The sequence below is a fragment of the Acidovorax sp. GW821-FHT09B03 genome (assembly GCF_059418305.1).
Window position 1 is genome coordinate 57672 of record NZ_JBWKPP010000020.1, and the last position, 55472, is coordinate 113143.

Genomic DNA, 55472 nt, shown 5'->3' on the forward strand with positions numbered 1-55472 from the left:
CTTGCCTGGCTGACTGCGATGGCGGTGGCCCTGGCACGGGCGCAGTGGCCTGGGGCCTTGCGGGCCGGGGCCTGGGCGCAACTGCGGTGGGCCGTCCCGAGGGGGCTGGCGCTGGTACAGGTGCTGGGGCGGGCATCCGTGCATCGGCCTGCGGTGGGGGTGAGAGGGGTGCAGCGGCCGGTGCCGCCAAGGCATTGCCGCCGTGGCCTTCTTCTTCCTGGCGGTAGGAAGCCAGGGCCTGGGCATAGTCGCCGCCAAACGCCTCCAGGCGCGAGCGCAGCGAGGCTGCGGTGTCGAAGATGGAGTCGACCGAACTGCCAGGGCCCAGCGCGCGCAGCACATCGGCATCCACCCCGTACTCGCGCGCGGCGGCGTCCAGGGCCGCGTCAATAGGTACTGGGCCGGGCGGCACGGGGGCGGGCGGGTCCGCAAACCACACGGACAGCGGTGTGGTGTCGTCATCGGGGGCGTAAGCCCCCCAGGCCTCATCTTGCGAGGCCAGTTGGTACAGGTTCATGGAAAGGGCTCCGCGCGGAGGTGGGTGGTACGAGACCACTCTCGCGCGCGGATCACCCGCTGGGGAGTGCCGGCATATATGCAGCGGGCACCCCCGCGCCCGCTGCTATCTACCCGGCCTTGATGTGCTCGGTGAGGAACTGCACGAAGGCCTTGCCTGCGGCGGGCAGGGCGCGGCCGGCCAGGGTCTGCACCTCCAGGTAGCGCTCGTTCATCTCGCGGTCGCGCAGGGCAATGGCCACCAGGTCCAGCGACGGCAGGCGGGTGCGCACCGAGAGTTCGCCGTAGAAGGCGATGGCCTCGGGGGCGGTGGCGGCGTAGCTCACCAGCGAGTCGGCGTGGTTGCTGGTGATGGCGGCGTTGTACTGCAGGCCCTGGCGGCTGCAGCTGGTGTCCAGCAGCTGGCGGATGGAGCTGACCGGCGTGGGCAGGGCCAGCGGGTAGGCCACCACCTGGCTGAGCGAGAGCTGGCGCTGCGCGGCCAGCGGGTGGCGGCGCGACATGACGGCCAGCACGGGGCAGGGGTGGCGCAGCTCCAGGCGGATGCCGGGCTCGGGCAGGCCGCTCAGGGTGATGCCGATGTCGGCCTCGCCGTCGCGGATGCGGCCCGGCACCTCGCCCTGGGCGCACATCTCCAGGTGGAAGCGAATGCCCTCGTAGGTTTCGCCGAAGCGCGCGATGAGCGAGGGCAGCAGGTCGTAGGCAAAGCCGGCCGCGCTGGCCACGCGCACAAAGCCCTTGCGCAGGCCGCGCAGGGCCGATATGTCGCCGAGCACGCGCTCGTTGTCCTGCTGGGCACGCTTGGCGTGCGCGGCAAGCAATTCACCGGCTGCATTGGGCACCATGCCGCGTGCCTGGCGCTCGAAGAGCAGGGTGTCCATCTCGCGCTCGAGCCGCGCCACCTGCCGGCTCACGGCCGAGGGCGCCACGTTCAGGCGCAGCGCGGCGTCCTTCACCGAGCCGGCGCGCACCACCTCCAGGAAGTAGCGGACGGCGGTCTCCTGCAGTATGTGGCTGGACATGGGGATGCTCCTATCGTTCATGTTTCCAAGCGCTTGCTCCCAGACGGCCCGTGAAACTCGCGCGGCCAGGGCCAGTGCCCCCGTGCAAGGGCCGCCCCGCCGCACTGGGGTCGTCCCCCTGAGGGGGAAGGCGCGCAGCGACTCAGGGGGCATCAAGCCCAATTGCGATTTCGGCAATCGACAATTCTAAACATTGCGCTTGTGGCACTGGGGGATGGCTTCTACCATGGCTGCGTGGCGTTTGCGTGACGCCTGACCCATGACCACCCTTGCTCCAGGAATGCTGTCCATGAAATCACCGATGTCGTTTGCGCCCCCCGCCGCCGCAGCCCGTGCCCACCGCCTGCATGCGGCCCTGTTCGCCGGCCTGGCCACGGTGGCCGCGCTGGGGGCCCTGTTCAGCGTGCCAGCGCATGCGGCGGACGCAGCCGCCTTCCCCAGCAAGCCGCTGACGCTGGTGATCCCGTTCCCGCCCGGCGGTGCCACCGATGTGCTGGGCCGCGTGATCGCGCTGCGCATGGGCAAGGAGCTGGGCCAGCCCATCGTGATCGAGAACCGTGCGGGCGCGGGCACCATCATCGGCGCGGGCTACGTGAGCAAGGCCCCGGCGGACGGGTACACGCTGCTGCTGAGCTCGGGCACCACCTTCACGGTGAACCCGGCCATCCGCAGCAACCTGCCGTACGACCCGGTGCAGGGGTTCGACCCCATCGGCATATCGGGCCGCACGGGGCTGATCCTGCTGGCCAACCAGCAGGTGCCGGTGCAAAGCGTCAAGCAGTTCGTGGACTATGTGAAGGCGGCGCCGGGCGCGTATTCGTATGGCTCGTTCGGCAGCGGCACCACGTCGCACTTTGCGGGCGAAACCATTTTGCAGGCCACGGGCCTGAAGATGACGCACGTGCCCTACAAGGGCAGCGCCCCGGCCATGACGGACCTGATGGGCGGGCAGGTGCCCTTCACCGTGGACACGGTGGCCGCGGCCATTCCGCAGCTCAAGACGGGCAAGATCAAGGCCATTGCCATCACCACGGCCAAGCGCTCGCCGCTGCTGCCCAACGTGCCCACGCTGGCCGAGTCCGGCTACCCAGGCATCGACCTGGACACCTGGCTGGTGATGGCCGCGCCCAAGGGCCTGCCGCCTGCCGTGCGCAGCAAGCTCGAAAAAGCCCTGGCCGCTACCGTGGCCGACCCCGAGACCAAGGCCAAGCTGACTGCGCAGGGCATGGAGCCGGCGTTCAGCAGCGGTGCGGCGGCGGCCGAGCTGATCCAGCGCGAACTGCCTGCGATGCGTGCCGTCGCAGCCCGTTCGAACATCACTGCAGATTGACCCCCGCGCCATGCTCGCAGCAGCGCATGGCGCCCTGAACAACACACCGAGACAACATGCCCGACATCGCTTCATCCACCACCACCCCATCCGAGTATCCCGACACCGCCAGTCGCCCTGGCGATGCGCTGGTGGAGCAATCCGCCGTGGCGCTGCGCCGGCTCATCGGGCGCAAGGAGGTCTCGCCCGTGGAACTGCTGGAGGCCTGCATCGACCGCATCGAGCGCATCAACCCCTTCGTGAACGCCGTCACGGCCACCTGCTTCGACCGGGCGCGCAGCGAGGCACGCGCGGCCGAGCAGGCGGTGGTGGATGGCACGGCGCCCCTGGGCCTGCTGCACGGCCTGCCGCTGGGCGTGAAGGACCTGGAGCCCACCGAGGGCCTGCTCACCACCTGGGGCTCGGCCATCTACCGCGACCATGTGCCCACGCAGGACATCGAGCTGGTGGCGCGCCTGCGCCGCGCCGGTGCCATCGTGGCCGGCAAGACCAATGTGCCCGAGCTGGGCGCGGGCGCCAATTCGCGCAACACCGTGTGGGGTGCCACGGGCAACCCGTTCAACCCGAACCTCAACGCCGGGGGCTCCTCGGGCGGCTCGGCCGCGGCGCTGGCCTGCGACCTGCTTCCGGTGTGCACGGGGTCCGATACCGGGGGCTCGCTGCGCATACCGGCGGCCAAGTGCGGGGTGGTGGGTTTTCGGCCGTCGCCGGGCGTGGTGCCCAGTGTGCGCAAGCCCCTGGTGTGGACGCCCATCTCCGTGGTCGGGCCCATGGGCCGCACGGTCGAGGATGCCTGCCTGCAGCTGGCCGCATCGGCCGGCATGCACGCGGGCGATGCGCTGAGCTACCCGCTCGACCCGCTGAGCTTCCTCACCCCGCCCGAGGTGGACCTGGGCCGCCTGCGCGTGGCCTATACCGAGGACTTTGGCACCTGCGCGGTGGACGAGGGCATACGCGCCACCTTCCGCGCCAAGATCGCGGCCATGCGCCACCTGTTCCGCAGCTGCGACGAGGTGAAGCTGGACCTGGGCGACGCGCACCGCTGCTTCGACGTGCTGCGCGCCGAGGCCTTCGTGGCCGGCATGCAGGCCGCCTACGACCGCGACCCCGACAGCCTGGGCCCCAACACCCGCGCCAACTACGAAATGGGCAAGCGCATGAGCCTGCTCGACAGCGCCTGGGCCCAGGCCGAGCAGACGCGCATCATCCAGGCCACGCAGCGCACCTTTGCCGACTACGACCTGATCCTGTCGCCCACCACGCCCGTCTCGCCCTTCGCGTGGACGCAGCTGTATGCCGACGCCATCAACGGCGAGCAGCAGGCCACCTACTACCGCTGGCTGGGCCTGACCTACGTGGTCACGCTGATGACGCACCCGGCCCTGTCGCTGCCTTGCGGCACGGACCACCTTGGCATGCCGTTTGGCCTGCAGATCGTGGGCGGATTTCGGCAAGACCACCAGGTGCTGGGCGCATCGCTGGCGCTGGAACGGGCGTTTGCGGCTCGGCCCGAACTGCGCCGGCCCCGGCCGGACCTGGCGGCGTTGCGCCGGGCGGTGCCGGACTTGCGCTCCATCGTGACCACGCCGCCGGTGCTGGGCTCGGCGGGGCAGGGGGCTGCCGCGTCGGTGTCGGTGGTGTAGGCGCAGTCTGGGCGCAGAAGCGGCGAGGGCGCGCGCCTCAGTACGACGTTCTCATCACCGCCTTGGCGCGCAATGCGCCCTTGCGGTTGCCAACGGTGTAGAAGACGGTCACCTCCACATCGCCCTGCAAGGCGGCGAAGAGCGAGCATCCTACCGCAGAGCCCAGGTGCACGGGTTCCAGCCGCGTTCCGGGGCCCGGGATGTGGGTTCCGTCGGAAATCCAGTCGGTGTCATTGGTCATGATGGTTTTGCGGTACCCGCCCCGTGCGGTGTGCTCCACGGACCGCCCCCCGCCTGTCACCTTCACCAGGCTGCTCATCAGCCCCTCTGGCAGGGCCTTGGCGCCCCCACGGATGCCGTACCGCGTCTGCAGATAGGCGCACGGGTCGGGGCCAGGCATGGCGTTGGTGTGGGTGTCTGCCTGCAACTGAAGGCCACTGCCCAGCCCTTCGTGCAGCGCGGCCTCCCGGATCCACTGGCTCAGCGGCCCCAGGTCGGCCACCTGCCCGGCGCTCAAGGGGCCCGCGTACAGGAGCTGCGGGGTGCCGTGGGCGTTGATGGCCAGCCGGTGGCCGCCGGGGTAGTCGCGCACGTACAGAAGATTCTTGTCGATGCCGGCTGGCACGGTGCCGGCCTGCGGGGCAAAGGTCTGCGGCAAGGTCTTCTCGGCCCAGTCGAGCACCTGCGCCGCATCGTTGGCCGGCCCCAGGCCCTGCACGGCCATGGGCGCTGCAGAGCCCTGCGGGCGGCAGATGGCGAGGTCCACCGCCGGGCCGTAGGAGGCGGGCACGCCTGGGTACAGGCCGCCAGAGACACGGCAAGGTGCGCTGCTCCAGCCGGCGCCTTCGCCCCAGCACTGCACGTAGCCGCCTTCCAGCACAGCGCAGGCTGCAGTCTTGCCCGCGCTGATGGCGATGGCCTTGGTGATGCCCACCACCAGGCCCGTGGCCGGTGTCGCAGTGCCGGGCGCCAGGCCCATGCCCACACCTGTTCCCAACTGGCCGTTGGCATTGTTGCCCCAGCACTTGATGGTGCCGCCCTCCAGCAGCGCGCAGGTGAATCCATCGCCCACCGCCACGGCCTTGGCTGGCGCGCCCAGGCCTTGCACTTCCACGGGAGTGGTCAGCGGGGCGTTGCTGGCCGGCACGCCCAGCTCGCCGTACTGGTTGCTGCCCCAGCAGGACACCTTGCCAAACCCGCGCAGCACGCAGGCATGGCCGGCGAAGAGGGATACATCCACGGCGTCCGTGATGCCCGGCACGGCGCGCGCCGTGCGCGGGTCTTCGGCGGCACCCGCCAGGCCGCTGCCGGCGCCCACGCAGATCACTTTGCGGTCATTGGGCACATCCATCACGCCGCAGGTGCTGGCCCGGCCGGCAGCGAGTTTTGTCATGGTGTCCATGCCCTCCACGCGCACGGCCTCGGCCGTGGTGGTGGGTACCGCGCTGCCGATCTGCCCCTGGCTGCCGTCGCCCCAGCAGAACACCTGCAGCTCACTCGTGCGGGCACAGCCGTGCCGTGCGCCCACGGCGATCTGGGAGATCTGGCGCAGGCCGCTGAGCGTGTAGCCCCACGGGGCCTGCAGGACCGGATTGCCGAGCTGCGAGTACGCATTGCTGCGGCCCCAGCATTGGACCGAGGTGCCCGTCAGCGCGCAACTGAAGTCCTCGCCCACGTGGATGTCCTGGGCGCGCGCCTCGTACGCCAGTGGCGCCATGGGCAGCGTGCCCCAGCAGGTGGCGACGCCGGTGTCGGCCACGGAGCAGCCGTGGCTGGTGCCCATGCTGAGGGTGGTGGCCATGGCTGCCGGCGGTGCGAAGGCGGTGGGCAGCACGACAGCGGCGCCTGCAAGCAGCCGCAAGAGAATCGGGGAGGCGTGGCGCATGTTGTCGTTCATGGTCTGGTCTTTCGCGGCAGCGCCTGCCTACACCGTCGGGCTCGGGATGACCTTGACCCGGGTGCGCAACTGCCCCTTGCGGTTGCCCAGGGTGTAGAAGACGGTCAGGTCCACGTCCAGGCCCAGGGGATTGAAGCTGGGGCACGCCGACGTGCGGCCGAACAGCACCGACTCTTCCTTCATCCCGGCGGGAATGGGCTCGCCCGGCTGGCGCGTGCGCTGGGAAATCCAGTCGGTCTCGGTGGTCAGCACCGCGATGCGGTAGCGGTTGTCGACGGGGAATTCCATGGATCGGCTGCCGCTTTCCACCCGCACCGAGGTGGTCACCAAGCCTTCAGGCACGCTGTTCGCCCCGCCGCGGATGGCGTGGGGAATCTGGAACCCGTTGCACACATTGCCGAAACTGATCTGGACGATGTAGGGCATGGCCTGCATCTGCAGGCCGCTGAGCCGGCCCTCGTCCAGGCTGGCCTCGTTCAGCCACCGGCTGAGCGGGCCCAGGTCGGCCAGTTGCCCTGCGGTCAAAGGCCCAAGGTACAGCAGGTGCGGTGTGCCGTGCACGTTGACGCCCAGCGTGTGGCCGCCCGGGTACTGGCGCAGGTGGAACAGGGTATCGCCCGAATCCGGGGCGCTGGCGCCCTGGGCTGGGAAGGCCCCCGGCATGGTCTTCTCTGCCCAGTCCAGTACCTGGCCCGCATCGTTGGCCGGCCCCAGGCCCTTGACGGCCAGGGGTGCGAACGAGCCCAGCGGGCGGCACATGGCGATGTCGACAATCGGGCCGTAGCTGGCAGGATGCTGCGGGTAGATACCGCCCAGCACGCCACAGGTGCCGTTGCCCCAGCCCGTGCCCTGGCCCCAGCACTGCACATAGCCACCCTGCAGCACGGCGCAGGCGGCTGTCTGCCCGGCGCTGATGGCGGTGGCATCGGTGATGCCGGTGACCAGGCCGGTGGCAGCCCCACCGAGGGCCGTACCCAGCTGGCCGCTGGCGTTGTTGCCCCAGCACCTGATGGTGCCATTGACCAGCAGGGCGCAGGTATAGCCACTGCCCACGGCGACGGCCTTGGCGGCGGCGCCCAGGTTGGCGACCTCGACGGGGGTTGTCTGCGCGCCGCTGCCGGCCGGTATGCCCAGCTCGCCAAAGCGGTTGCTGCCCCAGCAGGCCACCCGGCCCTCTCTGCGCAGCACGCAGGCATGGCCGTCGAAAAGGGAAACCTCCAGCGCATCGCCGATGCCTGGCAACTCGCGCGGCGTGCGCGGTGCATCGGCTGCGCCGGCCAGGCCGCTGCCGGCGCCCACGCAGAGCACGCGGCCATCCTCCTGTACCGCGCAGGTGGCGCCGTTGCCTGCGGCAACGTGCACCGCCTTGGCCAGCCCGGGGATTGCGGTGGCCCGGGCCACCGCCGTGCGTGCAGGCTCGCCGAGCTGCCCCTGGCTGGCATCGCCCCAGCAGCGCAGCGATCCGTACAGCAACGCACACGCGTGCCGTGCCCCCACGGCAACCTGGTCGGCCTGGTCGAGCCCCTCCACGAACTGCCCGGTCGGCTTCGCGGCGGCCGTGCCCAACTGCGAAAATTCATTGTTGCCCCAGCACCGCACGGAGCTGAGCACCAGTGCGCAGCTGAAGTCGCGGCCCACCTTGATGTCCTTGACCACATAGGGCGCCTGGTCCTGCACCGGCAGGCTGCCCCAGCAATTGGCCTGGCCCGTGTCAGCCACCGAGCAGCCGTGGGTGGTGCCCATGCTCACGGTCGTGGCCATGGAGGCCGTTGGCGTGAAGGCGGTGGCCAGCGCCAGTGCTGCAAGGGCGAGCACCCTGCGCGCAAGCCGCGACAAAAGGGGCTGGGTGGGTCGGTCGTTCATGGTCCTCAACCTCTCGCAGTGTTTTCGGGCCATTCTAGGAATGCAGGCCCGCGGCGCCTGTGGCTGCGGTCACAGGCGCCATGTAACGAAATGCGCCGCAGGCGCCCTAGAATCCGCCTCAACAACGACGATGCCAAGCCTGGGAGGGTACCGAGCATGAGTTACACGCTGCAACTGTGGGAAAAGCCAGTTGACTGGCCGTGGCCGACCACCAAGAAGGAGGCCGATGCGCAGTTCGAGCGCGTCAGCGACAGCCCGCCGCCAGGGCAGAACCCCAAGTTCCTGGAGTGGGGCCGGGCGCTGCAGGAGCGCTACCCCGAAGCGATGGACGTGTGGCTGGACGGCAGCGAGGACGGTGTCACCGAAGACGCCACGCTCGGCTTTGGCATCAACACCCGCACGGAGCATTGGGACGCGGCCTTCAACCTGGCGTGGGAGCAGGCCACCCTGCGGGGGCTGAGCCTGTACGACCCGCAAAGCGGCGTGCACTACCTGGGCAATGGCGACGTGCCCGAGGAGCCGGACCTGCAGGTGCGCTTTGCCGTGCAGGCACGCGAGCGGGGCGACGATGCCAGCGCCTGGGCCGAGTACCGGCGCTGGGCTGCGCGTGGCAACCCGCACGCGCTGTACGCCATGGGCCGCGCGCTGCGCTTTGGCACCATGGGCCAGCGCCGCCACTTCGACCTGGCAGCCGCGCTGCAGGTGACGGGCGCGCACGATGCACCGACCCGGCAGGACGCGCAGGCCTTTTACGAGCGCTTTCCCATCGAGGCGAAAGGGCGCATACAGACCCTGATGGCGCGGCTGAAATCCGCATCGGGCGACATGCTGCTCACGATCGTGGACGGCGAGCGCAAGGCGCTGGACGACGCCTTCACGCACAACGAGCAGATGATGCTCTACACCAGAAAGCGTATTGAAGCCGCAGACGCTCTGGAGGCCATCGCCCTGCAGGGCCATGAGGTGGCAGCGTTCCAGTATGCGCTGGAGGTGGTGATCGGTTGGGAGGAGCCCAACTACGAGAACGCCCGCTACTGGTGCCAGCGCGCGGTGGACTGGGACCACGAACCCGCCAAGCGCCTGTTTGCACTGATGCACGAACGCGGCTGGGGCGGCCCTGTGGACATGGCCCTGGCCGCCAAATGGAACGCCGCAGCCAAGGAGCAGTGGCAGCGGGAACAAAAGCAGCGGCAGGCGAGGGAAGCCGCCGAATCCCCCGGCGGGCTGAGCCTGGCGCCCATGGCACCGTCGGCGCCGGCCATGGCTCCCGTGGTGTGGACCGGCTCGGTAACGCGCGACCTGGTGGGCTGGTTCGCCCGTGAGGGCAACCCCCATGCCGCCTTCCATCTGGGCACGTCCGATCAGTACGGCCGCGACGGCGGGTTGGTGAACCTGGCGCAGGCCCGCGACTGGTATGCCCAGGCGGCGGAGGCCGGCCATGCCGACGCCACCTACAACCTGGGCGTTTTCATCGAGGACGGCACCGGTGGCCCCAGGGATGCGCAGGTCGCCAAGGCACTCTTCATGCTGGCCAATACACGCGGCACCACCAGGCGCGTGGATGACCTCAAGATCGCGCCCCACGAGCAGGGCCCCGTGCGGGCCCTGGTGACGGCCCTGCGCGAACCGGGCCGCCTGCGCGCCGTGCTGCGCGAGAAGGGGCTGGGGGCCGGTGCATCGCCGGCAGTGGCAGGCATGGGAGGCAGCGCGGGTACCGCCGTTGCCGGTGGCGCCGCCGCGGCGCTGTCGGCACCGGACTGGGGCCGCACTGGCGGCGCAGCCGCTGCGCCGGCGACCGCGGCCCCGCAGGGCCCGGCCCCCGCTCACTCGCGCGGCCGCATCGACGACCGCGAGGCGGAGGACGACCCTGCCGACGACCCCAGGTACCGCAACACCACCTTCTCGCTGCACCTGGGCCATCTGGCCCTGGTCATCGGCGCGGCCAACGTGGTGCTGTTGATCCTGTTCTTCAAGGAAGGCGCGAGCTTTCGCCGGGGCATGGCCGTGATGGGACTGATCGCGGCCTTTGGTGCCTGGCGCACCGGGCGCGACTTCGACTGGGCGCCCGCCGCACGCGCTGCGGTGGCGGTGGTTGCGGCCATCCCCATCGTGGGCATGGCGGTGAGCGTGTGGATGCTGGTCCGGGCGTTTCGCGGGCGGGTGTAAAAAAAACCTGTTCAAAAAGATCTTGAACAGGTTCTAAGAGCGCCAGCAGCGTGCGCGGCAGAAGGAGCATCGGCTGCAAGGCCCGACAAACCGGTCTCGCCGGGTACCACCTCTGGCGCCCAGGGGCCCACCCTGGGCAACCGGCACATGCATGCCCGGACGCCGCGGCGCCCGGGATGCGTTCATTCAGGCCGGTATCAGGCCAGTGCCTTGCCGAATGTGGCGAGCAGGCGTGTCCAGGCGCGATCGGACTGGGCAGCATCGTAGACCCGCGAATCGGAAGGGCACCAGCCGTGAGCGGCGGGATAAACCTCCACCTCGGCCTGCAGCCTGGCGCTGTCGAACGCGGTGCGCAGGCTGGCCTTGGCCTCGGGGTCCTTGGTGTCGTCGTTCTCGGCAATCGCAATGAGGTATTGCGCCTTGGTCTGCGCCACCAGGCGGTGGGGGCTGTCAGGCGCCGGCGTCACCATGGCGGCGCCATGGAAGCTGGCTACCGCACCCACGCGGCCCGAGGACACCAGGGCCGTGCGCACCGCAATCGGCCCGCCCATGCAGTAGCCGGTGGTACCGAGTTTGCGGGCCTTGTCCACTTCGGCCTGGGCGTCGAGCCAGGCCACGAAGGTCTTGCCGTCGCTCAGGTGCATGGCGGGCGTCAGGGCCTGCATCAGGGGCAGCACTTCGGCAATCGGCGTCTGGCCGCCCTGGGGGGCGGTAGGCGCCTTCTTCTGCCGGTAGAAAGGGTTGACGACGAGCACGCTGTAGCCCGACTCGGCCAGGCGCTTGCCCATCTGCCGGAAGGCCGGGCGCAGGCCGAACACATCGGGCCATACCAGCACACCGGGGGCCGAGCCCGACGTGGGCGCGACGAAGTAGGCGTCGCAGCTTCCGTCCGGCGTGGTGATGGTCACCTCACGCTCTGCCACCGCTGCAGCGTTGGCCACCGCAGGCAGGGCGGTCAGCACGCCGGCCGACGCCGCCCACGCGGCAAAGTCGCGGCGGGTGTACTTGTGGAGATCGTCATGGTCATTCGAATCGCACATGGTGGTCCAGCTCCTTTTCGGTCAAAACAGTTGCGGCAGGGCGTGCCATGGTACGTGACAACCAGGAATGCTGCAGGCTCTTTGGTGCCGTGGTGCGGTGCCGGGGCACATGGGCTGCATGCGCTTGCTCCCTTGCCTTGAGGGCGGCCCAAAGCACCCACAACCTGCATGGCAAACGCGAAATTTGCCGATTCAAGGGCTGCGCTTACGATGGCTGCGAGGGAGTTTTCGAGCCATAAGAAATTACACCATGAGAGACCATCGCCACCCCGAAGGTCTGGCCCCTGCGCTGCCAGCCGCCTACGCAACGAGCACTGCCACACCCGGCAGCACCGCCCGCGCAACCGATGCACCACCACAGCGCCGCCGCAGCCGCGAAGAGCTGGCCGCCGCCCAGCAGCGCGCCCAGTCGCGCGTGCAGGGCCAGGTGCAAAAACAAAAGGACCAGGAGCGCCGCGCACGGATGCGGCAGGCCCAGCAGCGGCGCGAGCAGCAGCCTGCCGCGCGCATGTTTGTGCCCTACAGCCTGGCCGCGGTCTTCGTGGCCATGCTCGTCTTCGTCTTTGGCGGTGCCCTCTTCGAGATGGCACAGGGCGACCATTTCCTCGTCTCCGGTCACGCCACCCTGCGCGCCGCCACACCCTGGCTGGTGCTGGCCGCAGCCCCGTTGTGGTACTGGGCACTGTGCCGCACGGAGGTGCTGGCACCCTGGTGGGTGCAGCAGATGCCCACCTGGTTCGTGCGCCAGATGGTGGTGTATCCCTTCGCGGCGCTGCTGGGTGCTGCAGCGCTGGGCGCCGCACCCTGGGGCTGGGCCGCGTACCTGGGCGAGCTGGTGGGCAAACCTGCGCGCGTGGAGGCGCTCGTGGTGTCGGTGGAGGCCCCGCGCATTTCCAGCAGTTGCAACCAGTACGCCCGCCTGGAGTTTCGCGGCAGCACGGGTAGGGTGTGCGTGAACACCGCTGTGACAGGCGTACTGCCGCGCGCGGGCGATACCGTGGTGGTGGCCGGGCTGGTGTCGCGCTGGGGGTTGCATGTGGGGGCGGTGCATGCAAAGTGAGCCCAACGGACGAAGGCGAAGGCAGACCCCTGAGGAGCTGGCGGCTGCGCAGAACCGGCGTGAAGCGCGGGTGTTGGGCGAAGTGCGCAAAGGCATGGGTGCCATCCAGTCGCTGCGGGCACGGCACCTGCGGCTGGCCCGACTGCAGCGGGAACAGGAACGCGCCAGGATCCTGCTGCCCTGCAGGTTCGCGGTGCCTGCCGTGGCGGCGTTCGTCTTCGTGTTGGGCGGCCTCTATTTCGAATGGGCCATGGGTGGGGGATTCCTGTTCTTCGGCAACACCGCCCTGCGCGCTGCCATGCCGTGGATGGTGGGTGTGCTGGTACCGGTCTTCGTCGTGGTGTTGTGCCGGCTCGAAAGGGTGGTGCCCCAAATGGCAGACCCACTCCCTGGCGTATTTTTTCGCACGGTGATCGCGTACCCCCTCCTGGCCCTGCTGTGCGCGGTAGCAGTGGCCGCTGCACCCTGGGGATGGCTTGCGTACCTGGGCTGGATGGCCGGCACGCCTGCGCGCGTGGACGCCCGTGTGCTCTCGATCGAGCCGCTGCGAAACTATGTTCCTTGCGGTCAACATGCCCGCCTGGAGTTCCGTGGAACGGTTGCGCGCATCTGCGTGGAGGAGCGCATGGCCGCAAAGGCGCCGGGTGTCGGGGACACGGTGGCCGTGTATGGGCGCGTTTCGCGCCTGGGGCTGTATGTGCGAGAGATCCATGCCAGGTGAGCGCACAACGGCCGTGCAACCGGCCAAGAGCCCGATTGGCAATGGGCTCCATGGCGTGCCATCCGGTGCCGGTACGGGTGATGTGGAAGAACCGCCTGGAATGGAGCCCGCAGCGCCTGAGCGAAGGGTGAATCCGGACGAACAGGAAGCCGCCCGCATCGAGGCGCGGTTGCTGGCGATTGGCGAGGCCCAGGTGCGCTAGATGAAGGCGCGGGAGGCGGCGCAAAAGAATCGCAGGCCATGGAACTTCGATGCGCCGGCCAAAGCGCCCAGGCGCTGGATGCTCCCGCGCCAATACCGGGTTCCGGTGCTGCTGGTCGTTGCCTACACAGTGATCGGCACGGTCCTCGGGCTGTCCCTGGCGCAGCAATTCATATGGTTTGGCGAAGTCGCATACGGCCCGCTGGCGTGGCTGTTTTTTCTTGGCTTGCTACGGGTGTTTGCGGCCATGTGGTTCATTGCGATGCGGGTTGAGCAAGCGCGGGAACCCCGTGCGCGCAGCTGGGCCGAGCGTTGGCTGCTTGTGTACCCCGCGTTGGTGGTGCTGAGTGCCTGCATGGTGGCCACAGCACCCAGGGGCTGGGCCGCGCTGCTCGGATGGGCTTTTGGCTCGCCTGCCCGCGCGGAGGTCCAGGTGGCGTCCGTCGAACAGCGTCACGCCCGACGGGGGTGCAACCACACTGCGAAATTCGAGCTCCAGGGTGCGACCGCCTTCAGGATCTGCCTGCACCGGCGCCTGGAGGGCGCCATGCCGTCAGCGGGTGGCACGGTTGAAGTGTCAGGGAAGTTGTCGTGGCTGGGGTTGTATGTGGAGCAGGTGCACGGGCGGTGAGTTCACATTAAAGGGGCTGCTGAGCGAGCGCCCGCGCCTTTCTCGCATTTGCAACGCCAGGGCATCACCCAGGTAACAGCGCTCGACCGCGCTGTCAGTGCCCCGCACAATGGGCTGTTCATCCATTCGCATGGGCACGCTGTCCATGTGACGTCGTCCCGGAAAGGCCCCGGTTGTTGCGCTCGATACTCCGCGTGTTGTGCATTCCTGCCGCCCTGGCCAGCGGGGCCGCGTTGGCTGACCCGGGCTACTACGTGGTCACCGCGTACAGCGATCCCGGTGAAATGACCATTGATTTCCGCTACTGGACCGTGACCTCGCGGGGCTCGGCGCTGACCAAGTGGCCCGAGGTGAGGCTGGGCTGGAACGTCAACGCCCGTTGGTACACCGAGGTGATTGCCAGCTGGATCACAGCGTCCGACACGCCCACCACGCTGTCGAGCTGGAACTGGCAGAACGACGTGCTGCTGACCCAGGGCGAGTACCCGTTCGACCTGGCGATCCACACCCTGGTGTCGGCCCCCAGGTACGTGGGCGACGGGCACGCGCTGGAGTTCGGCCCGGCGTTGCAGACCGAAATCGGCCGCACGCAGCTGAACTTCAATGTGTTCTTCGAAAAGGGCTACGGCGGCTTCTCGCACAAGCCGACGCAGCTCAAGTACCAGTGGCAGGTGCGCCACCGCTGGAGGCCTGCGCTGCACTTCGGCGCGCAGGGCTTCGGCGAACTCGGGCAGTGGGACCACTGGGCCCCGCGCCACGAGCAGTCGCACCGCGCAGGCCCGGCGTTGTTCGGCAGCTTCGAGTTCGGCGACCACGAGTTCGGCTGGCAGGCGGCCTACCTGTACGGCAAGACCTACGGGCAGCGCGGCAACATATTCACTGCGCGGGCCAAGTACGATTTTTGACGGATCAGCGCGCGCCAGGGGGCAACCCACTTGTGCATCCCATGCACGACTGAACTGCAGCAAGCCTGATTGCTGGCCGCAACGTGCAGGCCTACGCTTGCCTGGTCCCCACCAAAGCTAGCGAATCAGGAAATCACCATGCTCCAGCAAGTCGTCCTCCACGCAACCGGCGCCCCCGAGGTGATGCACCTTCACCCCACCGAAACCCAGGCCCCCGGCCCGGGCGAGGTCTGGCTCACCCAGGCCGCCATCGGCGTGAACCCATTGGACGTGAGCCAGCGCAAGGGCGCCGTGCGCATCGCCTTGCCCTCGGGCCTGGGGCTCGAAGGGGCGGGCACGGTGGCGGCCATCGGCGCCGGTGTCGGCAACGTGGCCGTGGGCGACCGCGTGGCCTATGCCACGGGGCCGCTGGGGGCCTATGCCAGTGCGCGGCTGTTCCCGGCCGACCGGCTGGTGAAGCTGCCCGATTCAATGGCCTTCGACGATGCGGCGGCCGTGCTGTTCAAGGGCATCACGGCGCAGTACCTGCTCAAGACGACGTACGCGGTCGGGCCGGGCACGCGCACCGTGGTCTACGGCGCGGCGGGCGGGTTGGGGCAGATCATGGCGGCGTGGGCGCGGCACCTGGGCGCCTTCGTGATCGGCGTGGTGTCCAAGGCCGAGAGCCTGGAGCGTGCGCGGGCCGCGGGCTGCCACGCGGTCTTCGTGTTCGACCCGGCCACGCTGGCCGGGCAGGTGAAACAGGCCACAGAGGGCCTGGGGGCCGACGTGGTGTACGACCCCATCGGCCGCGTCTCGCTGGAGGCCTCGCTCGACAGCCTGCGCCCGCGCGGGCTGCTGGTGTCGTTTGGCGCGCTGTCGGGTGCGCCCGTGCCCATCGAGATGGGCACGCTCAATGCCAAGGGTTCGCTGTTCGTCACCCGGCCTTCGCTCGCAGCCCACACCGCCACGGCGGCCGAGTACCAGGAGCGGGCACGCGACGTGCTCGATGCGCTCGCGGCCGGCATCATCCGCGCGCAGGTGTGGCGCCGCTATCCGCTGGCCGAGGCGGCGGCGGCGCATGCGGATCTGGAAGAGGGGCGCTCGCAGGGCGCGATCGTCCTGGTTCCCTGAGGCGGTTGACGCCCCTGGCCGGGCTCAGTCGAGTGCGGCCTTGCGGATGGGCAGGCCCGCGTAGGACTTGAGCGTCTTGAGCACGAAGGACGACTGGATCTCGCGCACCCCCGGCAGCTTGCCGGCCACACGGCTGATGAAGTCCGCGTAGGCGTTCATGTCCGTTGCCACCACCCGCAAGAGGAAGTCGCCGTTGCCCGACACCATGTGGCACGACACGATCTCGTCCACGGCCGCCACGGCGGCCGTGAACTCCTGGATGTTGCGCTCGTCGTGGGTGTGCACGCTGATGGACAGAAAGCTCTCGATGCCGAAGCCGAGCTTTTGCGCGTTCAGGTGCGCGTGGTAGCCGTCGATGAGGCCGGACTCCTGCATCTTCTTGATGCGCCGCCACACGGGCGTGTTGCTCAGGTGCAGCTGCTCGGCCAGGTCGGCACTGGACAGCCGCGCGTCGCGCTGCAGTTGTTCAAGGATCACGACTTCGACCTCGGTCAGCGCTTCGGGACGGCCCATGGTTCTTTCTTCTTTCGATCAGCGAGAGCAGATGGTATTGGAGCGCCCGCCGATTGCAAAGGTTTTGCGCTTTGCACCGGCCCAGGCGTGTTTTGCGCAAAGTCTTTTCCTGCCTGCGTCGTGAGAATCGATTTCTCCCCACCCGAGGAAAGACCCGCCACCATGAAATGGCCCGCCACGCGCATCTCCAGCAGCTCGCCGAAGTCCTTCGGCATGTACCAGCGGGCCGCTGCGCTCTTCCCGCACGACCCCGACGTGATCCACCTGGAGGTGGGCCGCCCCGACTGCGACACGCCCGCGCACATCAAGCAGGCGGCCATCGACGCCCTGCAGGCCGGCCGGGTGCACTATGGCGAGTTCCCGGGCGAGCTGGACCTGCGGGAGGCCATCTGCGCCCGCCTGGCCCGGCACAACGGCATCGAGGCCAGCCCGGCACAGGTCATCGTGACCAACGGGCTCACGCACGCATCGTATGCCACGGTGATGGCGGCCATCGACCCGGGCGACGAGGTCATCCTGCTCGCGCCGTACTACCCCCAGGTCATCAACAAGATCGAGCTGGCAGGCGGGGTGGTGGTCGCCGTGCCGCTGGATGCCGCGGCGGGCTTTGCCATCGATGCGGCGCGCATCGAGGCCGCGGTCACGCCGCGCACGCGCATGGTCTGCATCGTCAATCCCAACAACCCCACGGGCCGGGTCCATACCCGCCAGGAGCTGCAGGCACTGGCGGACGTGGCCATCCGCCACGACCTGCTGGTGCTGTCGGACGAGGTGTACGAGCGCATCGTGTACGACGGTGCGCAGCACACCAGCCTCGCATCGCTGCCCGGCATGGCCGAGCGCACGATCAGCCTGTTCGCCTTCACCAAGGCCTATGCCATGGACGGCTGGCGGCTGGGCTACCTGGTGGCCGACCCCCGGTTCATCCCGGCGATCCTCAAGGTCACGATGAACGATGTGTCCCACGTCAACACCTTCATCCAGGCGGGCGGCGTGGCGGCGCTGACCGGCGACCAGGGCGGGGTCGAGCAGATGGTCGAGGAAGACCGGCGCCGCCGCGACCTGGTCTGCGACACGCTGGACGGGCTGGCCGGCATCCGCTGCCCGCGCCCGCAGGGCACGATCTACGCCTTTGCCGATATCCGCGGCACGGGCCTGGGCAGCCAGGCGTTCGCCGACCGGCTGCTTGCGCAGACCAAGGTGAGCGTGGAGTCCGGGGCGTTCTACGGCCCGGCGGGCGAGGGCTTCGTGCGCATCTGCTTTGGCGGCGAGCCGTATGCGCGCATCCAGGCCGCGATGGACCGCATGCGCGGCTTCCTGCAGGGCCAAGGGTAGGAACGCCATGGGCATCGCGAGCGTCACTGCATTCGACGGCTGGATCCGCAGCCGCTTCAAGGGCTTCAACACCGATCTGGAGGAACTGTACTTTGCCAAGGCGGACCGGGCCGACGTGGAGGGCACGGGCGATGGCACCAAGGCGGCGCTGCGGGACGAGGGGGCGGGGCACATCGCCCGCATCCATGCCGAGCCCCGGCTGTACGAGGACGAGGCGCGCAGCTACGACCTGCTGGGCAACATCGGCCTGTATATGGCCGCGCTGCGCCGCCATGAGCTGACCAACCCGGACCGGGAGGAGCGCTCGCCCTTTCCGGTGGCGAGCGCGCTGGCGCAGCGCCTGGCAGCCGGTCTGGGCGTTGCGCCGCGCTTTGCCACCGCCCACGTCAACCTGCGCAACCTGGCCATCGGCGGCGAGCACAAGAGCTTCACGCGCCTGCCGGACGAGCTGCTGTTCATCGAGTACAACTGCCTGCCCATCCTGGCCTACATCCGCGCTGCCGACGTGCTGCGCCGCATAGCGCCGCTGGGCGTGGCCCACCCCGCCACGCTGGCCCTGCTGCGCGATGCGCAAGCCGCGCTCCAGGACGTCGGCCGTTACAACGCCGAGCTGCACCGGCGGCTGGACGTGGACCGCTTCTTCTACAACATCCGCCCCTATTTCAAGACCTACCGCGTGGGCCGCCAGGCCTACCGGGGCGCCAACGCCGGCGACTTTGCCGCGATCAACGAGATCGACCTGTATCTGGGGCTGTGCCGCGTGTCCGACCCAGGCTATGCCGGCATCGTGCTGGAGAAGATGCCGTTTTTACCGCGCGAGGACCAGCAGGCGCTGCAGGCCGCCTGCCGGCAGCAGAGCCTGCTCGACGCCTTTTTGGAGGCCGCGCCGGCCGCGCACGGGCATGCGGGCCTGCGCGCCAACGTGCAGGCGTTCCTGGATGTCTGCACGGCGCACGGAGAGACGGCGGCCCAGCACCACGCGCTGTTCGTGCGCCGTTTCATCGAGGCTCCCTCGACCCGCATGGAGGAAAAGCACCTGGCGCAGATCACCGCCAGCGGCCCCCCGCTGCAGGCGCTGCTGGCGGCGCTGGAGGCGCTGGAGGCGCTGCGCGACCGGCGCCTGGCCGTGGACCGGCCCGGCATCGACTCGCGGCACGCCGACCTGGCGGTGCTGCGCGCGCTGTAGCAGGGCAGGGCGCAGCCCGGTGCATGGCATGGCGTACAGTCCCCGTGACTGCTTTGTGATTGCCCCATGGACCTGCTCGACAGCCAACACGCCGATGAACTAGCCACACTGCTGGCGCTGCATGCCGAGGGCTCGTTCGCGGCCGCGGGGCGGGCGCTGAACAAGCACCCCTCGGTGCTCTCCAAGCGCCTGGCCGCGCTGGAGGCCCGGCTGGGCGTGCGCCTGGTGGAGCGCACCACGCGGCAGCTGCGCTTTACCGACGACGGCCTGCGCCTGGTGGAGAAGGTGCGCCACGCCGCGCTGCTGATCGCAGAGGCGCAGAAGGAGGCCGCGCAGGGCGCACACGAGGTGCGCGGGCGGCTGCGCCTGTCCATGCCCGCCGCCATGGGCCGGCGCTGGCTCAGCCCCATGGTGGCCGGATTTGCCCTGGCCCACCCCGAGGTGCAGGTGGAGGTGGAATACGCCGAGCGTTTCGTCGACATCGTGGCCGAGCATTTCGACGCGGCCATCCGCATCGGTGAGCTCGAAGACAGCCGCCTGGTGGCCACGCGGCTGTGCGAGCACCGGCGCATCCTGTGCGCGACGCCCGGCTACCTGCAGCGCCATGGCACACCCCAGGTGCCGACCGACCTGGCGACGCACAACTGCCTGGGCTTCACGGGGCTGCGCTCCTACCCCGAATGGCGCCTGACGCGCGACGGCGTGACCGAGGCCGTGCAGATCAAGGGCAGCCTCGTCAGCAACGACAACGAGGCCCTGCTGGCCGCAGCGCGCCTGGGCCTGGGCATCATGGCCGCGGGCGACTGGCTGGTCAGCCCCGACATTGCCGCCGGCCACCTGGTGCCGGTGTTGGCGCCCTGGGGGCTCAATGCGCATGCCGGCATCTACCTGGTGCGGCCCTCGGGGCGGTTCAGCACCGCGGCGATGGCGGCGTTCAAGGCCTGGATGGTGGGGCAGTTTACGCAGGGCGCGCCCTGGCGCTTGTAGGCGGGTGTACCCACGCAGCCACCACTTGTAACGGCTGGAGGGGGGCACATCGGCAATACTTGGCCGCATGAAAGCATTCTTCCTGGGCCTGGTGGCGGTGGCCGCATCGCTGGCTGCCGTGGCACAGCCTGCCGCCGATCCGCGCGCGAAGCCCATCGAGGCCCGTGGCCCGTTGGCGCCGCTCAAGGGCACACTGCTGGCGCCTGCCAGGGCCGGTGCGCCCGTGGTGCTGATCGTGCCCGGCTCGGGCCCCACGGATCGCGATGGCAACAACCCGCTGGGCGTGAATGCCGCCACCTACAAGCTGCTGGCGCAGGACCTGGCGGCCCGGGGCATCGCCTCGGTGCGCATCGACAAGCGCGGCATGTTCGGCAGTGCCAAGGCCGTGGCCGATGCCAATGCCGTCACCATTCCCGACTATGTAACCGACGTGCACAGCTGGGTGGGCGCCATCCGCCGCAGCACCGGTGTGCCCTGCGTGTGGGTGCTGGGCCACAGCGAGGGCGGCCTGGTTGCGCTGGCCGCTGCGCAAGGGGGTAGCGAGGTGCCGGGCATCTGCGGCCTGCTGCTGGTGGCCGCGCCCGGCCGGCCGCTGGGCCAGGTGCTGCGCGACCAGCTGCGTGCCAACCCGGCCAACGCGCCCATCCTGGATCAGGCGCTGGCCGCCATCACCAGGCTCGAAGGCGGCGCCGCGTGGACACTGCCAGCCTGCACCCCGCCTTGCACCCGCTGTTCAACGAGGCGGTGCAGGGCTTTCTGATCAGCGCCTTCGCGCAGGACCCGGCCAAGCTCATCGCCGCCACCAGGATGCCCGTGCTGGTGCTGCAGGGCGAGCGCGACCTGCAGGTGGGCGTGCAGGACGCGCGCCTGCTGGCCCAGGCCAATCCGGCTGCCCAACTGGTGCTGATGCCCGGCACCAACCATGTGCTCAAGGCCGTGGTGACGGACGACCCTGCGGCGAATATGGCGACCTATGCCAACCCGGGCCAGCCGCTGGCGCCGGGGGTGGTGGATGCGGTGGTGCGGTTTGTCACGGCGGGCAAGACCAGGCCTTGATGCGCGCCGCCGCGGTGCTGACAACTACAGGCAGGCCATCGTTGCCGTGAACGAATGCGCGGGGGACTGCTCCGACCTGTCGATGGTTGCACTGTCCGCCCCTGCAACAAACTGCGTGAACCGGATAGCCCCTGTGTTCAACCCGGGTGCGTGGACCTGGCCGCAGACGAATTTCCCTCGGGTCGTGGTCACGACATGCACCTCCTGGAACCTGGCCGACCCGGGGTGCTTGAGTTGGGCTGCCACCGCAGCTTTTGCCGCGGACATCAATGCCTCCTCATTTTTCCCTTGCAGCAGAAACGCCAGGCTGGAGTCGATGTGGCGTTGCAGGTCCATGTTCAGCGCGCGGAGCAGGGCTGGCATCCTTGGTGCCGGCGCGGGTGCTGCAAGGGGAGCCTGCGCGCAACCCAGCGCCAGCAGGGCTGCCAAAAGCAGTGCGGGGCGGAACTTCGGCCAGTCATCTGCTTGCATGCTGCACTCCATGGGGTTGAACACCAGGGTGTAGCAGAGCGAGGTATGCCTGGGTGCGGCCAGCCGCAAGGCAGCGCCAGGCTTCGTGACATTGGTCTCAAGAGTTCGATCCGCTTGGTGCCCGCGGGGGCGCGGCCCGCGCCGTCGTCTCGTGGTGCTGCGCCAGCTGCACCCGGTCCTCCAGCGTCGAGAACACCACCGCGAACGCCATGCCCACCAAGGCGCCGAGCACGGTGTCGAGCACGCGCGCCAGCGGCATCCCGCTGCTTGCCGCAGGCGTGGCCAGCGAGGTCATGAGCAGCGCCATGGGGGTCACGAAGACCTGGCCCAGCGCGTAGTTGGCACCGATCACCACCTCGGTGGCCAACTGCAGCACGATCACGGCGGCCAGCAGGGGCCAGAACGACGGGTGCTGGGCCAGCACCAGCCACGCCAGGGCCGCGCCGGCCACGGTGCCCAGGCTGCGTTGCAGGGCGCGGTGCATGGCGGTGTGCAGGTGGCTGCCTTGCAGCACGGCCATGGCGCCGATGGCGGCCCAGGCCGGGTGCTGCCAGCCGGCGGCCAGGGCCAGCAGGCCGGCGCTGGCGGTGCACAGGGCAATGCGGGCAAATTGCAGCCACGGGCCGGCCTGCACGGCGGGCGTGGGCGGCGGCGTGGCAGGTGCGGCGCGCAGCCGGTCACTGGCGCGGCAGACGGCAACGGCCGATGCCACCCCGGCCAGGGTGAAGAGCACGCGGGCAATGGCGCTCTGCCAGCCATCCACCGGTGCCATGGCGGCACAACCCGCGAAGACGAAGATCACGGCGCCCGGCGGGCCCAGGCACCAGCGCCCGGCCAGCCACGACACCGTGCCGGCCAGCAGGCCCAGGCAGAGCAGCAGGGCGGCGGGTTGTGCGCCTGCCAGGCCCAGCAGCGACATCAGCGCCACTGCCCCGATGAGCAGCGCGCCCGAGCGCAGCACGGCGGGCATGCGCTGCCCCGCCGGCGCAAAGCGCCCCAGCAGTGCCGCCAGTGCGCCCAGCGCCGCATAGCCCACCAGGTGTGCCCAGGGCGACAGGTGCGTGGCCCCGGCAGCGATCAGCACCGCCAGGCCGGTCTGCAGCCCCACCACGGCGGCGTTGCGCAGCGAGGGCAGGGGGGAGATGGCGCAGGCCTCGCGCAGGCGCGCGGGGGCCAGCAGGCGCGGCAGGCTGGCCAGGTGGGAGCTGTGCACAGAGGAGGAGGCGGTGGTCTGCATGGTCAGGCCTGCGAAGCGATGCGCGCCTCGATGCGCTCGAAGGCGCGCAGCAGGGTCTGCGCATCCTGCTCGCCAATGTCGGCCAGCAGCTCCGACTCGATGGCCTGCAGCTGCTTGCGCAGGGTGGCCACGGTGCGCCGGCCGGCGGGCGTCAGGTGCACCAGCTTCACGCGGCGGTCCTCGGGGTGAGGGCGGCGCTCGATCAGTCCGCGCTCCACCAGGATGTCGAGCAGCCGCACCAGGCTGGAGCCATCGAGCCCCACGGCCGCTGCCAGCGCACTTTGCGACACATCGCTGTCGCTGCCCAGTTCGTGCAGGTGCATCAGCGGCGCCCAGGTGGCGTCGCTCAGGCCGCTGGCGGACAGGCGCGCATCCAGCGCCTGGCGCCAGCGCCGTGCCAGGCCCACCAGGCGGATGCCAATGCGGTGGCGTGGATCGGGAAGGTCTTCTTTCATGGATATTGATTTTATCACAATCATTTTAATTCAAATGATTGTGGTGCAGCGCAGCTTGTTTGCCGAGCAGCGGGTGCCTGTTACCGTTCCACGGGCCGGGGGATTGGGGGAGGGCCTGCTCTTGGCCTATCATCTGCTGAAGAGCAAGCCGCCCGATGCGACATCGGTCATCCGGCCCGCCAACCAGAACATCGAACCGGTGGTCCTCCGCCAACACCCGTCCATGCCCTCTCTTTCGTCCCCTCCGGCCGCAACAACACCGTCGTCACCCGCCTTCGTCCCCGAGACCCGCTTCGGCCTGTGGTTCCTGTCCACCGAGACCTGGCGCGTGCATGTGCTGCAGCGCGCCCTCAACGACCTGCAGGCCCTGGCACCCGACCTGCCCAAGGGCGGCACCGTGCTGGACATCGGCACCGGCCAGGGCCACTCGCTGCCGGAGCTGGCGGAACGCTTTCGCCCCAGCCAGCTCCATGCCCTGGATCCCGAGCCGGACTTTGCCGAGCGCAGCGCAGCGATGCGCCAGGCGGTCAGCCCCGCCGTCGCGCTGCACAATGCGCATGCCGAGAACATTCCGTTGCCCGACGGGTCGGTCGACCTGGTGCTGTGCCACCAGACCCTGCACCACATCGTGGACCAGCAGGCCGCACTGGCCGAGATCTTTCGCGTGCTCAAGCCGGGAGGCCACCTGCTGCTGGCCGAAAGCACCCGCGCCTACATCCACAGCTGGGTCATCCGGCTGCTGTTTCGCCACCCCATGCACGTGCAGCGCAGTGCGCCCGAGTTCCTGGCCATGCTGGGCGAGGCCGGCTTCGAGGTGAAGCCCGAGCATGTCAGCACGCCTTACCTGTGGTGGAGCCGCAAGGACCTGGGTGCGCTGGAATGGCTGGGGTTTGGCGTGCCCAAGGTGCGCGAGGAAACGCTGCTCAATGCCGTAGCGCGCAAACCGTTTTGAGGAGCCGACCGCCATGCAGATCAAACTCGCCAGCGTCCTGGTGGACGACCAGGAAAAGGCCCTGAAGTTCTACACCGAGCAGCTCGGCTTCGTGAAGGACAAGGACATCGCCATGGGCACGTTCCGCTGGCTCACCGTCAACTCGCCCGAGGGTGCCGAGGGCGTGGAGCTGGTGCTGGAGCCCATGGCATTTCCGCCCTCTGCTGTGTACCAGCGTGCACTGTTCGAGGCCGGCATCCCGGCCACCGCCTTCATCACCAAGGACCTGGCGGGCGACTACGCGCGGCTCAAGGCCAACGGCGTGCAGTTTCGCGGCGAGCCGATGCGTGCGGGGCCGATCACCATGGTGCTGCTGGAGGATACCTGCGGCAATCTGATCAACCTGGTTCAGCCGGATGAAGCCGGTTGATCCGGGGCGGAGGGGGCAATGGGCTTTGACGCCTCAATCAGAGACCGCAGCACTTATTTGAGGTTGTCGCTTTTCGTGGACGAGGACGACGGGACCGCGGAGCTGACAGCACAGGTGTTTTCCAGCGGCTTTGCTGGGCACGGAGCTGCTTTCTTCAACCTGCGCGATGTGGATGCATTCGGCGGACGCCTGGCCGGCACCTTTCCCATTGCGAAGGAGCAGCCGATAGAACTCCTCGGAGGCAACTGGCATACCGATGGCAGCAGGGTAGACGATGTTCACCTGGGGCTGACGTTTTACCCCAGGGATGGCAGAGGTACGGTGGGAGTGCGTGTGCAACTCGTAGATCCACGGTGGCCCGATGGGGGCGCGGAAAGCCAGGCGCGGCTGGCCGTGGTGTTGACCACGCAATACGAGGCGCTTCGGCATTTCGGTGAGGCAGTTCGCACCATGGCACAAAGCCAGTGCGGATCGGCAGAACTGGGTGTTTCCGACGCCGAGTAGCCCCGCCTGGGGCGTGTGCTTAGTCCGGTGCCCCGAGCGCCCTGATCACCGCCGCATGCGCCATCGCCAGCTCGGGCGAGGTGTGGAAGTGCTTCTGGTAGTGGCCTGAGAAATCCGCCTCGGCCGAGTGCTCGAGCTTGAGCATCTCGCGCACGCGGCGCGCCACGACGGGCGGTGCTTCGGCGGCATCGGCATTGCCGGGCTCCATGGCTTCGTCGAGCATGACGATGAGCCGGCTCAGCGGCTCCAGCCAACGCATGGATTCGGCATACGCCATGACCTGCAGGAACTCGCCGGCCGACTGGCGGCCGTGCAGCTTTTCATAGTCGCGCCGTTCCAGTTCGATCAGGTGGCGGTGCAGTGCGAGCAGGGCGGTGCGCAGGGCAGCGCATTGTTCGGGAGTGGCAGAGGTGGTCATGCGGCAGATGGTTGCAAAAAAGCGTCTGGCGCATGATCGCACGGCCGGCCGCTTGTTCAGTCCTTCATCTTGGCAAAGTCCACCAGCTTGGCGTACTGCACCGTGTCATTGCGCATCAGCGCGGCCAGGTCGGCATTGGCGGCGGTGGGCAGCACCATGCCGGCGTCTTCGAGGCGGCGGCGCACGGCCGGGTCCTGCAGGGTGGCCTTGAGGCCCTGGCTGAGCTGCTGGGCCAGGGCGGGTGGCAGGTTTTTGGGCGCGGCCATGGCGAACCAGCCGACCAGGTCGTAGCCCTTGAGCAGCGGGTGCTCGCCCAGCGCGGGCACGTTGGGCAGGGCCGGGCTGCGCGCGGCGCTGGTGATGCCCAGGGGCACGACGCGGCCGCCCTGGATGAAGGGCAGGGCGGCGGTGGGCGAGAGCATGGCGAAGTCCAGCGTGCCGCCGGCCAGGTCGCTGGTGAGCGAAGCCGTGCCACGGTAGGGGATGTGCGTCATGAAGACGCCGGCGCGCTGCTTGATGAGTTCGCCCGCAAAGTGCAACGTGGAGCCCACCCCCGAGCTGCCGTAGCTGTACTTGCCGGGGTTGCGCTTGACCAGGTCGATGAACTCGGCCAGGTTCTTCACGCCCGTCTTGGGCCCGGCCACCAGCAGCACGGGGGCGGTGGCGATGAGGCCGATGGGCGCCAGGTCCTTGAGCGGGTCGTACTTCTGCGCGGGGTTCACCAGGCCGGTGGCCGCCATCTCGTTGCTGGAGCCCACCAGCAGGGTGTAGCCGTCCGGCGGGCTACTGACCACGCGCTGCGCGGCGATGGCGCCGGCCGCGCCGCCCTGGTTGTCCATGACCAGCGTGGCGCCGAGCCTGGGGCCCAGCGCGTCGCCGACGATGCGCGCCGCCTGGTCCACCGAGCCGCCCGGTGGGTAGCCGATGACGATCTTGACCGGCTTGGTAGGCCAGGCCGCGGCGCCCTGGGCCAGGGCTGCGGGCGTGCCGGTGGCCGCGAGCGTGGCCATGGTGGCGGCCAGCAGCGCGGTACGGCGCGTTGCGGATGAGGGGATCAGGCGAGGAAAGGGCATGCGCATGGTGGGGGCCGTGAGGGTGGGGTGTGAAGGGGAGGGCGTGGGCTCAGGCCGGTGCCAGGAAGCGCTCGGTCAGCTTGACCCAGTAGGTCGATGCCAGGGGCAGGCAGGCGTCGTTGAAGTCGTAGCCAGGGTTGTGCACCATGCAGCCGCCGCTGCCGTGCGTGTCGCCCACGCCGTTGCCCACGATGAGGTAGCTGCCGGGGCACTGCTCCAGCATGAAGGAGAAGTCTTCGCTGCCGGTCAGGGGCTGCAGGTTGGGCATGATGCCGTCCTCGCCCAGCCAGTCGAGCGCGACCTGGCGTGCGAAGTCGGTGCTGGCCATGTCGTTCACCAGGGCCGGGTAGCGCCAGTGGTAGTCCACCTCGGCCTGCATGCCCAGCGTGGCGGCCTGGGCCTGCACCAGGGCGGTGATGCGCTCGCGCAGCAGGGCGCGGATCTCGGGGCGGTAGGCGCGCACCGTCAGGCGCATGAGCACGCTGCCAGGGATGACGTTGGGCGCATCGCCGCCGTGGATGGCGCCCACCGAGATGACGGCCATCTCGCGCGGGTCCACGTTGCGCGAGACGATGGTCTGCAGCGCCAGCACGATGTGCGCGGCCGCCACCACCGGGTCGGCCGCCAGGTGCGGGGCCGAGCCGTGGCCACCCCGGCCCTTGACGGTGATGGTGACCGAGTCGGACGAGGCCATGAACGGCCCGCCCATGAAGCCGAAGGTGCCCACCGGGTGGCCGGGCATGTTGTGCAGGGCGAAGATGGCGTCGCAGGGGAACCGCTCGAACAGGCCGTCCTCGATCATCTTGCGGCCGCCACCCAGGCCTTCTTCGGCGGGCTGAAAGATCAGGTGCAAGGTGCCGTCGAAGCTGCGCTCCTTTGCCAGGTGGCGCGCCGCCGCCAGCAGGATGGCGGTGTGGCCGTCGTGCCCGCAGGCGTGCATCTTGCCCGCGTGGGTGCTGGCATAGGGCAGGCCGGTCTCCTCGTGGATGGGCAGGGCGTCCATGTCGGCGCGCAGGCCCAGCACGCGCGGGCTGCTGCCCAGGCGCAAGGTGCCCACCACGCCGGTACCGCCCAGGCCGCGGTGCACGGTGTAGCCCCATTCGGCCAGGCGCGCGGCCACCAGGTCGCCGGTGGCAAATTCCTCGAATGCGAGCTCGGGGTGGGCATGGATGTGGCGGCGCAGGGCGACCATCTCCGCCTCGATCGCGCGGATGCCGGGCAGCACCGGGTCGGTGCGGTGGGCGTGGTCATCGCACTGGTGCTGTGGTGGTGTTGCGTTGTCTCGTTCGATGGCCTGGTTCATGGCGGTTTCTGGTGTGCAGTAGGTGGGCAAAGTCTAGAAACCGCGCCTGCACAGCGGCAGACAGGGACTGCCTTGCACCGCATGGCAGCGCTTGTCTTGCTGTGGTCACAGGCTTGTGTTGGGGCCGGCCGCGCGGGCGGCCAAGGGCGGAGCGCACTGATAATGGCCGCCATGAAACTGCACCAGATGCGCTACATCGCCGCGGTGGCTGCGCACGGCAGCATCCGCGCGGCGGCGCGCGCCCTGGGGGTGACGCAGGCCGCCGTCACCCAGGGCATGCGCGAGCTGGAGGCGGACTGCCAGCTCGCCCTGTTCACCCGGCACAGCGGCGGCATCGGCCTCACGCCTGCGGGGCGCGACCTGGTGCAGCATGCCCTGCGCATCCTGGAGCAGATGAACCAGGCCGAGCAGGACCTGGCGTGCCACCGCGGCGCGGGCGCGCCGCAGCGCCTGTCCATCGGCATCACGCCCTGGGTGGCGCAGACATTGCTGGCGCGCGTGCTGCCGCCCTTCCGCGCCGAGATGCCGCATGTGCAGCTGGAGCTGTATGACGGCTTCTCGGCCCTGGCCTACCCCAAGCTGCGCGAGGGCAGCCTGGATCTGATGATCGGCCGCATCGCCGCGCCCGACGAGATGCTGGGCCTGCAGTCCACGCCGCTGTTCACCTACGAGGCCACCGTGATGGCGCGCGCCGGGCATGCACGGGCAGGGGCCACGTCCATCCACGAACTGCTCGACCAGGACTGGGTGCTGAACTTCGGCCCCGGCGGCGAGAAGGAACTGATGGACCAGTTGTTCACCTGCCACGGCGCCGCCGTGCCGCGCCACCACATCCACCTGGCGCAGTCGGCCTCGCTGATGCTGACCCTGGTGCAGAAGACCGACATGCTGACCTTCTGCCCCTGGCCGCTGGCCGAGACGGCCTCGCTGCGCGGCAGCATGGTGGCGCTGCAGCTGCGCGAGCAGTTCGCGCCGCGCACCGTGGGCATCATCCGGCGCAGCAACGAGACCCCCTCGCTCGCGGCGCAGCGCTTTCTGGCGCACTTTGCCGAGCAGGTGCAGGCCAGCGTGCAGTCGGACGATGCGGAGCTGCGGCGGGTGTTTTATTCGGTGGAGATGGCGAAGGGGGCGGGCGCCGGGGAGTGAGGCAGGTCCGGCAGAAGAGGCGCTGGATTGTCCCTTTGCCGCCGATGTCATCCGCCATGGTGTTTGTCGCGTTGTCTAAGATCACGCGCAACAATGACGAGAGGGAGAAAAAGAACCATGCAGACCATTGCAAAAAACCTGGCTGTGGCCGCCATGGCGCTGTGCGCCGCTGCGGCCTGTGCCCAGCAGTCTCAGAACATGGAGGCCATGAACCGGGGCGTGTTCAGCGATGTGCCAGCGCCGCCGCTGGGCGGCAGCGTCAAGGACGCGGCGGCCAAGAAGCGCGGCAGCCTGCAGCCGGGCACCGGTGACTTCTACCGCTTTGCCAAGATCGAGGCGACGCCGGTCAGCCAGGAGGCGAGCCCGATGGACCTGCGGCGCTGGACGCTGTCTGCCCTGGTGAGCAAGGCCACGGGCGAGGTCGAGTTCTACCTGCACTATTACGAGATCTACCGCGCCAGCTCCTGGAAGGCGTTTTCCGCCGCGCAGACGGACGCGGGCGAGAACCTCAAGCTCGGCCGCATCGGCGCCCGCGTGGTGTCGTGCCGCAGCGGCTGCTCCTACGCGGAAGAGCTGTTCATCGACCTCGCCCCGGGCACCGTGGAGCGCGCCCGCACGCAGCCCTTGCGGATACAGCTGTCGGGCCTGGGCGCCAACGCCACCCTGGTCGAGGTTGGGGCGCAGGCGGTGAACGACCTGGTGGCCAAGGCCGAGCTGGAAGGGATGAAGTACCGCAAGGCGGGGGCTTCGGCCGGGGTAGTTCCCGCGCTCGCGTCTGAACCTTCCATGCCGGCTGCGGCAACCCCGGCCCTGGTGGCCGATGAGCTGCAAAAGCTCGCCAGGCTCAGGGCCGATGGCACCATCTCCGAGCAGGAGTTCCAGGGCCTCAAGGCGAAGCTGCTGGCGAGGTGAGCCGCCCCCAGCGTGCGGCCGGCCCCGATTTCCCTGAATTTCTTTTTTGTCTGATTGGATGGAGAGCTCCCCCATGGCGTCTTACTACTTCGGTCTGGATGGTCTGAGTGATCTTTCTGCGTCCTCCAGGGCGTCGGCCAATACCATGGTGTTCGTCCCCGAGACGCACAACCTGGGCGTTCTCCTGGGGTACGAGCTCACGTCCACGGTGCGCCTATATGAACCGGACTTCACCCAATCGTCCATCTACCAGTTCACGGCCAAGGCGGGTGCCACCTACCACATCCACAGCACGTCCTTCTTCGAGCCCTGGATCAAGCTGTATGACCAGAACGGCAAGCCGGTTGCCCATGGAGACCTCACCGACGACTGGTATTCGGGTTCATCTTCGTATGACTCAATAGTGCCGTGGAAGGCCCCTTACGACGGCGTGTTCTACATCGATCCGGGCTGGGACAGGGGGGTTGCGCAAGGCCACCGAAGCACCAGCCTGACGGTGGACGAAGATACCGACTCGTCCGGCTGGAACACGTCCCCGGCGCCCGCACCCGCGCCCGCGCCAGCACCGGTGGTCGCGGCCCTGCCGCCCGTGCTGATGGCACCTGCGCCGCGCCCCGATGCCACCTCGCCCGCAGCCGGCGCCGTCCATGGAACGGATGCGGCGGACACGCTTGCCGGTGGCAACGGCATGGACCTGATTTACGGCGGCAACGGCAATGACATGGTGACCGCCGGCGCGGGAAACGACTTCGTGCGCGGTGGCGGTGGCAACGACAGGCTCAACGGTGGCCCGGGCATCGACACTGCGCAGTATGCGGATGCCTATTCGGCCTATACCGTGACCGTGGACCGTTCCGCCAACACCATCCAGGTGGCGCACAACGCGGGCGGTGCCGACGGCACCGACGTGACCTCGAACTTCGAGTTCTACCAGTTCGGCGACAGGATCGTCCCCGCATCGCAGCTGTGGCTGCTCAACGCCCCGCAGATCAAGGGGACGGATGCCAGCGACACGCAGGAGGGAACGGCTGCGGCAGACATCATCCTGCCGGGCAAGGGGAACAACCAGGCGCTTGGCAATGGCGGCAATGACCTGATCGTGGCCAGCCTGGGCAGCAGCAACTCTGCCGAAGGCGGAGACGGCATCGATACCCTGTTCATCGATACCGCCTCTGCCAACGTCACGGTCACCAAGTACCCTGCCCACTGGGCGGAAGCCAAGATCTCTGTGGAGCAGAACAATGTGCTGGACGATGACATGGAGCGCGTCCAGTTGAAGGACAAGTACTTCGTGCTGGACCTCGACCCCGGCACCAATGGGAACAAGGCCGCCCTGCTGGCCTATACCCTCAAGGGCCCGGCGGGGCTCAGGGATGGCGACCTGATCGCCAAGACCCTGCTGCCCCTGTTCGACAGCGGTTTCTCGGTGGCCGACGTGAGCTCCTACCTCATCGACTCGGGCTACATGGCGGGACTGGCCGGCGGTGCATCGAACGCGCAGTTCGTCGCCACGCTGTTCAAGGCCGTCACCGGGATCAGCGCCGACAGCGCCACCGTGGCCACCTTCGAGGGGCTGATCACGAGCGGGACCTACACCCAGGCCACGATGCTGGCCGGCGTGGCCCAGCTGGAGCTGGTGGGCACGGCCGCCAACCTGCCGCAGTACGCCAACACCGGGTTGGCGTTGGGCATCTGATCACCGGTGCAGGGTCGCCACCGGGACCGGGCTGGCCATTGATTGATTGCAGCGGCCCCACCTGCCCCTATGATCCAGGGATGGCAGAAGTTTGCATTTTCCACTCCATAGACCGTTGCACAGTGCCCTCACCGTGCGCAGGGGATGGAATGCTGCCAGCGCAAGAGAAGAGGGCGGACACCTAGCCATGCCGTCCCCGGTACCCCCCGTGGTGCCCAAGCGTCTCAGTACCTTCCCGACGTTGTGGGCGTTTCTGTTCAGCCGCAGGCGCTTTGCCGACATGGCGGCCGCGCACGACCTGGCCATCATCATCCAGCCGGCGGACCAGCTCGCGCGCTACAAGGCGGGCGGGTGGAGCACCGGCACCGAGCTGGAGGCCCTGCGCCAGGCGTCGCTGGAGCGCCTGTTGCGCACGCGCGCGCAGTTCTGGCGTGCGGGCCTGGCCATCGTGGGCGTGTTCATGCTGCTGGTCATCATGTACTCGGGCCTGGGCCGGCCGGTGGAGCTGGAGTTCCCGAACGACATGGGCAAGGTGCTGGCTGCGCTGGGCGCCATCTTCGCCACCTGGGGCTCTGTGATCCAGCTCACGGGCGTGGAGTCGTGGTCCGGCGAAAGCGCGGACGAAAAGCTGCGCAGCATGCTGTTCCAGGCCATGTTTGTGCTGGGTGGGGCATTTGCGCTGATCGGGGTGCTGTGGTGAGAGTGGTGGTTCCCGCACGCGTCCGTTTGCGCAGGCCCTGAGCTTTTCCAAGACCCAGCCCGCTCCGAGCGGGCTTTTTTTCGCCTGCGCGGGATCTCCGGGGCGTTGCGGCCAGGGCAAGTCTCGTCGGCGTGGACGGGGGCTGTTCCGCGCATTGCATATATGCCCTCCCTGGTCGGCGGCGGGGGCGCGGCGGACAGTGGCGCTCCGATCCACTACTTCCTGCCGGGGCCGCCAATGAACCTTTTAGAGTATGCCTTTTCGGCGATCACCGGACGGGACACGGCGGATTCGGGCGTCACGCGGGTGCCGCTGGAGCGGCCGGTGCAGAACAGCGAAGCGCGGGCACGGAACACCCGTGTGGAAGAGGCCTTCGACCTGGCAGCCCGGCAGTTCCAACTGGATCCGGGGCTGCTGCGCTCCATGGCGGACCGGAGGGCGGGCGGGCGGGGCGAGTGGCTCAATGACGGCGATATCGATGCCGTGGGCATCATGCGGTTGCCACCGCAGACGGCGCAGCGGCTCAAGGTGAATCCCCTGGACCCGGTGCAGTCGATCTATGGCGCCGCTGCGGAGTTGCGGGCCCAGCTGGATCGTTTTGGTGGCAACTATGAGCAGGCATTGGCCGCCTACGGTGCCGGTGGCAGGCAAGGCTCTTCACCTGTGCCTGCAACTGCACCTGCTGCGCCGCAGGACACGCAAGCCGAGCAGCAGGTCATCTCCTCGGCCCGTGCCTGGCACGGCGGTGGTGGTGGAAGGGGGGCGGTTTCGGGCATGCGGCTCGATACCGACAAGGGACGTCGCGAGTTGGCGGTGGAGCAGGAGATGGACCGGCTCGCGGCGATCAATCCCGGTAGCCGCGAGAAGCTGCGCGCGTTGGCGGAGTTCAATGTGTCCCCGCCCGCCGTTGCGCCCAAGCCGGTGGACCGCAAGGCGCAGTATGCGGGGCGCGGGTATGGCGATGCGGATGCCAGTGCCAACGCGCGCTTCGATGCACGGCTTGAGCAGCGCCTGAACGCGCGCACGCCCACGGCAGCCCCCGCGGTGACGGGGGAGCGCATTGTGCTGGGCTACAACCCGAACACCGAGCGCGAGCGTGTGGTTGCCGAAGAAAAGGAAATGCGTGCGCTGCAGGCCGATGCCCGGGTGCGTGCCGCTGCACAAGACATGCCGGCCGTGGTGCGCGGCCTGGCCAAAGGGGGCGGCGAGCTGATCGCCCTGGGCCAGGGCGCGGCTGGCCTGGTGGGGCAGTTGACAGGCGATGAGGCGCTGCGCGAGTGGGGCCTGGCCGGTTACCGGGACACCATGCGCACGGTGGACAACATCGGCATGGCGCCCGGCTTCACCGGCATCCGCAGCGCGGACGATGCGGCGCAGTGGGCCATGGAAAATAGCGGCTACCTGGCCGTGCAGGCCGCATCGGCGGTGCTGGCTTCGGGCATGGGCGGCGTGATCGCCAACACCGTGGGCAAGAGGGCGCTGGGTGAGGTCATCGGCAGCACGCTCTTCGACGCCAGCCAGACCTTCGGGTCGGTGTATGTCGACGCGGTGGAGCAGGCCCGGCGCACGGGCCAGCCCGTGGACCTGGAGCGGGCGATGGCCGGTGCCGCCACCTCCCTGGCGATCAATGCGCTGGCGGGCCGGATCGGGCTCGACGCCCCATCAGCCGACGCATTCAAGGCCCGGGCCTACGCGCAGGTGGCCAGGTCGGTGGGGGCCCAAACCCTGCAGCAGGGCGCCATTCAGGGCGCACAGCGGGTGGCCGAGGACTGGGGGGCGAAGGGCGACCCGTTCGGCGAAGGCCAGGGTGCGGGGTTCATCGATGAAGCCGCAGTGGGGGTTTTGTCGGGCGTGCTGTCCGGGGCCAGGGGCGCCCGGCGCGCGGCAGGTTCGCCTGCCACCCCGCACGCCATGGCGGCGCGGGCCGAGGAGCCGGGGGGGCGCCCGGCGCATGTGCCTGCCGGCAATGGGGTTCCCCGGGTCGAAGACCAGCCCGCCAGGCCGCAGGTGCCCGCGGACAGGCCGGGGCCCCCTGCGGCTGTGGACCCGCGGCATGGGCAGGCCAATGGGCAAGCGGTGGAGCCCTTGTCTGCCGTGCGCCAGCAGCGCGCCCAGGATGCGCTCGCCCGTACGCATGCCTATCCGGACGCGGATGCCCCCGCACAGGCGATAGCCGATGCGCCAGCACCGGTTGCAGTGCCATCGCGCGGGCAAGCCCCGGTGGCGCCTGCGGCGTCGCAGGCCGCACCGGGCGACGCCGCAGGGGTGGACGGCCCGGGCGGGGCGGGGCGCATGGAGCCTTCTTCCAGCGCACACCAGGTGCACGCGCTGGACAGTGGGACCCTGCTCGTGCAGGGGGATTCGTCGCACATACGCACGCAGTTGCTGCAGGCGGGCGTGGCAGAGGCGGACATCCAGCCTGCCGGCGCTGGCGAATTGCTGGTGGCGCAGCGCAGTGCTGCGCATGCACGCGAAGCCTTGGCATTGCAGCCGGGCCCAGGGGGGCATGGCGCGAGCGCCGCGCAAACTGTGCCTGTTGCATCCGCGCCCCGCATGCGCAGGCTGGACAAGGGCAGCCTGGCCGTGGAAGGTGCCGGGCCGTCCGAGCGGGCGCGGCTGCAGGCGGCGGGGGTGCCTGAAGGCGACCTCAAGGACATGCCCGGCGGCCAACTGCTGGTGGCAGCCGGCAGCGCAGCGCGCGCGCAACGGGTGCTGGCTGCGGATGCCGCGGACGCCGCAGCCCCGGCCTCCGCGCGTGCGCAGGCCCGCGGCCAGGCGCGGCCGCCCAGTCCGGCACAACCCGCAGTCGCACCGCCGCCATCGGCCATGGACGGTGCGCAGACCGGGGTGATAGATGGTGGCGTCACGCAGGCGGTCGTCAGCACGCTGCCATCGAAAGCCACTGTCGATGACATGATGGAAAAGCGCCGGTCCGAATGGCCCAAGACGGGGCCTGACGGGCAGCCCTGGAAGCCCAACGCCTACACGGTGGCCTTCGAGATGCAGCTCGACCTGGACGACTTTGGGCACCATCGCAAGGTCCACTACCAGCGCGCCAACGCCGCATTGAAGAAAGCGCTCGATGCCAGCCCGGAATTTGCGCGGATGATGGAGTCCATGATCCCGGGCGTCGGCCACACCGTATCGGCCCGGGGCACGCCCAAGCCACCGCCCGGCTGGATATGGGAGCATGCTTCCACGTCCACTGCGGACGGCCGGAAAGGGGTCATGCGCCTGGTTCCGAAGGAGCAGCACACACCCGGCTCGCCCTTCTGGCGGGTGCTGCATCCGGACCCAGGTGCGAGCGGAGGGTACTCCGAGTGGGCAATCCCCGCTGGCGCACCCCCCAACCGCAAGAAGAAGAAAAAAAGCGATGACAAGGAGCCCGGCGAATCCGGCTCCGCACGCGAAACATAGTACAAACAACGTGGAGCTTGGGCAGCGCTGCTTTCGGCACCCCCCGCAAACAGTGCCAACCAGTTCCGTCACCCCAAAAGGCGGGGCCAGGCCCTGCACAACCCAAGGAGGAATGCGATGGACCGCTACGCAGGCAAGCCGTTTCTGAGGCTGCTGGACAGCTATTTTCTGGACGTGATCGGGCAGTTGAGCGAGGAGCAGGACGAGGCGCTGGTCGCCATGCAGCCCCGGCTTGCGCAGGTGTATGGCGACGAGGGGTCGTGGCAGGACATGGTGGCCGCGCAGATGCAGTTCCCGCCGCGCCTGGACGAGCAGGTGCGCCGGTTCTGGGCAGGCTACCTGGAGCACTGCAAGGCCAACGGCATGCCTGCAGACCCCAACGAGTTTGTGGTCTCGTTCATCGACCAGAATTTTCCGGGGATCGAATAGACCCGTCTCTGCGTGAGCCATGGGCAGCCCGCTTCGAGCGGGCTTTTTTTCGCCTGTTTGTTGCCATGGTGCGCGGCATATATGCCACCCCTTCAGCGCGCTCGCCTCTTCGCGGACATTGCTTTCACGGGCGATGCGCCCGGTGTCAGCAACCACCACCCGCCACCACTGCCTCTGGCCCCGCGGGCCACGCCGAAGAAGGACCGACCGCACCATGAACACCACCGACAGCAGCAACAGCAACACCAGCCACGCCACCGCAGGCAGCCTGGAACCCAGCGAGGGCGCCGCCAGCGCAATGGATGCCGAGGACCAGATGGCGCAGGCGCTGGATGCGCTGCGCCAGGAGCGTGCGGAAACGGGTGGTGACGCACAGGTGTCCACCGCCACCATGCCGGCAGGTCCCGATGGGGACTTGCCCGCAGCAATGGCGATGGGCGCCGAGGCTACCGGCACCGATGCCGCGCAGACCCGTGCGCGCCAAGCCGCCGCGCAGCACAGCGACCGGGCCGGCAACCCCGACCCCGCCGAGCTGCTGCGCCGCACGCAGGAAGAGCTGCACAAGGCGCGCAGCGAGATGGGCCGCGTGGGCCAGCTCAACCGCTACCTGAACCAGGCGCGGGCCGAGCGCGACCGCTTGCTGCAGGAGAACGCGCAGCTCAAGGGCCGTGGCGGCAGGGCTGCGCCGGGCACCCAGGGCGACAGTTCCGCCGCCGCGTCCGCGCGGCTGGCCGAGCTGTCCGCGAAGGTGCAGCAGTTCCCCGAACTGCATGGGCTGGTGGGCGCCGTGCAGCAGGCCCTGCAGGCCGTGGATGCGCAGGCCGCGACGGTGGCCGAGCAGACCGCCGCCCGCATGGTCGAGCCGCTGCACGGCCTGCGCGCCGAGCACGAGCAGCGCGCCCAGGAGCAACGCAGCGCCGCCTACCAGGCCGCGATGCAAACCTTCGAGGCCACCTACCCGAACGCGGTGGAGGTGGTGCGCAGCGCGGACTTCAGCGCCTGGATCGGCACGCAGCCCCAGCCCATCCAGACGGCCTTCTACCAGGGGCAGGACCCCGGTGAGGCGATTGCGGTGATGGATGCGTACGACGCCCACCTGCGCCGCGCGGGCCGCGCCCCCATTGCCCGCTACCCCCAGCAACAACAGCCCGCCGCACAGCGCGCCAGCGCCAATGCCGCCAGGCTGCAGTCGGCGGCCGGCTTGACTTCGCGCGCCAGCGGCGCCCGGGGCGGCCTGCCGCCCGAGGACGATTTCGAAGCCTCGCTGGACTTCTTTCGGCGCCAGCGCCTGGGCGGCCTGGCATAGCCACGGGCTGCGGGGCCGCAGCCGCGCGCTGGTGCACACAGACACGTTTGAATTTTCCGACAAGGAGCCAATCTCATGACCGTTTACGGTGACATCACCCCCCGTACCGCCGCCTATGCGGTGGACAAGATGCTGGAGCGTGCCCAGCCCTCCCTGAACATGGCCAAGTTTGCCGTGGTGACGGCCGTGCCCAAGGGCAAGACCAAGGTCGTCAAGTGGCGCCGCTATGGCCGCCTGGCGCCCACCACCACGCCGCTGACCGAAGGCGTGACGCCCGTGCAGGGCAACATCACCAGCACCGACGTGTCGGCCAACCTGGAGCAGTACGGCCAGCGCGTGCAGATCACCGACGTGATTGCCGACACGCACGAAGACCCGGTGCTCGGCGAACTGAGTGCCTCGCTGGGCGAGACCGCGGGCCAGACGCAGGAGCTGATCCTGTACAACACCATCAAGGCCGGCACGCAGGTGCTGTATGCCAACGGCGTGGCGCGCAACGCGGTGAACACGACGATGACGGCCAACGTGGCGCGCCGCGCCATCCGCCAGCTCAAGGCGCAGGACGCGCGCCCGCTGACCACCGTGCTCAACGCCACCGACGGCGTGGGCACGCTGCCCATCCCTCCGTGCTATGTGTGCTTTGTACACCCCAACGTGGAGATGGACCTGCAGAACCCCGCGTTCTTCCCGGCCGGCTACACGCGCATCCAGAACTACGGCACCTTCAAGCCGCTGTGCGAGAACGAGATCGGCGCGTTCGAGAACATCCGCTTCGTTTCGTCCACGCTGTATGCGCCGCTGGTCAACGCCGGCAATGCCACGCTGAACGGCATGCTGGGCGGCACGGCGGTGGACGTGTACCAGTCGGTCATCGTCGGCAAGGAGGCCTATGCCACGGTGAACCTGTCGGCATCGGGCTCGGGCCTCACGCCCATCGTGGTCAACCCCAAGCCCAGCGACAGCGACCCCATGGGCCAGCGCGGGCACGTGGCTTTCAAGATGTGGTCGGCCGCGGCGATCTTGAACGACGCCTGGATGACCCGCATCGAGCATGGTGTGAGCGCCTGACGCCGGCTTGACCCCCGGGGCCGGCATGCAGCCGGCCCCTTCTCTCAACAGAAGGAATACTCCCATGGCAAAAGCACAAGCCAAGGCCGCCGCATTGGCCGAAACCACCGCAGGCACCGACACCGACATCGACGTGGCCGTGCAGCAGCACGGCTTCTCGGGCCAGACGGTCGAGATCAAGCTCTTCAAGGGCGAGCTGCACGAACCGCAGCAGCCCTTCTTCGGGCTCAACAACTACCAGATCCAGATCCAGCGCGAGCGCTGGGTGCGCGTGCCGGTGGAGATGGCCGACCACATCGAAGGCCTGGCCTACACGGTGCGCGAGGCCGACCCCGAGGAGCCCGAGAACATCGACAAGATGCGCTGGGTCGAGAAGCCGCGTTTCCCTCTCCAGCGCAAAAGCTGAGCGGGGAGGGCGCGCACCATGAACTTCCTGCAACTGGCCCGGGCCGTCAAGCGCGAGAGCGGCCTGTCGGGCGGCCCACCGGCCTCGGCCACGACGGCCAGTGGCGACGATTCCCGCGTGTTCGAATGGGTGAACTGGGCCTGGCGCGACATCGCGCTGGCGCACGAGTCCTGGCTGTTTCGCCGCGGCGAGGCGCTCGGCCAGGTGCCGGCCGGCACCCTGGTGATGGTGCCCGAGGCCGCGGCCCCGGGCTTTGCGCTGGCCGACTTCGCCGCCTGGAAGCCCGCAGCCGACGGCTACCGCCCCAGCGCCTGGCGCGTGGCCGATGGGCAGGTGAGCGAGCATGCGCTGGCCTGGCTCGACTACGAGGCGTTTCGCCAGCGCTTTCTCACCGGCACGCACGCGCCGGGCGCGCTGCAGTACTGGAGCATGGCGCCCGGAGGCGAGTTGCTGGTGGGCCCCACGCCCGATGCGGTGCACATGGTGCGCGCCGCCTACGTGAAAGACGTGGTGGACCTGGTGCTCGACGCCGACGAGCCGGCCCTGCCGGCGCGCTTTCATCCCCTGATCGGCTGGCGCGCGCTGCGCGAGTACGGCGGCTTCGATGCGGCCAGCGAGGTCTACCAGCGTGCCGAGCAGAACTACAGCATGGGCTTCTCGGCGCTGGCGCAGTCGCAGCTGCCACGCCCCGGCTTTGGCGCAAGGCCGCTCGCATGACCGGCGAGATGCGCATGCCCGCGCTCAAGACCCAGTACTTCCCGCTGGCGGGCGGGCTCGATGCCGAATCGGCCCAGCTCACGTTGCGCCCTGGCATGGTCACGGGCGCGATCAACTACGAAAGCTCCGCGCTGGAGGGGTACGAGCGCATCGGCGGTTACGAGCGCTTCGACGGTCGGCCCCGGCCCAGCGATGCGGCCTACAAGTGCCTGCGCGCCGCCACCGCCTTCACTGGCGTGGCCGTGGGGCAGACGGTGGCGGGCGCCACCTCCGGCGCCACGGCGGTGGTGCTGTTGCTGCGCAGTGCGGCGCAGATGGTGGTGACCCGGCCCACGGGCGTGTTCGCCGTGGGCGAGGCCCTCACCGTGGCGGGCAGCCCGGTGGGCGTGTTCGACGGCGATGCCTCGGACATCGATGGCTTCGACGACAACGCCTTTGCGGCGCTGGCCGCTGACCACTACCGCGCGGCCATTGGCGCCGTGCCGGGGTCGGGGCCGCTGCGCGGCATTGCCGTATTGAACGGCACGGTCTACGCCTGGCGCGACAACCTGGCTGCCACGGCGTGCAGCATCTACAAGAGTTCGGCCACCGGCTGGGCGCCGGTGTTCCATTACTACGAGCTGGCCTTCAGCGGCGGCAGCGGCACGGAGCCTGCGGTGGGCGCCAACGTCACCAAGGGCGCGGTGTCTGCCATCGTCAAGCGCGTGGTGGTGGAGTCGGGCACCTGGGCAGCGGGCACGGCCAAGGGGCGCTTCATCGTCACCGCGCCCTCGGGCGGCGCGTTCACCGCAGGCGCCTTCACGGCGGGTGTGACGGCCGTGGCTGCCGGTGCCGAGGCGGCTATCACCCAACTGCCCGGCGGCCGGCTCGATGCCGTGGTCTACAACTTCAACGGCCGGGCAGGGCAGCAGCGCATTTATGGCGCCGATGGCGTGAACCGCGGCTTCGAGTTCGACGGCGAGGTGCTGGTGCCGCTGGCCACCGGCATGGCGGCGGACAAGCCCGTGCACTGCGTGGCGCACAAGAACCACCTGTTCTTCAGCTTCGAGGGCTCGGTGCAGCACAGCGCCGTGGGCGATCCGTGCCGCTGGTCCGCCGTGGTGGGCGCCGCCGAGATCGCGGCCGGCGACGTGGTCACGGGCTTCCAGGTGCTGCCGTCGGACGCCGAGGGCGGCGCGCTCATGGTGTTTGCCGCCGAGCGCACCTGGGTGCTGTACGGCAGCAGCAGCGCCGACTGGCGCTTCGTGAACTTTGCCGACGACGTGGGCGCCCAGCGCGGCAGCGTGCAGAACCTGGGGCGCGTGCTGGTGTTCGACACCCTGGGCGTGGCCGTGGTCAGCGCCACGCAGGCCTTCGGCAACTTCGAGCGGCTGCCGCTGTCCTCGCGCATCCAGCGCCTGCTCAAGGCGCGCCAGGTCACGGCCTCGGTGGTCAACCGGGCCGACAAGCGCATGCGCCTGTTCTTTGCCACGGGCGAAAGCCTGAGCGTCACGCCCATCCCCACGGCCGACGGCGGCAGCGCGCTGGCCTTCATGCCCATCGACTACGGGCGCACGGTGCGCTGCACCTGCGATGCGGTGGTGGGCGGCGAGCACCGCAACTTCTTCGGCAGCGACGACGGCCATGTCTACGAGGCCGACCGGGGCCGCAGCTTCGATGGCGCTCCGATCCAGGCCTACCTGCGCCTGGCCTTCAACCACACCAAGAGCCCGATGGAAAAAAAGCGCTTTCGGCGTGTGGACCTGGAGAGCAAGAACCGCAGCGCCTGTCGCCTGCTGGTGCAGGGCGAGTACAGCCTGGGCAAGCCCGACGTGGGCCTGACCGACGTGGTGCATGTGCTGCAGAACGCCGGCGGCGCCTACTACAGCGTGAGCAACTACGGCCAGAGCTACTACAGCGTGCCCGCCAACGTGCTCTCCAAGGTGCGCCTGGACGGCGTGGGCACCGACCTCAGCCTGAACATCGTGAGCACCGCGCGCGACGAACTGCCCCACACGCTGCAGAGCGTGTCGGTGGTGTACACGCCGCGGCGCCTGGATCGATAGCTACCAAGGAGCAACAACACCCATGGCCAACACTTTCTACCACCGCGTCTTCAACCCGCTGCCCGGCCAGCGCGTGGACGAGCAGGTCCTCAAGGACGAGTTCCAGCGCGTCGAGCTGGGCTTCGACGGCGTGGCCACCAAGGCCGGGCAGGTCGATGCCGGCCTGGCCACCAAGGCCAACCTGGCCGGCGGCAACGCCTTCACGGGCGATCAGTCCATCGCCGGCCACCTGGCTGCAGCCGGCACCGTCACCGCCGCCACGCCGCTGCCACCGGGCGACAACAGCCAGGCCCTGGCCAGCACGAACTGGGTGCGGGCCTGGGTCAGCTCCCAGGCCGGTGGCGCCCTGGGCCTGCCCGTGGCGCCGGTGCAGGCCCAACCGCTGGCGCTGTTCGTGACCCAGGGCGTGCAGCAGTGGGCCCCGGTGCAGTCGCGCAGCAAGGTTTTCTTTCTTTCAGGAGCTTGATCGACATGGCAAACGGACGCCTTTTTGCACTGGACCTGGCCGCGGCCACGGCCACCACCCTCTACCAGCCGGCCACGCAGACCGGCACGCTCACGCTGTCGCTGGTCAACCGCAACACCTCGGCCGTGCTGGCCCGCGTGGCGCTGGCCGCCGCGGCCACACCCACCGACGCGGAGTGGATCGAGTACGACGTGTACCTGGCGCCCTCGGGCGTGCTCGAACGCACGGCCATCGTCGTCGGGCCGGGCCAGTACCTGGTGGCGCGCACGAGCGCAGCCGGGGTGTCGGCCGTGGGCTTCGGGTTCGAGGAATAGGGCAGGGCGGTCGCCCTTTGTCGCCAGGATGCAACGCTGGATGGCACCCCCCATTTGGGTGAAGTCGTTGTAACCCTTTGTATGGGGGTGCGTTGCCCGCACGGGGTGCCTATTTGTGTGCACATGTAACCGTAAAACTGCCGCCGCCAGGGGGCTTTCTGAGATAATTGCCCCGTGTGTGCCGTACACACGCCAAGCAATCAAAGAAATCGGGAGAGGGCTGTGCGCGCTGCGTTCGCCGTTCGGGCGTGGGCTGCGATAGCACCGGGCCTGCAAAGTCAGGAGCAATGGCTGCAGTGGGCCAAGGCACCGGTGTGCCCCGTGGGGGGCACGGCGGTCGAGCTGCCCCACGTGCCCGCCATGGCGCGGCGCCGCCTGGGTCACCTGGCGAAGATGGCCGTGAGTGTGGCCGACAGCGTGCTGCCACCCGAAGAGGGCGCCGACATCCCCGTGGTCTGGGCCTCGCGCTACGGCGATGCCGACAAGGCGCTGTCCCTGCTGCGCTCCCAGGCCCAGGATGAACCCCTGTCGCCCACCGCCTTCGGCCTGTCGGTGCACAACGCCGTCGGCGCGCAGCACTCCATCCTGCGCGGCATGCGCGCCAACGCGGTGTGCGTCGCCTCCTCGCACTGCGCGCCCGAAGCCGGCGTCGTCGAGGCCGTGGGCCTGCTGCAGGATGCCGAGCCCGGTGCGGCCGAGGTGCTGCTGGTCTGCTACGACGAACCGCTGCCGCCCGGCTACGCTGCGTTCCACGACGAGCCCATGGCCGAATACGCCTGGGCCGCACTGCTGGCGCCCCTGCAGGCCGGCGAAGCGGGCTTTGCACTGCAGGCACTCGATGCGGCGCCACAGGGCGACGAAGAGACCCCGGGGCGTGGCGGGGCCGGTGTCTTGCCGCATGGGCTCGATGCCCTGCATTTTCTGCTGCAGGGCGAGCGGCAACACCTGGTGCATGGCCATGCATCGGGCCAATGGATGTGGGAGCGCGTGCATGCTTGAAGTCATCAACCGGGCCTGGCGTATCGTGGCCACGGGATTCTGCTTTTCCGTGTTCGGCCTGGGCGGCCTGGTGCTGCGCTGCGTGGTGTGCCCGGTGTTCACGCTGGTGGTGCGCGATCCGGCGCGCCAGCAGCAGCTCTCGCAGGCCGCCATCCACCACTGCTTTCGCTGGTTCGTGGGGCTCATGAACTTTGTGGGCGTGATCTCCTACGAGGTGCATGGCCGCGAGCGCCTGCAGCGCCGGGGTCTCTTGATCCTGGCCAACCACCCCTCGCTGATCGACGTGGTGTTCCTGATCTCCTTCGTGCGCCATGCGGATTGCATCGTCAAGGCGGCGCTGGCACACAACCCCTTCATGCGCGGCCCGATCCGGGCGGCGGGCTTCATCACCAACGGCGACGGCGCCGGGCTGCTGGAGGACTGCGTGCGCTCGCTCAAGGACGGCAACAACCTCATCATCTTCCCGGAGGGCACGCGCACGCCCGTGCAGGGCGCCAACCGCCTGCAGCGCGGCGCCGCCCACGTGGCGGTGCGCGGGCGCATCGACATCACGCCCGTGCACATCCACAGCAGCCTGCCCATGCTGACCAAGGGCACGCCGTGGTGGAAGGTGCCCGTGCGCAAGCCGCACTTCACCATCGAGGTGCGGCCCGATATTGCGGTGGAAGAATTCTGTGACTCGGCTGCCAGCGACACCCTGGCTGCGCGCCATGTGACCGAGCACCTGTCCGTACAACTTTTCAAGGGGCCTGCCAGTGCTTCAACTTGAGCAAGAAATCAAAGAAATCATCATCTCCTCGCTCGCGCTCGAAGACATCGCGCCCGAGGACATCGACCCTGCGGCGCCGTTGTTCGTCGAGGGCCTGGGCCTCGACTCCATCGACGCCCTGGAGCTGGGCCTGGCCCTGCAAAAGCGCTACGGCCTGAGCATGTCGGCCGATTCGGAGCAGACGCGCAAGCACTTTGGCAGCGTGCAGGCGCTGGCCGCCTTCGTGGCCGCCAGCCGCACGCACTGACTGATTGAAGCGCTCGGCATTCACGGAAATCCAACATGAACAAAGAAGCCATCTACGAACGCATCGCCGCCATCCTGCAGGAGACGTTTGAAATCGACGCCGCCCGCATCACGCCCGAGGCCCGCCTGTACGACGACCTGGACATCGACAGCATCGATGCCGTGGACCTGATCGTGCAGCTCAAGCCCTGGGTGGGCAAGCGCCTGAATGCCGACGCCTTCAAGTCGGTGCGCACCGTGCAGGACGTGGTCGACGCGCTGCACCGGCTGGTGAACGACGCCGCCTCCACGGCCTGAGCGCGCGGGCAAGCAGCCAGCCTTCCATCATGCACAAGCTCGTGACCACCGTTCTGGTGGTGCTGACGGTGCTGTACCCGCTGGGCGTGTATCTTGCCATGGGGCACGTGGCGCCGCAGTGGCTGGCAGTGCTGCTGGTGGCGCTGGCCGTGCTGCGCGCCGTGGTCACGCGCCAGCGCTTCTGGTGGGCCGTGGCCTCGGGCGCAGCGGTGCTGGCCCTGGCCGCCTGGTGGCAGGGCGATGCGCTGGCCGTCAAGCTCTACCCGGTGCTGGTCAACGCCGTGCTGCTGGTGGTGTTTGCGGTGAGCCTGCGCTACCCGCCCACGGTGATCGAGCGGGTGGCCCGGCTGACCACCCCCGACCTGCCCCCAGCCGGGGTACGCTACACCCGCAAGGTGACCGCCGTGTGGTGCCTGTTCTTCGTGGCCAACGGCGCGGTGGCGGCCTACACCGCCGCCTTTAGCAGCGATGCCACCTGGGCGCTGTACAACGGGCTCATTGCCTATGTGCTGATGGGCTGCCTGATGGGCGCCGAGTGGTGCGTGCGCCAGTGGGTCAAGCGCCGCAGCGCGCTGGCGTGACCCTGCGATAGAGCGTCAGTCAGATTTTTCGTCCGTCCCTGTCCAAACAACTCCAAGAATCAGGAATCGAGCAAGTGAACACGTTTACAGCGCTGTCCGAAGTGGCCCTGCCGCAGGCCCGTGCGGCCGCGCATGAAGTCGCGGCCACCGGTGGCCGCACGCTGCAGCATGCGGACTGGGTGCGCGCCGTGCAGGCCTGGTGCGCAGCCTTCCAGAAAGTGCAGGGCACCGAGGTGGGCCTGTATTTCGACGACCCACTGGCCTTTGCCGCCGCCCTCTGGGGCGCCTGGCATGCGGGCAAGACGCCGGTGCTGGCCAGTGACTTGCAGCCGCATACCCTGGCGCACCTGCTGCCCCAGGTACAGGCCTGCGCAGGCCTGCTGCCCGGTGCCATCGGGCCCGACGACGCGGGGGCTGGCGCTGTGTCGCTGCAGCCCCTGTCGCTGCGCACAGCGCAGGTGGTGCTGTTCACCTCGGGCTCCACGGGCGTGCCCGAGCGCATCGCCAAGTACCTGTCGCAGCTCGATGCCGAGGTGCATGCCCTGCAGGCGGTCTTTGGCCCGATGGCGGATGCGCCCGCACTGCGCACCCTGGCCACCGTGTCGCACCAGCACATCTACGGCCTGTTGTTCCGCGTGCTGTGGCCGCTGGCAGCAGGGCGGCGCCTGGGCACCGAATTCCTGCGCTACCCCGAGGAGCTGGTGGCCCAGCTCGCGCAGCCCGGCCCCACGCTGCTGGTCTCCAGCCCCGCCATGCTCAGCCGCCTGCCGCAGCAGCTCGACTGGGCGGCCGTGTCCCGGGGCCTGCGCGGCATCTTCTCGTCGGGCGGGCCCTTGCCGCCCGAGGCCTCTGCCCATGCGCTGGCCTTGCTCGGCCATTCCACCACCGAGGTCTTCGGCAGCTCCGAAACCGGTGGCATCGCCTGGCGCCGCCGCGCGGAGCAGGGCGATGCCTGGCAGCCCCTGCCGGGCGTGGAGGTGCGCCTGGCCGACAGCGGTTGCCTCTCGGTGCGCTCGGGCCACCTGCCCGATGCCACCGCCTGGTGGGAGACAGCCGACCGCGCGCTGCCGCAAAAGGCCGGCGCCGGCTTCGTGCTGCAGGGCCGGGCCGACCGCATCGTGAAGATCGCCGAAAAGCGCGTCTCGCTGACCGCCATGGAAAACGCGCTGCTGGCCAGCGGCTGGGTGGCCGCGGCCAGGGCCGTGGTGCTCGAATCACCGCCCGCCGCAGCCCGCGTGGGCATGGTGCTTGAATTGAGCGACGCCGGCTGGCAGGCCCTGCAGCAACAGGGCCGCAGGCAGATGGGCGCTGCGCTGCGTGCACTGCTCGTGCCCCTGGTGGACCGCGTGGCCCTGCCGCGCAGCTGGCGCTACGTGGCCCGCCTGCCGCAGAACGCGCAGGGCAAGACCACGCAGCACGACCTGCTGGCGCTGTTTCGCCCGCTCATGCCGCCGCCCGAGTGGACCGAGCGCGGCGAACACCAGGCCACGGCCACGCTGCTGGTGGATGCCGAGCTGCGCGTGCTCGAGGGCCACTTCCCCGGTGCGCCCATCGTGCCCGGCGTGGCGCAGCTGCACTGGGTGGTCACCCTGGGGCAGCAGGCCTTCGGCATTCCCGCGGCCTTCCTGCGTGCCGAGGTGGTCAAGTTCCAGCAGCCCATCCTGCCCGGCGCCAGCGTGCAGGTGCAGCTGCAGTGGGTGCCCGACAAGGGCTACCTGCAGTTCGCGCTGACCTCCAGCCGCGGGCCGCATGCCAGCGGGCGCCTGGTACAAGGGGAGGGGGCCGCATGAGCGCCGCCGCGTTGTTCAACCCCGTCGCCATCATCCCGGTCTACAACCACCCGACGACCATCGGCGCCATGGTGCAGGGCGTGCTCGCCGCGGGCCTGCACTGCATCCTGGTCGACGATGGCTGCGAGCCCGGCTGCGCTGCCGTGCTCGATGCCCTGGCCGTGCAGCATGGCGAACAGGTCACGCTGCTGCGCCTGCCGCAGAACCAGGGCAAGGGCGGTGCGGTGATGACCGGCATGCGCCATGCGCTGGCAGCGGGCCACAGCCACGCGCTGCAGATCGACGCCGACGGCCAGCACGCCGTGGCCGACATCCCGGCCTTCATCGCGCTGGCCCGCGCGCAACCCGGTGCCATGGTCTGCGGCGCCCCGCGCTACGACGCCAGCGTGCCCAAGGCGCGCCTGTACGGCCGCTATGCCACCCACGTGTGGGTGTGGATCAACACCTTGTCGCTGGACATCGAGGACTCGATGTGCGGCTTTCGCGTCTACCCGCTGCGCGAGGCCATCGGCGTGATGGATGGCGCGCGCATCGGCAAGCACATGGAGTTCGACACCGAGATCCTCGTGCGCATGCACTGGAAGGGCGTGCCCTTCATCACCCAGCGCACGGCCGTGACCTACCCGCAGGACGGACTCTCGCACTTTCGCGTGTGGCGCGACAACGTGCTCATCTCGGGCATGCACACGCGCCTGTTCGGCGGCATGTTGCTGCGCAGCCCGCTGCTGCTGGCGCGCAAGCTCCTGGGCCGGCGCGGCGCAGGGCAGGCGGCATGACGGCTCCCACGCCCGCACCCGGACCGCAGGCGGCCCCGCCTGCCGCTGCCCCGCACTGGGCGCAGCTGGGCGAGAACACCTTTGTCGCAGGCATGTGGCTCATGGTCCAGGTGCACCGCTTCCTCGGGCGCTGGCCCTTTCTGCTGTGCCTGTACCCCATCGTCGCCTACTACTGGCTGGCCAGCCCGGTGGCCCGTCGCTCCTCGCTGCAGTACCTGCAGCGCATGCAGGTGGCCCACGGCCTGTGGCCCCGCATGCCGGGCTGGCGCCAGAGCCAGCGGCACTTTCGCATGTTTGCGCAGGTGATCCTGGACAAGCTGCTCGCGCTCAGCGGGCGCTACCGCTTCGACCGCGTGGCCTTCACCGGGCGCGAGCCGCTCAACGCGCTGCTCGCGCAGGGCCAGGGCGCCGTGGTGGTCACCGCGCACATGGGCTGCATCGAGCTGTGCCGCGCGGTGGCCGAGCGGCGCTCGGGCCTGCGGCTGAGCATCCTCGTGCACACGGCCCATGCCGAGCGCTTCAACCGCGTGCTGCAGCGCCTGGCGCCCGACAGCGGCGTGCAGCTGCTGCAGGTGACCGATTTCAACGCCGCCACGGCCATGATGCTGGCCGAGCGCGTGGCGCGCGGCGAGCTCATCGCCATCGCCGGCGACCGCGTGCCCGTGCGCGAAAGCCGCGTCACGCACGCCCCGTTCCTCGGGCACCAGGCGCCGTTCCCTTGCGGGCCCTACATCCTGGCCTCGGTGCTCGAATGCCCGCTGTACTTCATGGGCTGCGTGCACGAGGGCGCGGGCTACGCGGTGGAGTTCGTGCCGCTGGCCGAGCGCGTGCTGCTGCCGCGCGCTCGGCGCGAGCAGGCGCTGGCCGAGTACGCGGCCCTGTTCGCCCAGCAGCTCGAACGCATGCTGCGCAAGGCGCCCTATGACTGGTTCAACTTCTTCCCCTTCTGGGAGCAGGGCGCGCCCGCACGCCCTGCTCCTGCTGCCCACACCGCATGATCCACTTTCACGCCACCCCATCGACCCGGAGGCCTGCGCATGTCCACTGAGAAAGAGCTGGCCTCGCGCGAGCGGCTCAGCCACGAGATCGAAATCACGCCCGCGTTCTACGACATCGACGTGATGGAGATCGTCTACCACGGCCACTACGTGCGCTTTCTCGAACTGGCGCGCAGCGCGCTGCTCGCCAAATTCGACTACGACTATCCGCGCATGCGCGAGTCGGGCTATGGCTGGCCCGTGGTGGACATGCGCCTCAAATACGTGCGCCCGGCCACCTTCGGCCAGGTGCTCAAGGTGCGCGCCACCATCACCGAGTGGGAGAACCGCCTGCGCATCGACTACCTGATCAGCGACGCCGCCACGGGCCAGAAGGTCAACAGCGCCCACACCATCCAGGTGGCGGTGGACATGGGCACGCGCGCCATGTGCTTCGTCTGCCCGCCGGTGCTGTGGGAACGGCTGGGGGTGGCGCCATGAAGCCCGTTCTCTGGCTGCGGGCCGCCGCGCTGGCCCTGTGTGCGCTGGTGCTCGTGCCGGCGCATGCGGCGGAACCCGCGGCCCAGGAACTGCTCGCCCAGGTGCGCCAGCGCGTGCACGACGCACCGGTGGTGCGCGGCGAGTTCGAGCAGCTCAAAACTGTCAAGGGCTTCAAGCAGCCGCTGCGCTCGGGCGGCGACTTCGTCGTGGCGCGCGGCAAGGGCATCGTCTGGCATGTGCTCAAACCCTTCGAGTCCACGCTGGTGGTGCGGCCCGACAGCCTGCAGTCGCGCGGCAGCGACGGCAAGCTCACCACGCAGATGCGCGCGCAGGACGAGCCCGTGCTGCGCACCGTCAACGCCATGCTGTTCGCCGTGATGTCGGCCAACCTGACCGAGCTGGCCCAGCACTTCGAGGTGACCGGGCAGGTGGCCGCCAAGGGCTGGTCGCTGCGCCTGGTGCCGCGCGACCCCACGCTGGCCCAGTGGCTCACCGCCGTGGACCTGCAGGGCAACCAGTTCGTGCAGGAGGTGAAGCTGCAGGAGGCGCGCGGTGACAGCAGCCTGATCCGCATCCTTGCGCCCGTGGCCGAGAACGCCCTGCGCCCGCAGGACGCGGCGCAGTTCGAATGACGGGCAGCCCCCCCCTGCGGGATGCCGCCCCCGGCCGGCTGTGGCGCGCGGCCGCGCTCGCCTGGCTGCTGGTGGTGCTGGCCGTGGGCCTGCACCAGTGGCAGTTCTGGAAGCACGACGGCATCGACACCGACGTGATGGCCCTGCTGCCCGTGAACGAGCAGGCGCCCGACGTGGCCCTGGCCACCGAGCAGCTGGTGGGCCAGATGTCGCGCCAGGTGGTGGTGCTGCTCGGTGCGGGCGAATGGGCCGATGCGCGCGCTGCGGCGCAGGTGCTGCGCCAGTCGCTGGGCAGCGGGGCCGGCGCGCGCCTGCGCGAAGACCCCATCGCGCAAAAGACCTCCATCGACGCCGCGCTCGGCTTCTACCAGCCCTGGCGCGAGCGCCTGCTCACCCCGCAGCAGCGCGCCCTGCTGACCGGCACGCCCGATGCCGCGCTGGTGCAAAAGGCGCTGCAGGACCTGTACCAGCCCGCCGTGCAGGCCCGCCTGTCCGACTGGGTGAGCGACCCCCTGGGCCTGTGTACCCAGTGGTGGACCACGCGCGGCGCGCAAAGCCAGGCCCGCCCGCGCGACGGCCAGCTGTGGGTGGCGGCCGACGGCCTGCAGTGGGCCGTGCTGCAGTTCACGCTGGAGGGCTCGGCCTTTCGCCTGTCGGGCGAGCCGGTGCTGGGGCAGGCCCTGCAGGGCGCGCTGGCCCAGGTGCAGGCCCAGTGGCCCGGCGCCCGCATGGTGGTGGCCGGCGTGCCCCTGCATGCCGAGGCCGCGGCCGTGCAGGCCAACAGTGAGATCAACACCATCGGCTGGGGCTCGCTGGCCGGCGTGCTGCTGCTGGCCTGGCTGGCGTTCCGCTCGCTGCGGCCGGTGGCGCTGGTCGGTGTGTCGCTGCTGGTGGGCTGCGCGGTGGCGCTGTCGGTCACGGCGCTGCTCTTCGGGCAGGTGCACCTCTTGACCCTGGTGTTCGGCGCCAGCCTGGTGGGCGTGGCCGAAGACTATGGCATCCACTACTTCGCCAGCCGCCAGGGCGCGCCAGGGCGCAGCCCGCACGGGCTCATGCGCGGGCTGATGCCGGCGCTGTGGCTGGCCCTGGGCACCAGCGCCATCGCCTACCTGGCGCTGGGGGCCGCAGCCTTCCCGGGCCTGCGCCAGATGGCGGTGTTCTCGGTGGTGGGGCTCACGGCCGCCATGCTCACCGTGGTCTGCTGGTTCCCCTGGCTCGACCGCGGCCGCATGCCGCACAGCCGCGTGGCCGACCGCATCGGCCAGACGCTGATGGCCTGGCCGCGCTGGCGCCAGGCGCTGCCCGGCTCGGTGGCGGTCTGCGTGGCCATGGCGCTGCTGCTGTGGCTGCTGGGTGGCCTGCGCGCGCAGGACGACGTGCGCCAGCTGCAAAGCGGATCGGCGGCCCTGGTCGCGCAGCAGCGCCAGGTGGGCGAGATCCTGGGCCTGCCCAGCCCGGCGCAGTTCTACCTGGTGCAGGGCAACACGCCCGAGCAGGTGCTGCAGCGCGAAGAGGAACTCAAGGACCGGCTCGACGCGCTGGTCGCGCGCCAGCTGCTGGTGGGCTACAGCGCCGTGTCCGACTGGGTGCCCTCGGCCCGGCGCCAGGACAGCGATGGAGCGCTGGTGGCCCGTGCGCAGGAGGCCGTGTACAAGGGCGTGAACGCCGCGCTCGGCGAAAGCTTTGCCCGGGCCGCCACGCCAGCGCCGGCGCCGCTCACGGTGCAGGCCTGGCTGGCGCAGCCGATCTCGACCGCCGCGCGGCCGCTGTGGCTGGGCGAGCGCGAGGGCCGCTACCGCAGCCTGGTCATGCTGCGCGGTGTGACGAACCTCGATTCGCTGCCCGCGCTGGCCGGCGCGGCCCAGGGCCTCGAAGGCGTGGCCTGGGTCGACAAGCCGGCCGAGATATCGGGCCTGCTGCAGCGCTACCGCATCTCCATGACCGAGCTGCTGCTGCTGGGCCATGTGCTGGTGCTGGCCGCCCTGTGGCTGCGCTTTGGACGCAAGGCCTGGCGCGCCTGGATGCCCACGGTGCTGGCCAGCCTGGTGGTGGTGGGCGTGCTCACGGCCTTTGGCGCGCCCTGGCAGCTGTTCAACGTGCTGGCGCTGATGCTGCTGCTGGGCGTGGGCATCGACTATGGCATCTTCTTGCAGGAGCACGAGGACGACCCCCATGCCTGGCTGGCGGTGGTCATCGGCGCGGGCAGCACCTGGCTGTCATTCGGCCTGCTGGGCCTGTCGGCCACGCCGGCACTCAAGGCCTTCGGCCTGACCCTCATGCTGGGCCTGCCGCTGGTGCTGGTGCTGGCGCCGCTGTTTCGCAGCCCTACCGACCCCAAGGAACCCTGATGCCCCAACGCCGCATGGAACAGACCGAGGTGCTGATCGTGGGCGCGGGCCCCTCGGGCGCCGTGGCCGCCGGCCTGCTGCGCAAGCAGGGCCGCCAGGTGCTGGTGCTCGAAAAGGAAACGTTTCCGCGCTTTTCCATCGGCGAGAGCCTGCTGCCCCAGAGCATGGCCTACATCGAAGAGGCCGGCATGCTGCAGGACGTGGTGGAGGCAGGCTTCCAGTACAAGAACGGCGCGGCCTTCGCCAAGGGCGATCTGCGCACCGACTTCGACTTCCGCGACAAGTTCTCGCCCGGCTGGGGCACCACCTACCAGGTGCAGCGCGGCGACTTCGACAAGGTGCTGGCCGACGCTGCGGCCAAGGCCGGCGCCGAGGTGCGCTACCGCCACACCGTGACGGCGGTGGACGTATCGGGCGAGCGGCCCGAGGTATCGGTCACCTCGCCCGAGGGCGAGGAGTACACCGTGCAGGCGCGCTTCCTGCTCGACGCCAGCGGCTTCGCGCGCATCCTGCCGCGCCTGCTGCAGCTCGAACGGCCCTCGGATTTCCCGGTACGCGGTGCGCTGTTCACGCACATCCAGGATGGCATCGCCCATGGCGACATGGACCGCAGCAAGATCCTGATCTCCGTGCACCCGGTGCACCACGAGGTCTGGTTCTGGACCATCCCCTTTTCCGGCGGCCGCTGCTCGCAGGGCGTGGTGGCCACGCCCGAGTTCCTGGCGCGCTACCAGGGCAGCGAGGTCGAGCGCCTGCGCGCCATCATCGCCGAGACGCCGAGCCTGGCCCACGTGCTGCGCAACGCCGTGTGGGACACGCCGGGCCGCTCCATCACCGGCTATGCGGCCAACGTCACCGCGCTGTGGGGCAAGGGCTTTGCGCTCTTGGGCAATGCGGGCGAGTTCCTGGACCCGGTGTTCTCCAGCGGCGTGACCATCGCCGTCACCTCGGCCAGCCTGGCCGCGCGCTGCATTGACCGCGCCTGGCGCGGCGAGGCGGTGGACTGGCAGCAGGACTATGCCGTGCCGCTGCAGGCGGGGGTGAACACCTTCCGCGCCTTCGTGCAGGGCTGGTACGACGGGGGCTTTCAGGACGTGATCTTCCACGACCGGCACAGCCCCGAGATCCGCCGCATGATCGCCTCCATCCTGGCCGGCTACGCCTGGGACGCGAAGAACCCCTATGTGGCCGAGCCGCAGCGCCGCCTGCAGGTGCTGGGCGAGCTGTGCCGCATGCAAACACAGCAACCGCAGCAACCGGGGGCCGTGCCCGCATGAGCCTTGTTACTTCACTCGGCTGGTGCGCCGCCCTGTCGGTTCTGCTGCTTGCAGGCTGCGCATCGCCGGGCGCCCCCGATGCCACGCACAGCCCTCGGCTGGCGCTGGCGCCTGCGGCCCTGCGCTGCGAGGTCGCCGTGCAGCAGCGCTTGACGGTGGAGGTGCCCGGCCGGCCCGCGCAGCAGCTCGAATCCCTGCTCGAAGTGGATGCCGAGGCCGTGCGCCTGGCCTTCTTCGTGATGGGGCAGGGCATGGGCACCCTGGTGTGGGACGGCTGGCAGTGGGACAAGCAGCTCTCGCGCCACTGGCCTGCCCAGCTCGCGCCCGAGCAGGTGCTCAGCGACCTGCAGCTCGCCTTCTGGCCCGCCCGGGCCGTGCAGCGCGCCGTGCAGCCGCCCTGGAGCGTGGAGGTCGGCCCCACCGGGCGCCGCCTGCTGCGCGATGGCCGAGAGCAGGTGCGCGTGCAGTTCGTCGGCAACTCGGCCGTCGAGATCATCTACCCCGGTGGGCCCTTCACCCTGCGCGTCGAATCGCCCGGGGGCTCCCGTCTGTGCGCCCCGGCGCAGGAGTTGCCGTGATGGCCCGCCCGCATGTCTACCTGAACGCCGCATCGGCCCACAGCGCGCTGGGGCTCGATGCCGCATCCATGCGCGCGCACCTGTTCGCCGCCACCGACCCCGTCACCCTGCAGTGGACCGAGCGCTACTCCCCCGGCCGCAGCTTGCCCCTGGGCTGCCTGCCCGCGGGCGCGGTGCTGCCGGCGCTGGACTTTGCGCCGCGGCACCAGCAATCGCGCAACAACGCGCTGGCCTGGGGCGCCGTGCAGGCGCTGCAGGGCGCGGTGCAGCAGGCCATCGACCGCTTCGGCCCAACGCGCGTGGCGCTGGTGGTGGGCACCAGCACGGGCGGCATCGAAGAGGGCGAGGTGGCCGCGCGCCACCTGCTGCACGAGCAGCGCTTTCCGGCCGACTTCGCCTATGCCGTGCAGGAGATGGGCAATGTGGCCCAGTTCCTGGCGCAGCACCTGGGGATCCGTGGGCCGGCGCACACCGTCTCCACCGCCTGCTCCTCGGGTGCCAAGGCCCTGGCCTCGGCCGCGCGGCTGCTGCAGTCCGGCATGGCCGATGCGGTGCTGGCCGGCGGCGTGGATGCGCTGGCGCGCTTCACCGTGGGCGGCTTCAGCGCGCTGGAGGCCGTGTCCCCCGAGCGCTGCAACCCCTTGTCGGCCCACCGCCGGGGCATCAACTTGGGCGAGGCCGCGGCCTTCTTCGTGCTCAGCCGCGAGGCCGGCCCGGTGCGCCTGGCGGGCTGGGGCGAATCGCAGGACGCGCACCACATGTCCGCCCCCGACCCCACGGGCCAGGGCGCCGCGGCGGCCATGCAGCAGGCGCTGGCGCGCGCCGGCATGCAGCCCGCCGCAGTGGACTACGTCAACCTGCACGGCACGGCCACGCCGCACAACGACGCCATGGAAAGCCGCGCGGTGCAGGCCGTGTTCGGTGGCGTGCAGGGCAGCGATGTCGCGGTAAGCTCCACCAAGCCGCTCACCGGCCATGCCCTGGCCGCTGCCGGTGCGCTGGAGGCCGTGGTGGCCTGGCATGTGCTGCAGGACAATCCGCAGGGCGTGCTGCCCGTGCACTGGTGGGATGG

General features: G+C 69.6%; 54 protein-coding genes (1 of these 54 only partly in view). 43 read left to right on the top strand and 11 right to left on the bottom strand.

The genetic code is table 11. From position 1 onward, the window contains the following. Positions 1–626 precede the first annotated feature (626 nt). Complete coding sequence (locus AC07PA_RS27065; protein ID WP_007855313.1) at positions 627–1538, bottom strand: LysR family transcriptional regulator; 912 nt, start codon at positions 1536–1538, stop codon at positions 627–629. Positions 1539–1827: 289 nt separating this feature from the next. On the opposite strand from AC07PA_RS27065, the gene AC07PA_RS27070 reads away from it, so the two are divergent. Both AC07PA_RS27070 and AC07PA_RS27075 read left to right on the top strand, forming a co-directional pair. Then, the gene (locus AC07PA_RS27070; protein WP_494609398.1) at positions 1828–2868 is read left to right on the top strand and encodes a Bug family tripartite tricarboxylate transporter substrate binding protein; all 1041 of its coding nucleotides are present in this window, start codon (positions 1828–1830) and stop codon (positions 2866–2868) included. Positions 2869–2924: 56 nt separating this feature from the next. Then, entirely contained in the window at positions 2925–4511 is a 1587-nt protein-coding gene (locus tag AC07PA_RS27075; protein ID WP_494609397.1) for an amidase, read from the top strand. 37 nt (positions 4512–4548) lie between these two features. Here AC07PA_RS27075 and AC07PA_RS27080 read toward each other — a convergent pair whose 3' ends face one another. Together AC07PA_RS27080 and AC07PA_RS27085 are read right to left on the bottom strand one after the other, a co-directional pair. Beyond that, positions 4549–6408: an RCC1 domain-containing protein gene (locus AC07PA_RS27080; protein ID WP_494609396.1), complete on the bottom strand. Its 1860-nt coding sequence runs from the start codon at positions 6406–6408 to the stop codon at positions 4549–4551. 27 nt (positions 6409–6435) lie between these two features. After that, on the bottom strand, positions 6436–8271 hold the full coding sequence (locus tag AC07PA_RS27085) for an RCC1 domain-containing protein (protein ID WP_494609395.1): 1836 nt from the start codon (positions 8269–8271) through the stop codon (positions 6436–6438). 156 nt (positions 8272–8427) lie between these two features. On the opposite strand from AC07PA_RS27085, the gene AC07PA_RS27090 reads away from it, so the two are divergent. Further along, positions 8428–10437 (top strand): tetratricopeptide repeat protein, encoded by a 2010-nt coding sequence (locus AC07PA_RS27090; RefSeq protein ID WP_494609394.1) that lies wholly within the window; start codon positions 8428–8430, stop codon positions 10435–10437. Between the two features lie 197 nt (positions 10438–10634). Here the strand turns inward: AC07PA_RS27090 and AC07PA_RS27095 are convergent, their stop codons facing one another. Beyond that, positions 10635–11477, bottom strand: coding sequence for a dienelactone hydrolase family protein (locus tag AC07PA_RS27095; RefSeq protein WP_494609393.1), 843 nt, complete (start codon positions 11475–11477; stop codon positions 10635–10637). Positions 11478–11727: 250 nt separating this feature from the next. Here AC07PA_RS27095 and AC07PA_RS27100 point away from each other — a divergent pair, with 250 nt between their 5' ends. The 5 genes from AC07PA_RS27100 (at position 11728) to AC07PA_RS27120 (ending at position 16108) form a co-directional block, all read left to right on the top strand. Then, positions 11728–12537 carry a hypothetical protein gene (locus AC07PA_RS27100; protein ID WP_494609392.1) on the top strand — a complete coding sequence of 270 codons (810 nt, stop codon included), beginning with the start codon at positions 11728–11730 and terminating at the stop codon, positions 12535–12537. Further along, positions 12527–13258, top strand: a complete 732-nt coding sequence (locus AC07PA_RS27105) for a hypothetical protein (protein ID WP_494609391.1) — start codon at positions 12527–12529, stop codon at positions 13256–13258. The genes AC07PA_RS27100 and AC07PA_RS27105 overlap by 11 nt, the downstream gene beginning before the upstream one ends. A 202-nt stretch (positions 13259–13460) precedes the next feature. Continuing rightward, on the top strand, positions 13461–14090 hold the full coding sequence (locus tag AC07PA_RS27110; protein WP_494609390.1) for a hypothetical protein: 630 nt from the start codon (positions 13461–13463) through the stop codon (positions 14088–14090). A 194-nt stretch (positions 14091–14284) separates the two neighbouring features. Continuing rightward, on the top strand, positions 14285–14995 hold the full coding sequence (locus tag AC07PA_RS27115; RefSeq protein WP_494609389.1) for a hypothetical protein: 711 nt from the start codon (positions 14285–14287) through the stop codon (positions 14993–14995). A 138-nt stretch (positions 14996–15133) separates the two neighbouring features. Further along, positions 15134–16108 carry a quinone oxidoreductase family protein gene (locus tag AC07PA_RS27120; RefSeq protein ID WP_494609388.1) on the top strand — a complete coding sequence of 325 codons (975 nt, stop codon included), beginning with the start codon at positions 15134–15136 and terminating at the stop codon, positions 16106–16108. 24 nt (positions 16109–16132) lie between these two features. On the opposite strand, the gene AC07PA_RS27125 is transcribed toward AC07PA_RS27120, so the two are convergent. Then, positions 16133–16621, bottom strand: a complete 489-nt coding sequence (locus AC07PA_RS27125) for an Lrp/AsnC family transcriptional regulator (RefSeq protein WP_007855333.1) — start codon at positions 16619–16621, stop codon at positions 16133–16135. A gap of 162 nt (positions 16622–16783) precedes the next feature. On the opposite strand from AC07PA_RS27125, the gene AC07PA_RS27130 reads away from it, so the two are divergent. From AC07PA_RS27130 to AC07PA_RS27150, 5 genes are all read left to right on the top strand, one after another. Next, entirely contained in the window at positions 16784–17956 is a 1173-nt protein-coding gene (locus tag AC07PA_RS27130) for a pyridoxal phosphate-dependent aminotransferase (RefSeq protein WP_494609387.1), read from the top strand. Positions 17957–17963: 7 nt separating this feature from the next. Next, complete coding sequence (locus tag AC07PA_RS27135; RefSeq protein ID WP_494609386.1) at positions 17964–19142, top strand: monodechloroaminopyrrolnitrin synthase PrnB family protein; 1179 nt, start codon at positions 17964–17966, stop codon at positions 19140–19142. A gap of 66 nt (positions 19143–19208) precedes the next feature. After that, positions 19209–20129: a LysR family transcriptional regulator gene (locus tag AC07PA_RS27140; protein ID WP_494609385.1), complete on the top strand. Its 921-nt coding sequence runs from the start codon at positions 19209–19211 to the stop codon at positions 20127–20129. A gap of 67 nt (positions 20130–20196) precedes the next feature. Continuing rightward, complete coding sequence (locus tag AC07PA_RS27145; RefSeq protein ID WP_494609384.1) at positions 20197–20889, top strand: alpha/beta hydrolase; 693 nt, start codon at positions 20197–20199, stop codon at positions 20887–20889. Beyond that, entirely contained in the window at positions 20823–21185 is a 363-nt protein-coding gene (locus AC07PA_RS27150; RefSeq protein WP_494655402.1) for an alpha/beta fold hydrolase, read from the top strand. Before AC07PA_RS27145 ends, AC07PA_RS27150 begins: the two co-directional genes overlap by 67 nt. 24 nt (positions 21186–21209) lie before the next feature. Here AC07PA_RS27150 and AC07PA_RS27155 read toward each other — a convergent pair whose 3' ends face one another. From AC07PA_RS27155 to AC07PA_RS27165, 3 genes are all read right to left on the bottom strand, one after another. After that, a complete protein-coding gene (locus tag AC07PA_RS27155; RefSeq protein WP_494609382.1) occupies positions 21210–21656 on the bottom strand; it encodes a hypothetical protein in 447 nt (148 codons plus the stop codon). 97 nt (positions 21657–21753) lie between these two features. Beyond that, complete coding sequence (locus tag AC07PA_RS27160) at positions 21754–22893, bottom strand: FUSC family protein (RefSeq protein ID WP_494609381.1); 1140 nt, start codon at positions 22891–22893, stop codon at positions 21754–21756. 2 nt (positions 22894–22895) lie between these two features. Then, positions 22896–23348 (bottom strand): MarR family winged helix-turn-helix transcriptional regulator, encoded by a 453-nt coding sequence (locus AC07PA_RS27165; RefSeq protein WP_035203769.1) that lies wholly within the window; start codon positions 23346–23348, stop codon positions 22896–22898. 223 nt (positions 23349–23571) lie between these two features. On the opposite strand from AC07PA_RS27165, the gene AC07PA_RS27170 reads away from it, so the two are divergent. From AC07PA_RS27170 to AC07PA_RS27180, 3 genes are read left to right on the top strand one after another with little or no spacing between them, the layout of a single operon-like run. Then, the gene (locus tag AC07PA_RS27170) at positions 23572–24300 is read left to right on the top strand and encodes a class I SAM-dependent methyltransferase (RefSeq protein WP_494609380.1); all 729 of its coding nucleotides are present in this window, start codon (positions 23572–23574) and stop codon (positions 24298–24300) included. A gap of 13 nt (positions 24301–24313) precedes the next feature. Beyond that, positions 24314–24709 (top strand): VOC family protein, encoded by a 396-nt coding sequence (locus tag AC07PA_RS27175; RefSeq protein WP_494609379.1) that lies wholly within the window; start codon positions 24314–24316, stop codon positions 24707–24709. An 18-nt stretch (positions 24710–24727) separates the two neighbouring features. Next, on the top strand, positions 24728–25213 hold the full coding sequence (locus AC07PA_RS27180) for a hypothetical protein (RefSeq protein WP_494609378.1): 486 nt from the start codon (positions 24728–24730) through the stop codon (positions 25211–25213). A 19-nt stretch (positions 25214–25232) separates the two neighbouring features. Here AC07PA_RS27180 and AC07PA_RS27185 read toward each other — a convergent pair whose 3' ends face one another. The 3 genes from AC07PA_RS27185 to AC07PA_RS27195 are packed head-to-tail and all read right to left on the bottom strand — an operon-like array spanning position 25233 to position 27896. After that, positions 25233–25631, bottom strand: a complete 399-nt coding sequence (locus AC07PA_RS27185) for a hypothetical protein (RefSeq protein WP_494609377.1) — start codon at positions 25629–25631, stop codon at positions 25233–25235. Positions 25632–25687: 56 nt separating this feature from the next. Continuing rightward, positions 25688–26710, bottom strand: coding sequence for a Bug family tripartite tricarboxylate transporter substrate binding protein (locus AC07PA_RS27190; RefSeq protein WP_494609376.1), 1023 nt, complete (start codon positions 26708–26710; stop codon positions 25688–25690). A gap of 43 nt (positions 26711–26753) precedes the next feature. Beyond that, positions 26754–27896 (bottom strand): M20 aminoacylase family protein, encoded by a 1143-nt coding sequence (locus AC07PA_RS27195; RefSeq protein ID WP_494609435.1) that lies wholly within the window; start codon positions 27894–27896, stop codon positions 26754–26756. 282 nt (positions 27897–28178) lie between these two features. On the opposite strand from AC07PA_RS27195, the gene AC07PA_RS27200 reads away from it, so the two are divergent. The 27 genes from AC07PA_RS27200 to AC07PA_RS27330 all read left to right on the top strand — a co-directional run. Next, a complete protein-coding gene (locus AC07PA_RS27200) occupies positions 28179–29153 on the top strand; it encodes a LysR family transcriptional regulator (protein ID WP_494609375.1) in 975 nt (324 codons plus the stop codon). Between the two features lie 117 nt (positions 29154–29270). Continuing rightward, a complete protein-coding gene (locus AC07PA_RS27205; protein ID WP_494609374.1) occupies positions 29271–30065 on the top strand; it encodes an SHOCT domain-containing protein in 795 nt (264 codons plus the stop codon). Between the two features lie 73 nt (positions 30066–30138). Beyond that, complete coding sequence (locus AC07PA_RS27210) at positions 30139–31761, top strand: calcium-binding protein (RefSeq protein WP_494609373.1); 1623 nt, start codon at positions 30139–30141, stop codon at positions 31759–31761. A gap of 187 nt (positions 31762–31948) precedes the next feature. Continuing rightward, positions 31949–32461, top strand: coding sequence for a hypothetical protein (locus AC07PA_RS27215; RefSeq protein ID WP_494609372.1), 513 nt, complete (start codon positions 31949–31951; stop codon positions 32459–32461). 237 nt (positions 32462–32698) lie between these two features. Further along, positions 32699–35878 (top strand): lytic transglycosylase domain-containing protein, encoded by a 3180-nt coding sequence (locus AC07PA_RS27220; RefSeq protein WP_494609371.1) that lies wholly within the window; start codon positions 32699–32701, stop codon positions 35876–35878. A gap of 117 nt (positions 35879–35995) precedes the next feature. Continuing rightward, on the top strand, positions 35996–36307 hold the full coding sequence (locus AC07PA_RS27225; RefSeq protein WP_145699168.1) for a cytochrome P450 family protein: 312 nt from the start codon (positions 35996–35998) through the stop codon (positions 36305–36307). Positions 36308–36521: 214 nt separating this feature from the next. Beyond that, positions 36522–37613, top strand: coding sequence for a hypothetical protein (locus AC07PA_RS27230; protein WP_494609370.1), 1092 nt, complete (start codon positions 36522–36524; stop codon positions 37611–37613). A 75-nt stretch (positions 37614–37688) separates the two neighbouring features. Beyond that, positions 37689–38681 (top strand): N4-gp56 family major capsid protein, encoded by a 993-nt coding sequence (locus AC07PA_RS27235; protein ID WP_007855377.1) that lies wholly within the window; start codon positions 37689–37691, stop codon positions 38679–38681. 64 nt (positions 38682–38745) lie between these two features. After that, positions 38746–39087 carry a hypothetical protein gene (locus AC07PA_RS27240; protein ID WP_007855378.1) on the top strand — a complete coding sequence of 114 codons (342 nt, stop codon included), beginning with the start codon at positions 38746–38748 and terminating at the stop codon, positions 39085–39087. Between the two features lie 18 nt (positions 39088–39105). Further along, positions 39106–39804 (top strand): phage adaptor protein, encoded by a 699-nt coding sequence (locus AC07PA_RS27245; RefSeq protein ID WP_494609369.1) that lies wholly within the window; start codon positions 39106–39108, stop codon positions 39802–39804. Beyond that, positions 39801–41849 carry a hypothetical protein gene (locus tag AC07PA_RS27250; RefSeq protein WP_494609368.1) on the top strand — a complete coding sequence of 683 codons (2049 nt, stop codon included), beginning with the start codon at positions 39801–39803 and terminating at the stop codon, positions 41847–41849. The genes AC07PA_RS27245 and AC07PA_RS27250 overlap by 4 nt, the downstream gene beginning before the upstream one ends. A 22-nt stretch (positions 41850–41871) precedes the next feature. Further along, entirely contained in the window at positions 41872–42315 is a 444-nt protein-coding gene (locus AC07PA_RS27255; RefSeq protein ID WP_494609367.1) for a hypothetical protein, read from the top strand. A 5-nt stretch (positions 42316–42320) separates the two neighbouring features. Further along, complete coding sequence (locus AC07PA_RS27260; RefSeq protein ID WP_007855384.1) at positions 42321–42629, top strand: hypothetical protein; 309 nt, start codon at positions 42321–42323, stop codon at positions 42627–42629. Between the two features lie 222 nt (positions 42630–42851). Continuing rightward, positions 42852–43628 carry a beta-ketoacyl synthase chain length factor gene (locus tag AC07PA_RS27265; RefSeq protein ID WP_494609366.1) on the top strand — a complete coding sequence of 259 codons (777 nt, stop codon included), beginning with the start codon at positions 42852–42854 and terminating at the stop codon, positions 43626–43628. After that, positions 43621–44397, top strand: coding sequence for a lysophospholipid acyltransferase family protein (locus tag AC07PA_RS27270; protein ID WP_145699162.1), 777 nt, complete (start codon positions 43621–43623; stop codon positions 44395–44397). The genes AC07PA_RS27265 and AC07PA_RS27270 overlap by 8 nt, the downstream gene beginning before the upstream one ends. Then, on the top strand, positions 44384–44644 hold the full coding sequence (locus tag AC07PA_RS27275; protein ID WP_007855388.1) for a phosphopantetheine-binding protein: 261 nt from the start codon (positions 44384–44386) through the stop codon (positions 44642–44644). The genes AC07PA_RS27270 and AC07PA_RS27275 overlap by 14 nt, the downstream gene beginning before the upstream one ends. 35 nt (positions 44645–44679) lie before the next feature. After that, positions 44680–44940, top strand: coding sequence for an acyl carrier protein (locus AC07PA_RS27280; RefSeq protein ID WP_007855389.1), 261 nt, complete (start codon positions 44680–44682; stop codon positions 44938–44940). Positions 44941–44969: 29 nt separating this feature from the next. Next, entirely contained in the window at positions 44970–45521 is a 552-nt protein-coding gene (locus AC07PA_RS27285; protein ID WP_494609365.1) for a COG4648 family protein, read from the top strand. Between the two features lie 74 nt (positions 45522–45595). Beyond that, positions 45596–47311, top strand: coding sequence for an ApeI family dehydratase (locus tag AC07PA_RS27290; protein ID WP_494609364.1), 1716 nt, complete (start codon positions 45596–45598; stop codon positions 47309–47311). Next, entirely contained in the window at positions 47308–48087 is a 780-nt protein-coding gene (locus tag AC07PA_RS27295; RefSeq protein WP_494609363.1) for a glycosyltransferase family 2 protein, read from the top strand. The genes AC07PA_RS27290 and AC07PA_RS27295 overlap by 4 nt, the downstream gene beginning before the upstream one ends. Next, positions 48084–49085, top strand: a complete 1002-nt coding sequence (locus AC07PA_RS27300) for a lysophospholipid acyltransferase family protein (protein WP_494609362.1) — start codon at positions 48084–48086, stop codon at positions 49083–49085. The genes AC07PA_RS27295 and AC07PA_RS27300 overlap by 4 nt, the downstream gene beginning before the upstream one ends. A gap of 39 nt (positions 49086–49124) precedes the next feature. Then, positions 49125–49565, top strand: coding sequence for an acyl-CoA thioesterase (locus AC07PA_RS27305; RefSeq protein ID WP_007855399.1), 441 nt, complete (start codon positions 49125–49127; stop codon positions 49563–49565). Further along, positions 49562–50197, top strand: a complete 636-nt coding sequence (locus AC07PA_RS27310; RefSeq protein WP_494609361.1) for an outer membrane lipoprotein carrier protein LolA — start codon at positions 49562–49564, stop codon at positions 50195–50197. The genes AC07PA_RS27305 and AC07PA_RS27310 overlap by 4 nt, the downstream gene beginning before the upstream one ends. Then, positions 50194–52545, top strand: coding sequence for an MMPL family transporter (locus AC07PA_RS27315; RefSeq protein ID WP_494609360.1), 2352 nt, complete (start codon positions 50194–50196; stop codon positions 52543–52545). Before AC07PA_RS27310 ends, AC07PA_RS27315 begins: the two co-directional genes overlap by 4 nt. After that, on the top strand, positions 52545–53822 hold the full coding sequence (locus tag AC07PA_RS27320) for an NAD(P)/FAD-dependent oxidoreductase (protein WP_494609359.1): 1278 nt from the start codon (positions 52545–52547) through the stop codon (positions 53820–53822). Before AC07PA_RS27315 ends, AC07PA_RS27320 begins: the two co-directional genes overlap by 1 nt. Further along, positions 53819–54400 carry a DUF3261 domain-containing protein gene (locus AC07PA_RS27325; protein ID WP_494609358.1) on the top strand — a complete coding sequence of 194 codons (582 nt, stop codon included), beginning with the start codon at positions 53819–53821 and terminating at the stop codon, positions 54398–54400. The genes AC07PA_RS27320 and AC07PA_RS27325 overlap by 4 nt, the downstream gene beginning before the upstream one ends. Continuing rightward, positions 54400–55472 carry the 5' portion of a beta-ketoacyl-ACP synthase gene (locus AC07PA_RS27330; RefSeq protein WP_494609357.1) on the top strand. 136 nt of this gene lie beyond the right edge of the window, so 1073 of the gene's 1209 nt are visible here — the first part of the coding sequence; the start codon lies at positions 54400–54402; its stop codon lies beyond the right edge, outside the window. The genes AC07PA_RS27325 and AC07PA_RS27330 overlap by 1 nt, the downstream gene beginning before the upstream one ends.

Coding starts and splice junctions, on each gene's coding strand:
- AC07PA_RS27065 (WP_007855313.1), bottom strand. CDS start 1,538: ATGTCCAGCCACATACTGCAGGAGACCGCCGTCCGCTACTTCCTGGAG.
- AC07PA_RS27070 (WP_494609398.1), top strand. CDS start 1,828: ATGAAATCACCGATGTCGTTTGCGCCCCCCGCCGCCGCAGCCCGTGCC.
- AC07PA_RS27075 (WP_494609397.1), top strand. CDS start 2,925: ATGCCCGACATCGCTTCATCCACCACCACCCCATCCGAGTATCCCGAC.
- AC07PA_RS27080 (WP_494609396.1), bottom strand. CDS start 6,408: ATGAACGACAACATGCGCCACGCCTCCCCGATTCTCTTGCGGCTGCTT.
- AC07PA_RS27085 (WP_494609395.1), bottom strand. CDS start 8,271: ATGAACGACCGACCCACCCAGCCCCTTTTGTCGCGGCTTGCGCGCAGG.
- AC07PA_RS27090 (WP_494609394.1), top strand. CDS start 8,428: ATGAGTTACACGCTGCAACTGTGGGAAAAGCCAGTTGACTGGCCGTGG.
- AC07PA_RS27095 (WP_494609393.1), bottom strand. CDS start 11,477: ATGTGCGATTCGAATGACCATGACGATCTCCACAAGTACACCCGCCGC.
- AC07PA_RS27100 (WP_494609392.1), top strand. CDS start 11,728: ATGAGAGACCATCGCCACCCCGAAGGTCTGGCCCCTGCGCTGCCAGCC.
- AC07PA_RS27105 (WP_494609391.1), top strand. CDS start 12,527: ATGCAAAGTGAGCCCAACGGACGAAGGCGAAGGCAGACCCCTGAGGAG.
- AC07PA_RS27110 (WP_494609390.1), top strand. CDS start 13,461: ATGAAGGCGCGGGAGGCGGCGCAAAAGAATCGCAGGCCATGGAACTTC.
- AC07PA_RS27120 (WP_494609388.1), top strand. CDS start 15,134: ATGCTCCAGCAAGTCGTCCTCCACGCAACCGGCGCCCCCGAGGTGATG.
- AC07PA_RS27125 (WP_007855333.1), bottom strand. CDS start 16,621: ATGGGCCGTCCCGAAGCGCTGACCGAGGTCGAAGTCGTGATCCTTGAA.
- AC07PA_RS27130 (WP_494609387.1), top strand. CDS start 16,784: ATGAAATGGCCCGCCACGCGCATCTCCAGCAGCTCGCCGAAGTCCTTC.
- AC07PA_RS27135 (WP_494609386.1), top strand. CDS start 17,964: ATGGGCATCGCGAGCGTCACTGCATTCGACGGCTGGATCCGCAGCCGC.
- AC07PA_RS27140 (WP_494609385.1), top strand. CDS start 19,209: ATGGACCTGCTCGACAGCCAACACGCCGATGAACTAGCCACACTGCTG.
- AC07PA_RS27145 (WP_494609384.1), top strand. CDS start 20,197: ATGAAAGCATTCTTCCTGGGCCTGGTGGCGGTGGCCGCATCGCTGGCT.
- AC07PA_RS27155 (WP_494609382.1), bottom strand. CDS start 21,656: ATGCAAGCAGATGACTGGCCGAAGTTCCGCCCCGCACTGCTTTTGGCA.
- AC07PA_RS27160 (WP_494609381.1), bottom strand. CDS start 22,893: ATGCAGACCACCGCCTCCTCCTCTGTGCACAGCTCCCACCTGGCCAGC.
- AC07PA_RS27165 (WP_035203769.1), bottom strand. CDS start 23,348: ATGAAAGAAGACCTTCCCGATCCACGCCACCGCATTGGCATCCGCCTG.
- AC07PA_RS27170 (WP_494609380.1), top strand. CDS start 23,572: ATGCCCTCTCTTTCGTCCCCTCCGGCCGCAACAACACCGTCGTCACCC.
- AC07PA_RS27175 (WP_494609379.1), top strand. CDS start 24,314: ATGCAGATCAAACTCGCCAGCGTCCTGGTGGACGACCAGGAAAAGGCC.
- AC07PA_RS27180 (WP_494609378.1), top strand. CDS start 24,728: ATGGGCTTTGACGCCTCAATCAGAGACCGCAGCACTTATTTGAGGTTG.
- AC07PA_RS27185 (WP_494609377.1), bottom strand. CDS start 25,631: ATGACCACCTCTGCCACTCCCGAACAATGCGCTGCCCTGCGCACCGCC.
- AC07PA_RS27190 (WP_494609376.1), bottom strand. CDS start 26,710: ATGCGCATGCCCTTTCCTCGCCTGATCCCCTCATCCGCAACGCGCCGT.
- AC07PA_RS27195 (WP_494609435.1), bottom strand. CDS start 27,896: ATGGTCGCCCTGCGCCGCCACATCCATGCCCACCCCGAGCTCGCATTC.
- AC07PA_RS27200 (WP_494609375.1), top strand. CDS start 28,179: ATGAAACTGCACCAGATGCGCTACATCGCCGCGGTGGCTGCGCACGGC.
- AC07PA_RS27205 (WP_494609374.1), top strand. CDS start 29,271: ATGCAGACCATTGCAAAAAACCTGGCTGTGGCCGCCATGGCGCTGTGC.
- AC07PA_RS27210 (WP_494609373.1), top strand. CDS start 30,139: ATGGCGTCTTACTACTTCGGTCTGGATGGTCTGAGTGATCTTTCTGCG.
- AC07PA_RS27215 (WP_494609372.1), top strand. CDS start 31,949: ATGCCGTCCCCGGTACCCCCCGTGGTGCCCAAGCGTCTCAGTACCTTC.
- AC07PA_RS27220 (WP_494609371.1), top strand. CDS start 32,699: ATGAACCTTTTAGAGTATGCCTTTTCGGCGATCACCGGACGGGACACG.
- AC07PA_RS27225 (WP_145699168.1), top strand. CDS start 35,996: ATGGACCGCTACGCAGGCAAGCCGTTTCTGAGGCTGCTGGACAGCTAT.
- AC07PA_RS27230 (WP_494609370.1), top strand. CDS start 36,522: ATGAACACCACCGACAGCAGCAACAGCAACACCAGCCACGCCACCGCA.
- AC07PA_RS27235 (WP_007855377.1), top strand. CDS start 37,689: ATGACCGTTTACGGTGACATCACCCCCCGTACCGCCGCCTATGCGGTG.
- AC07PA_RS27240 (WP_007855378.1), top strand. CDS start 38,746: ATGGCAAAAGCACAAGCCAAGGCCGCCGCATTGGCCGAAACCACCGCA.
- AC07PA_RS27245 (WP_494609369.1), top strand. CDS start 39,106: ATGAACTTCCTGCAACTGGCCCGGGCCGTCAAGCGCGAGAGCGGCCTG.
- AC07PA_RS27250 (WP_494609368.1), top strand. CDS start 39,801: ATGACCGGCGAGATGCGCATGCCCGCGCTCAAGACCCAGTACTTCCCG.
- AC07PA_RS27255 (WP_494609367.1), top strand. CDS start 41,872: ATGGCCAACACTTTCTACCACCGCGTCTTCAACCCGCTGCCCGGCCAG.
- AC07PA_RS27260 (WP_007855384.1), top strand. CDS start 42,321: ATGGCAAACGGACGCCTTTTTGCACTGGACCTGGCCGCGGCCACGGCC.
- AC07PA_RS27270 (WP_145699162.1), top strand. CDS start 43,621: ATGCTTGAAGTCATCAACCGGGCCTGGCGTATCGTGGCCACGGGATTC.
- AC07PA_RS27280 (WP_007855389.1), top strand. CDS start 44,680: ATGAACAAAGAAGCCATCTACGAACGCATCGCCGCCATCCTGCAGGAG.
- AC07PA_RS27285 (WP_494609365.1), top strand. CDS start 44,970: ATGCACAAGCTCGTGACCACCGTTCTGGTGGTGCTGACGGTGCTGTAC.
- AC07PA_RS27295 (WP_494609363.1), top strand. CDS start 47,308: ATGAGCGCCGCCGCGTTGTTCAACCCCGTCGCCATCATCCCGGTCTAC.
- AC07PA_RS27300 (WP_494609362.1), top strand. CDS start 48,084: ATGACGGCTCCCACGCCCGCACCCGGACCGCAGGCGGCCCCGCCTGCC.
- AC07PA_RS27305 (WP_007855399.1), top strand. CDS start 49,125: ATGTCCACTGAGAAAGAGCTGGCCTCGCGCGAGCGGCTCAGCCACGAG.
- AC07PA_RS27310 (WP_494609361.1), top strand. CDS start 49,562: ATGAAGCCCGTTCTCTGGCTGCGGGCCGCCGCGCTGGCCCTGTGTGCG.
- AC07PA_RS27315 (WP_494609360.1), top strand. CDS start 50,194: ATGACGGGCAGCCCCCCCCTGCGGGATGCCGCCCCCGGCCGGCTGTGG.
- AC07PA_RS27320 (WP_494609359.1), top strand. CDS start 52,545: ATGCCCCAACGCCGCATGGAACAGACCGAGGTGCTGATCGTGGGCGCG.
- AC07PA_RS27325 (WP_494609358.1), top strand. CDS start 53,819: ATGAGCCTTGTTACTTCACTCGGCTGGTGCGCCGCCCTGTCGGTTCTG.